Genomic DNA, 57671 nt, shown 5'->3' with positions numbered 1-57671 from the left:
CGGCCGATGTGGTGGTCGAAAATTTCCGCCCCGGGGTGATGGATCGGCTGGAACTTGGTTATGACGTTTTGTCAAAGGTCAATCCGGCGCTGATCTATTGCGCGATTTCAGGTTTTGGGCAAACCGGCCCGATGAAAAAGCTCCCGGCCTATGATCAGATTGTCCAGGGGCTTTCGGGCATTATGACGATCACCGGCGAAGAAGGTCAGGATACCTATCGCGTTGGATATCCGGTTGCCGACACCATCGGTGGATTAACGGCGGCTTATGCGATTACGGCGGCACTTGCCGGTCGTGCGATGGGGGCCAATGACGGCAAGGGCAGTTTTATCGATATTTCGATGCTGGAATCGGTGGTTGCCACCATGGGCTGGGTAGTATCGAATTTCCTGATTGCGGGAAAACAGCCGACGGCAAATGGCAATGACAATTTCACATCCTCGCCATCCGGGACCTTTCGCACCCAGGATGGCAAGATTAATATTGCTGCCAATAAACAGGAACAATTCGAAGCCGTCTGTGATGTGCTGGATTTGCAGGACCTTAAAACCGATCCGCGGTTTGTCACCCGAACGGACCGGCTTGCCCATCGGCGTGAACTGAGTGACCTGCTTGAAGGTGCGCTTGTCACGCAATCAACCGATCATTGGGTTTTGAAATTCAATGCCACCGGGGTACCAGCCGGGGCGGTTTTGACCGTGCCACAGGTGCTTTCGCTGCCGCAGATTGCCGATCGTGGCATGTTGGCTGATTTTGCCGATGTACCGGGGGCCGATCGCGATATTCGTATTTTGCGAACCGGGATCAAGATGGACGGGGATGCGCCGTCTGTTGATGCGCCGCCGCCGGTTCTTGGACAAGATAACGAAACCATTTTGGCTGAACTCGGCATCAGTGCCGACGAAGTCGCCACCCTGAAAGCCGAGGGCGTGTTATGAGCGACAAGACCGCAAAAGACATTGAAAACGAAGTCAGCGACTGGTGGAAAACATCCATCATCGATATGGAGCCGGGCAAAATCCATTATAGCGGCTATGCCATTCAGGACCTGATCGGCAATATCAGTTTTGCCGGGATGATCTGGTTGATGACACGCGGTGATTTGCCGTCCAAAGGGCAGGCGGCATTACTTGAAGCCGCGCTTGTTGCGGCGGTGGATCACGGACCGCAGGCGCCCAGCATCGCCATTGCCCGTATGGCAGCAACCTGTGGTGTTGGTCTTAACAATGCGATGGCAAGTGCGGTCAATGTGCTGGGCGATGTTCATGGCGGCGCAGGTGAACAGGCTGTTGCGCTGTATCACGATATCGCAACCCGGATGGATGCGGGCGAAAGCCTTGTCGATGCGACGGCGGCGGGGTTGGATCATCAGATTGCCGAGCATGGCAAACATATTCCCGGTTTTGGTCATCGGTTCCATCCGCTTGATCCGCGCGCACCAAGATTGCTGTCGCTGGTTGAACAGGCGGCAAGCGATGGCATCGTATCGGGCCGGTTGGGCAAGATTGCCAGCCAGATCGAAGAGACCCTTTTTGAGCGCAAGGGCAAACGCATTCCGATGAATATCGACGGGGCAACGGCGGTGATTTATGCCGAGCTTGGCTTTGCCGCACCTTTGGCGCGGGGCCTGTTTTGTTTGTCCCGCTCGGTCGGGATTCTGGCCCATGCATGGGAACAAACCAATCAGGGTGGGCGCAACAAGGGGCCAATCCCGCGCCGTTTGATTTGGAGCTACGACGGGCCGGAACGACGCCCGTTTCCAACCGATCAATCAGGCGACCTTACCGGCGATTAAGTAATGCATCCTGCCAGCGGCTTAAAAACCGTTGGCGTTTTGCCTGATCCAGATAAACCAAAAGCCCCGGGCCAACCGGAAAAGACCGCACTCGTTCGCCGTAACGATCAAAGATCAGCGATGAAAACGGGCTTGGCGGGACATCGGGACGGACCGGGTTAAAGTTGCCTTCATCTTGCAGGATGCTTTGGCCTTCGATCGACAGCATGTAATCAAGGAACCGTCCGCCAAGATCGGGACGGCGGGCACCGCGCGGTATGATGGCTATTCGGGAATACACCACAATGAAGTCATCAGGCAGGATCACGCCAAGATTGGGGTTTCGGTGGCTGAATGTCTCGGCATAGGATCCCAATAGGTTATAGCCCAGCACCACTTGCCCATCGGCAATCTTTTCAAGCATCGGGGATGTGTTTGAATATAGCTTTACCCGCGCCTGACCCAGGGTGCGGACAAAATCCCAGATGCCGGGGAAAAAGCGTTCATCACGGGCAAGGAATAAAAAACCGACCCCGCTTCGTTCAATGTCATAGGTCGTGACTTTTTCACTTAGCAGGTCGTCATGGTCGTTTAACAATCGGATGAAAGCGTTGCGGGTTCGCGGTGGTTCCAGATTGTTTTCGCGGAAAAATTGCCGGTTATAGGCAATGACAGCCGGTTCCTGTGTGACGGCAAATGCCTCGTTGCGCCAGCTTGCCCAATTGGGCAGGGCGCGTGTTTCATCGCTTTGATGGGAAACGGCATAGCCATCATTGGCAAGCTTCATCTGCAAGTCCATCGACGAACTGATGACGATATCGGCGTTGGGCTCGCCCGCGTCGCGTTCGGCCAATGTCCGGTCATACATGTCCAGTGTCTGAAGCTGATGATAATCAATACGGACATTGGGATTACTTTGTTGAAAGCCTTCGATGGTGGGACGAAATGCTTCGATATCGGCCGAACCATATATGATAGCGGTCTGGTTTTCTGACAGCAGGGTTTGTTCCGGATCGCCTGGCGTGATGGTGCGGAGCGCCGGAAAGACAAACAATTCGGCCGACGCCGGAAGGACCCGGAAAATTGCTGCGAAGAAAACAGCAATAATGATAATACTGCGCAAGGTCATCGCTTACAGGCCCTCATCAACCGATGGTGTGCCATTTTATTGTCGGTCGCTTGCCACAAGGGGCTTTCACGATCCGGCAAAATCTGGAAAATTCATGTGCTTGGGTCAATATGCACCAGACCATACTGGTTTAACAGGGGGCCGAACCTGACACAATGAGAGTCCTTGTCGTTGAAGATCACGCAGCACTTGCCGATGGTATCGCCCGCTCTTTGCAGCAGGCGGGCTATGCGGTTGATGTGATTTCCGACGGGGAAGAAGCCGATGAAATCCTGCGGACACAGGAATACGGCCTTGTAGTTCTGGATCTTAATCTTCCCCGGATGGATGGTATTGAAATCCTGCGTCGTTTGCGCCACCGGGGATCGGAAAGTGCGGTTTTGATCCTGACCGCACGCAATGATATCGAAGATCGGGTGCGTGGACTTGACCTTGGTGCGGATGATTATCTGGCGAAACCGTTTGAACTGGTTGAACTTGAAGCCCGCGTTCGCGCCTTGATGCGCCGTCATGCCGGAACCCATAATACCCGGATTACATGTGGGCGGCTGACATATGACACGGTTGCACGGCGTGCCACGATTGATGGCGACGATATTGAAATTCCCCGACGCGAACTGAATATTCTTGAAATCCTGTTGTTGCGGCTTGGGCATGTTCTGTCCAAGGAACAGATTACCGATCAACTTGCCGGGTTCGAAGATGATATTAGTGCTAATGCGGTTGAACTTTATATCAGCCGTCTGCGCAAACGGGTTGAAACGGCGGATGTTAAAATTCAGACGGTGCGCGGCCTTGGCTATTTGTTGAAAAAGACATGAAGTGGCGTAACGCATCCCTTCGTCGGCGCTTGCTGATCTGGCTTTTGATTCCGATGCTTTTGGTCAGTTCGCTGATGCTGTTTGAAGTTCGCAGCAACGCGGTGCATTCCGCCAATCAGGCCTTTGATCGCGCGCTGTTAAGTTCGGCATTGGCGATTGCCGACCGGGTGGTTTTGATCGGCGGGCAGATTGAAGTCGATGTGCCCTATGTCGCGCTTGAAATGTTGACAAGCTCGGCACAGGACCGGGTTTTTTATCAGGTCAGCACAGCCCAGGGCGAGTTCATAACCGGGTATGAAAAACTGCCGCCAGTGCCCGAAAAATCGATGCCATTGTTGGAAGAACCGGTGTTCTATGACGCAGAATATAACGGTGAACGGGTTCGGATCGGGGCTTTGTCGCGTTATGTTGCCAGTGCGCGCATGGCGACCCGGTTTCATGTTTTGGTTGCTGAAACCACGGGCACCCGCGAAAGTCTAAGCGAGGATATTCTGGCGCGTGCCGCAGTTCGGCAATTTGGTCTGATTCTGATTGCGGCCCTGATTGTCTGGTTTGGCATTGGGCAGGGGCTTAAACCACTGGTCCGGTTTGAAGAGGCCCTGAATCGGCGTTCGCCGTCGGATTTGCGACCGATCCAGCATGACGTCCCAAGCGAGGTACGTCATCTTGTCGGGTCGATTAACCATCTGCTGAAACGGCTTGAAAACACGTTGTCGACGATGCAGCGTTTTACCGCCGATGCCGCCCATCAATTGCGGACTCCCCTTGCGGCATTGCGCACGCAAGCCGAACTGGGTCTGCGTGAAGAAAACCCCGATAAACTGCATGATGTGATGGAAAAGCTGGCGGCATCGACGCGTCAGACATCGCATCTGGCCAATCAATTGCTGGCATCAGCCCGTGCCGCACCCGAAGGATTGGCCGGGCGGCCGTTTACACGGATCGACCTGGGTGAAATTACCCGTTCTGTGACCGGAGCCAAAGTGCCGGTAGCGATCGAGCGCGGAATTGATCTTGGTTACGAGGGACTTAATGGTGCCGTGCCCATCATGGGCGATGCGACATTGATCGAGGAATTGCTGAAAAACCTGATCACCAACGCGCTGACTTATTGCCCTGAAGGCAGTTCAGTTACGGTGCGTCTTGTCCCCGAGGCCGATGACGCGCCGTTTGTTAAGTTGGTGGTCGAAGATGACGGGCCGGGTATCGATCTTGAACATCGCAAACACGTTTTCGAGCGTTTTTATCGCGTATCTGAAAGCGGCGAGGACGGATGTGGGCTTGGGTTATCAATCGTGCGTGAAATTGCATTGCGCCACGATACGCGCATCCGCCTGAACGAGCCGGAAGACCACAGTGGCGCGATTTTTTCCGTGCGGTTTCGGCTTGCACCGGATGAAAATGCCAATTGATCCTGTGTCTAGCGCCGCAGGGACGGGATTGTCGATAAAACGGTTTTCATCAATTGCGGTTGCCGGTTGACCCCGGTTTTTGAAAACACGGTTTTCAAATATGTGCGTGCTGAACTTAGTGAAATGCCAATCCGTTCTGCCGCCTGATCAAGCGACATCCCCTCGGCCAGTTTTTGTGTCAATTTGGCCTCGGACCGGGTCAGGCCAAAGACATCAATCAGGTCATCAATTGTCGGCGGGCCCAGCCGTTCGGGTTCGACCAGAATAAAGACAAAGCTGTCCGCGATGTTGGAACCATTATGAACGCGGCGCAAAAAGACCGACAGATTTCCCTGTTCGTGATGCAGTGAAAACCCGCGCTGCATTTGCGGAACCCGCCCGGCAGGCGGATGAAGGAATGTATCAATTTTGCCCGGGTCACTGTCGATCAGCAATGTGTTCTCGGGGCTGATTTGCAGGCTGGGGCACCGGCGCAGGATTTCAGCCGCCTGTGCGTTCATATGCGAAATGACAAGTCGGTTATCGGTTGCAATCAGACCAAGATGGAACAGATCAAGAAAGGCCGCCGGAATGGTATCGCGGGCCTCGCCACGTTTGCGCGCGATTTCGGCTTCGATGCCGTCCAGCATTGTCTTAAGGGCGGTTGGTTTGGGATAAAACCGAAACACTCCGAATTCATTGACCGCCGTCAGGGCTGATTGCAGATCGGCATAGCCCGTTAACATGACAATGATCAGGTCTTTCCGCTGATGACGTAACTTTGCCGCCAGTTCCAGTCCGGTCATGACCGGCATGTGAATATCAAGAACGCAGGCAACGACGCCCGGATCATTGCCGATTTCGGTCAAGGCGGTTTGCGGGTCGTTGAAATACAGTCCTTCCCATTGCGGGACAAGGCGATTGAAATTGCGCCTGTGGGATGACAACAGATTTTCATCGTCATCTACAAAAGCAATCCGGACAGGAAGATCCGATGCCATTGTCATTTATACTCCGCATATGGGGATATTGGTTTATCCATCCTGACATTATTCTTCGGTATATCAAGACCTGTCTGAACCGCTGATATTTATCGCGCCGGTGGATCGTGCAGGTTTCGTTTTAGCCGGAGTACCCCCCCGATGAGTGATGCAAAGATCGACCTGCCCACTATTCTGATGGTTGATGATGATGAAAAGCTTTTGGCGTCGGTCTGTCGGGCCTTGGCGGGCAGCTTTAATTTGGTCACATATGTTAATGGCGAAGCCGCCCTTGAATGGTTGTCGGAAAATCACACGGGCGTGCAAGTCATTGTTGCCGATCTGGTAATGCCGATCATTGACGGGATTAATTTCCTGAAACGTGCCGGTCGTTGCGCCCCGGATGTGCCGCGGATTTTGCTGACGGGAAATGTCTCGGCTGTCCCCCTGCGTGAAGCCGCCGATCAGGCAAAAGTTAGCCAGATTTTGACCAAGCCGATTTCGATCACAACCCTTAAAGATGTCCTGAGCCGGGCGATTAAGGATCGGCAAAACGAAGACGACAGTGAAAAGGTCACGCCGCTTATTGTGGACGGGGCGATTGATCAGTCCGATTTTTGCACCATGATCCAACCCCGTGTCCGTGCCGGGGATTTTGCCCGAACCGGGGGTGAAATCCTGTGCCGGATGCCGGAGCTGCAAAAACGTTTCGGAATCGAACAGATAATCGAAGGCTGCCGGAACCAGCCGGTCATGAACCGCCTGACGACGCAGTTAATGGGGATCATGATCGATTTGGCACCGGTTTATCGCAAAACACTGGGATCGGGTACCAGGGTATCGATGAACCTTGCCCCCTGTTCGATCAACAATACTGAATTTGTCCGGTCTTTGGCACAGTTTGCCGATGAAATGCGCGAATTTGGGGTTGAGATCGAATTTGAAATCCCGGAAAGACAGCTCAACATGGCTGATGAAAACTTTGTGAAAAACGCAAAGTTTCTGGCGGCGCGTGGCACGCGGTTGTTCGTCGACGGGTTTGGTGCAAACAAGGGATCGTTCGAACTGTTGCGCCATGAATTTTTTGCCGGTGTCAAACTTGATCGCGGGCTGGTCGGGCGGATGATGGACGATCAACTTGATGCTTCGTTTGTTTCCTGGGTCGTCCAGATATGTCGCAAAATTGATTATTCGATCATTGCCGTCGGTGTCGAAAACGAGGCCACAGCATTGCGCCTTCGTGAATACGGCGTGGATGAATTGCAGGGTTATTTATTTGGCATGCCCCAACCCATTGATGAATTGGTACCTAGCAATTTTGCGTCGGATGTTTTTTTACCACAAGTCATTGTCCCGGATGCGGGTCATGACCATTGTTTAAACTAGGTGCGGAGTAAAGCTACGATGATGAAAACGATCACAAAATTTGCCATGCTGCTATGCGCAATTGTCGTGTTTAAATCCGTATCGGGAAATGCCTATGCTGCCAGTATGCTGACGCTGGCAGATACGGGGGGGAAACCTGTAACGGTCTCGTTTGATGATTTGGCAAATTTGCCCGCCACAGAATTCTATACTTCGACCCCGTGGACGGATGGTGTGCATAAATTCCTCGGTGTCGATTTCAATGTCCTTTTTGACACCTATGGCATCACGGCGGATACGGTTCGGATTTTGGCGCTAAATGATTATAGTGTGATGGTTCCGGCCAATGTATTGCGTGAAGACAGGGCCATTTTGGTTTATCAGCAAAATGATGCTGAAATGTCCGTCCGTGAAAAGGGACCCTTCTGGGTTGTTTTTCCCTATGACAGTGATGTTCGTTTTCAAACCGACATGTATTGGTCCTATTCCGTTTGGCAGGTAAAGTCGATTGATGGACAAAACTAGACTTTTTCTGTCGAAAATCTCGAACTGGGCCATGTTTTCGATGCTGGCCCTGTTCGTTGTTCTTTATGGCGTGTTTTCGACATCAATTGTGCGCCATCTCGAAGACGATAAATTCGCTTATCGCGAAAACCTTGTCTGGGCTGTGTTTCAGATTCAGCGTCAGTTTCTTGAGATTGAACGCTATATTGAATATGCGCGAACCAGTGATAACCCGACCAAAGAAGAAGTCGACCGGGTGCTTTTGGAATATGAAATCCTTGTCAGCCGGACCGTGTTGGTCAAAGACGGGGAGGGGTTTAAATTTCTTGTCCAGATACCCGAGGTTTCCGATCTTCTTGTCCTTTTGGATGAAAAGATTGCCCGGATCGATGTTCAGATAGATGCCTATAGCGAAAGCACATCGAACGCGGCCGAATTGCTTTATTTCATTCATGAAGAACTTGAACCGATTGATGACCCGCTGCAACATGCGGTGGTGCGGGCGACAAACTTTGTCTCGGTCTATAACGCGGGCAATATTGCAAGTGTGAAGACAGACATTCAAATCCTGTCCTATCTGTTCTTTTCCGGCGTGCTTGTGATGATCGGGCTTGCGATTTTCGTCATTCGCAATCGTCAGCGCGCCTTTGCTGCGGATATCGATGCCAAACGCGCCCGTCAGGAACAGGAAGTGATCGAAGAAGCCGCCGATTATGCCAAAATGCACGCCTTGGGCACATTGGCAGGCGGTGTTGCACATGAAATCAACACGCCCGCACAATATATCCAGAACAATCTGGAATTCCTGTCGGACAGTTTCGATGGTCTGGTAAAGGCAATTCGACCGGATGATGCCAACAGTAAAGCTGACAATAACAGTAAAGTTGTTCTTGATCTGGATCGTGCCCGGATTGATTTTATGACCCGGGAAATCCCGCTTGCGATCCGTGAAAGCATTCAGGGGCTTGATCGCATTGCCGAAATCGTGCGCGGCATTCGCAAATTTGCCCATCCAACAACGGATTCAGTCGAAAGAATTTCAATTGCCGAGGAAATCGAAACCGCGATCACCTTGACCCGTAATCAGGTCAAGCATGTCGCCGAATTTGAACAAAGATATGATACCGACGTTACCGAGGTCGAAGGCCATCGCAATCATCTGTCACAAGCTTTGATCAATCTGATCGTCAATGCGTCACAGGCCATTTCAGGGTCGGGTCAGCGGTTTGGCAAGATCTTGCTTGATGTCACGTCAGATGACAAAAATGTCTATATCCGGCTGCGTGATAATGGTGGGGGGGTTCCCGATCATGTTCGGGATCGGATATTTGATTACTTCTTTACCACCAAGGAAGCCGGCGTCGGCACGGGGCAGGGATTGCCGATTTGCCGAAAACTGATTCAGGATGATTTTAATGGCGACCTGACCTTGTCAGAACCATCTGGTGACGGGGCGGAATTCGTTATACGCATTCCCATTGGTGTATCCGGAGCAGGTGTAAATGCCTTTGCGCCTTTCGGGCCAAAGGATGATGACGGTTGAAATACGATTAAAACCGGTTTGATTAACCGTGCTCGCATGTTCGCATGGTTCAGATGCAGACCCATACGGGCCGCCCTGGATGGCAGCCCGTATGTCGCAGGGACAGGGTAATTAAGGTTCGGGATTGAAGGCGATCAGAATTCAATGCCGATCTTGCGATCAACCGAGAATTTCCCGCCGCCACGGATCAGAACCGAAAGCGCCATAAGCCCCCAGAAGACCGGCATTTCAAACCCGGCATTGTTCCACGCATACCCATTTGGCAGGTGGATGGTGACGGCAACCGCCATAAAGGCAATCACAGCCGCGGCAACCGGGCGGGTCAAAAGACCAATAGTCAGCATCAAGCCACCGACAAATTCCAGAAGACCGATCAAAAGGGCAAACAGGAAGCCCGGCGCAAAGCCAATGCTTTCAAACCAGCCCGCTGTTCCTTCGAGGCCGTAACCACCAAAGGCGCCAAACAATTTCCCGGCACCATGCGGCACCAGCAGAAGGCCGGTTGTAACCCGGACAATAACCGGTGAAAGCGGTTCAAGGGCGGCCCAGATATTGCCAAGGCCGGGGATAATCGAACGTGGTTTATCATTTGCAAGCGTGGTCATGATTATTCTCCATCAACGGGCCGGACCATCAAAATGGTTCAGGCGACCATATCAAAAACAAGGGCTTCGGCTTCGGCGGCGTCGCTGAAAATCAGGTTGTCTTCGTCACGTATAGCCGCACCGTCGCCAGCTTTAAGGGTTTCGCCATTGACGCTCAGCATGCCGCGCGCCATCTGAATCCAGGCAATCCGGCCCGGTTTGATTTTATGGGTTGCGGTTTCACCTTCGCCCAGATGGGCGACGTAAAGATCAATATCCTGATGAATGGTGATTGATCCGTCCCGGCCTGATTGACTGCCGATCAGGGATAATCCCGAACCGGTGTCAGAACGGGCGATTTCCTTTTCTTCGTAACCCGGTTCCAGATTGGCGGCTTCGGGCATGACCCAGATTTGCAGGAAGTGGACTGGATCGGCTTTGGAATGATTGTATTCCGAGTGACGAATGCCGGTGCCGGCTGTCATGCGTTGCAAGCGACCTGGGCGGATCACAGACCCGGTGCCAAGGCTGTCTTTATGTTCAAGCGCACCGTCCAGCACATAGGAAATGATTTCCATATCCTTGTGGCCATGGGTGTCAAAACCGGCACCGGGGATCACGCGGTCTTCGTTGATGACTCGCAGCGGGCCCCAGCCCATGCGTTTTGGATCGTAGTAATGACCGAATGAAAACGTATGACGGGAATCAAGCCAGCCAAACTGGGCGCGGCCACGGTCTTCGGAACTGATCTTGGTAATCATGGTAGGCTCCATCTGTTGGTTGCCGTTTTGTTGAAGCCAGAATACGCTTTTCGTAAAAAGTGACAATTGTCGTAATTCGATGCATAATGTCGCGTTATTTGCGACAATAAAGTGCCGCTTTATGGAACGGATTATTGCGATGGATAAGCTGGGCAGTCTGCAAACCTTTGTGAAAGTCGTCGACGAAGGAAGTTTTGCCGCGGCGGCGCGTGCCATCGGTCAGTCCCGATCACAGGTCAACCGGGCGGTCATCGCCCTTGAAGAAAATCTGGGGGTGCAACTTTTGAATCGCACCACCCGTCAGGTCGCGGTGACGCCCAGTGGTCGGGCTTTTTATGATCGGGCCAAAGCCGTTCTGGCCGATCTGCATGAGGCCGAGGAAGCCATTCGCGAAAACCGCGAAACCCCGTCAGGTGATATCCGTATCAATGCGCCGATGTCATTTGGAACACTTCATCTTGGCCCGGCTTTGGTTGATTTTGCCCGGGAATATCCCGATATTCGGGTTGAATTAGCACTTTCGGACCGGTTTATTGATCCGGTGGCGGATGGCTATGACATGACCGTGCGCATCAGCCAGCCCAGCGAAACATTGGCCCTGATTGATCACGAAATCATTCCGATGAACCGGGTTCTATGTGCGTCGCCAGAATTTATTCGCAAACATGGCGAACCGAAAACACCGCGCGATCTGGCGACTTTGCCCTGTTTGCATTATGGCAATTTGCCTGCGGGGTCGAATTGGAAAATGAACGGGCCAGATGGGCCGGTTTCGGTACAGGTCAATGGCGTGTTTTGTTGTAACAATGCCGAAGTTCTACGTGATGCGGCGATAGCCGACCTTGGCTTGGCATTATTGCCAACCTTTATTGCCGGGCCAGAGTTGCAAAATGGCCGCCTGATCAGTGTGCTGTGCGATTACCAGCCACCCGAGCTTTTTTTGTATCTGCTTTATCCGCCAAGCCGACAGCTTTCAGCCCGTATTCGGCTTTTGGTTGATTTCATTTATGACCGTTTTGGCGGGCAGGCGTATTGGGATCTTGTACAATAAGTGGCTTTGTGAGGGGCGCGCATCTTGAAGACCGCGTCTCAGGTATTAGATTTTAACCAAATGCTGGCTCCAACCTTGGCCGTATCCCAACCTAAATACGGACCGCTTCACCGATAATGGTGCGTTTCGATATGCCGACTTTGATGATGGTGTCACATGGCAATAGTGGTAATGGCGGCGACCCTGCGGGGGCGCTGGCCGATGTCGTGCGTGATCAATGGGATGGGCCGGTACGCCATGGCTATATGCGAAGCCAGCCATCGCTGCCAGATCAGCTTGATCGTTTAAAACAGGACCACGAAGCCGACAGATTGATCGTCTTTCCACTGTTTTTTAGCGAAGGTTATCTGGTGGGTGACGAATTGCCGTGCAATTTGCGTGATGCCGGGTTGGGCGAAGCGATCATTTTACCACCGGCAATCAATCTGCCGGGTTTTTTGGAAATGGTCGGGCGTCAGATTAACACATCACTGGCGCGTCGTGGCTGGTGCGAAACGCAAAGTTCGGTCTTTTTGGTGCCACATGGCTTAAAAACTCTGACGGCGGCCTTGCCCGAAACCATACGTTTTGCCAAGGACCTTGGTCGTCTTTGTACCGGGGTGGAAATCTGTATCGGTAATATTGAAGGCAACCCGTCACTTGCGGACTGGCGTACAATCGGGTCGCGTAAAAACGTCCTTATTGTCCCGATGCTGGCCGGGGGTGGGACACATGCCGATGATGATTTGCCGGAAATGATCGGGGCCAAACCGGGTGACGCGATTGAAATTCTTGATCCGGTTGGGGAATGGCCACAGTTGCCGGATCTTATCCTGGCCGAGGCGGCAAAGCATGGGGTGTCACGATCACGCCCGTCTGGTGACTATCGTCCTTGTCACGACAAGTCCGGTCACAATACATCCCGTGAGGAAACAGGTGCGACGAGGCTTTGATGTCGTGTCGTCAATAGGCTCAAATTCCGGCTGAGGCCCTAGCCAAGGCACGGTTTGACCTTGGTCTCGGATGCTTTTTTCAAAAGATAATCCCGAAATATTTTGGCTGAACTTGTCAGGGTGTCTTCGCCTTCGTGCACGATTAAAAGCTGGCGTTTGGCCCAGTTATCGGCAATTGGTGCCCCGGAAATATTCATATAATCGACATAGGCCGCGACCGAACTTTGCCGTAGGAAACCGATGCCAAGGCCCGCCGCGATCATTTGTCGCAGCGACCCGAAACGCATCACTTTGATATGTGGGTGCATGTCATGATGCAGCTTGCCTGCCGCCTCGCTGATCAGATCATCAATCACCCCGCCTTCATGCAGGGAAATGATGTCGTATTTGGCGGCTTCGGCGAATGTGACAGGGGCGGGGTTGGCGGGGTCAGGGATTAGGGGGTGCCCCTTGGGGGTGACAACCCAGATCGGATCATCACAAAACACGTGGTTTGATAAACCCTTGCAGGGGCCGTTATCGGCCATAATCGCCAGATCAGCCCGGCCTTCGCGCACGGCATCGGCGGATTCACGCGATGTCAATTCGCGCAGATCAACGGTTACATCGGGAAAATCACGTTGGAAATCGGCAAGGAATGTGGGCAATCCGGTTAGGATCGCCGAGGTCACAGCAGCAAGATAAATCTTGCCCTTTTCGCCAGTATTGAAATCGCGAAGCTCGTTCGACAGGTGATTAAGGTCACCCAAAAGCTTTTCACCGTAACGGGCGAAAATCGCGCCTTCTTCGGTTGGTTCGACCCCGCGGGGCAAACGGCGCAATAATTTGACGCCGAGCATGGCTTCAAGTTCGCCAATGCGGCGGCTTACGGCCGATGTCGCGATATGTTCGCGCCGTGCGGCTTCATTGATGCTTCCGGCGCGGACAATTGCGACAAACAACCGGATCGTGACGATATCAAACTTCTGCATCCAACCGTTTTCGGTTGTTCGGTCGAAACCGTCAAGGGCTTTGACTTTTCAGCATCCAATGGATGCGAAACCGCCGGGGTAAAGTCAGGTCAGAGAGGGCGAATTAGCCCTCGACCTGATGCCATGCTTTGTTCCAGTCGGTCATCAATTCATCATGGCTGCGGGCTTTTGACGCTTTCATGATGACAGAAACCTGAAGGGCATGAACAAGATTGGTAAACCAACCGATGCGGACGTCGCGTTCGATGGTCGTGGTGTCTTTAAGTGCAAGCGTTGCCATGGGAAGGTTCCTTTGCGTCTGGGGTGATTTCAGATGTACCAGACGCCCCCATGGCCTACTATTCTCGTTTCACCTGCACCCCGTTCTTGTTTGGAGAACGATAAGGTTAGTGCATTGATATTTATGAATTATTTAATATTGCGGCGCACAATAAATTACCAATTCTGGCTGTTTCGGCTCTGTTGACCGGGTCTGTGGTCTGGGTTTCCGGGGACGCAAAAGGCGCGTGATTGCGATGTCACGGATCGCACCGCTCCCGATTAGATTACCGTGTTCAGCCTATCCATCCAGCCGCTGCGTTGGGCGGTCTTACGCGACGCGGTAATTGTCTGTTATAGCTTGGCAAAGAGGATTTAGGTAAAGGTCGGTGAGATGGATGATGTGAGCGACAATCTTGCTTGGGAACAGGCACATGGCAGTGGTCTTCAGGCCTATCTTGGTTATCGGATTACCGAATGGTCTGAAAACCATGCCGTGGTTGAACTGGAAATCAAGGACCATCATCGCAACCGTGCGGGCATCCTGCATGGTGGGGTGATTGCGACCTTGATGGATACCGCATCGGGTTGTGCGGTGTGTTACTGCGCGGTGCCGGGTAATATGCGCAAATCATTGACCCTGTCCCTGACAACCAATTTCCTTGGCATGGCCAAGGGCGGGGTGGTTCGTGTGGTCGGTAAAAAGCAGGGCGGCGGGCGCAAAATCGTCTTTACCGAGGCCACCGCCTTTAACGATGCGGGCGATGTGATCGCAACCGCCACCGGCACGTTCAAATATCATCGCGGCAGTGATGACCCCAACGGTGTTCCGCGCGAAGCATAGATTTGCCGGGCGAAAATCATTTTCAAATCAAAAGGGCGCGCCAAACTGACGCGCCCTTGTCGTATAGGATCCTACGGCTTTGTTTCGCCGATTAACGACGTTCAGCCTGGCCGACTTATTTTGCCATCTGCCATTTGCCGTTTACCAGACGCGGAATATTTAACGGGTTCGCGTCTTTAAGTGCCGGTGGCAAAAGCGCATCGGGGAAGGCCTGATAGGAAACCGGGCGGATGAACCGCTTGATCGCCAGTGACCCGACCGAGGTCGCGCGTGAATCCGTGCTTGAGGGATATGGACCGCCATGAACCATGGAATGGCAAACCTCGACCCCGGTCGGCCATCCGTTGATCAGGATGCGACCTGCACATTTTTCAAGTGCCGGGCGCAGTTTGTTGACCAGATCGGCATCCGCATCATCCATCTGAATGGTTGCGGTTAACTGACCCACCAGCGTTTGCGACAGGGCCAGCATTTCTTCGGTCGTATCGCATTCAACAATAATACCCGCCGGACCAAACATTTCTTCGGCCAGTTCCGGATTGGCTTTCCATTGTGCTGCCGTGGTGCGGAAAATTGCCGGGCTGCCTTCGAACGGGCCATCGGTATCGCGGCGTTTTAAGGCACAGGTGACCAAGGCGTGTTTTGCCATGGCATCGGTCACATCGTGATAGGCACTTGAGACACGATCCGTCAGCATTGCGGCACCGTCAACTTCGCCCAATGCGCTTGCCGCAGTGTCAACAAAGGTATCCAGATCAGCACCTTTAAGCGCAATCAGAAGACCCGGATTGGTGCAGAACTGGCCAACCCCCATGGTCAGCGATCCGACCCAGCCCTTGGCAAGATCGGCAGCCTTGGCACCCATGGTGTTTGGCATCAGGAAGACCGGGTTGTTGCTGCCAAGTTCGCCGTAAAACGGGATCGGTTCCGGGCGGGAAACGGCAATATCAAACAGTGCGCGTCCGCCGCCGGTTGATCCGGTAAAGCCGACCGCCTTGATCAACGGATGGGCGACCAATGCCTGACCGACCTTGCGTGTGCCACCATGGATCAGGCTGAAGACGCCGTTGGGCATGCCGGTTTTTTTCACGGCGGCTTCAATTGCACGTGCCACGATTTCCGATGTGCCCGGATGGGCGGCATGGCCTTTGAACACAACCGGGCAACCGGCGGCAAGTGCGGATGCGGTATCGCCGCCTGCGGTGGAAAATGCCAGCGGGAAGTTTGATGCGCCAAACACACCAACCGGGCCAAGCGCCTTGTGCATCATGCGGATGTCTGGCTTTGGAAGCGGCAGGCGATCCGGCTGTGCGGTTTCAATGCGGGCTTCGAACCATGATCCTTCTTCGATCCAGTCGGCAAAAAAGCGCAACTGGCCAACGGTGCGGCCGCGCTCACCGGTTAGGCGTGCGGCGGGAAGGGCGGTTTCAAGGGTGCCGATTTCGGTAATCTCATCACCGCGTGCATCGATTTCATCGGCGATGGCGCGCAGGAAAGCCGCGCGTTTGGCCGGTAACATGGCGGCAAATTCTTCGGCACAGGCATTGGCGGCCTGAATCGCTTGGTCAACCAGTTCTTCGGTGCCGTGCTGGAACTTGGTTGGCAATTTGGTGCCGGTTGCCGGGTTGTCGGCCTGAAACACATCCGGCCCGCTTAGCCATTCGCCTGCAATATAGTGCTTTCCACTCAGCATCGGGGAAGTCTCCTGTGGGTTGGAAGTATTCGTATGAGGATACCGTGCAAGCGTGATCGGGTGCGGATCACAGCGATCCTGAAATACCCGTTTTGCCCGGTTCTGTTTGGCGGCAGCTTAGAAAATCAAAGGTGGGATGTAAACATCATATTATATCACAAATATGCCACTTGAGGGCGATTGTGGGCACTGTAGCATTCATGGTTGTGCTGTTCGAATATTTTATACAATCGTAATTGAGCCGGATGACGGGCGTTGATCGCATGATAAAATCGCGTAGCGGGCCGGGTATGGTGAGCTGTTTGCGCCACCGCGAAGGGCAGAGCCGGAGGGTTGCAAAGTACCCGTGTTGTGCAGGGGGGGCGTGATATTGGGCATGTTGTCAAGCTTGCGAGGTGAACGAAAAAAGGCGGGAAAATTCCCCCGCCTTTAGTCTGTTAAGCTTGTACTGAAAGGTTGTTTAGAATTTCCCGGTTAAATTCAGGAAAAAGCTCCGCGATGGCCCATAAAAGTTAAAGGTCCGGAATGTCGCAACGCGGGAATAGTATTTTTCATCAAGGATGTTGTTGGCATTAAGCGCAAGGGCAAGGTTGTCGTTAATCTCATACCCGATACGACCATCAACAACGGTGTAGCTGCTGGCTTTAACCCCGTTATTATAGCTGAAATGGTCAGACCATGTGACGCCGCCACCGATGCTCAGTCCGTCCAGATTGCCTTGGTCAAAGCTGTAATCAGCCCATGACGTAACATAGTGTTTTGGTGCATAGGAAGAATAGCTGTCGCTATCTGATTGATCGATATCCTTGCTGTCGAGATAGGTGTAGCTCAGGAAACCTTGGAGGTTTTCAAATATTTCACCGCTGATTTCAGCTTCGACGCCTCGCGTGCGAATTTCGCCGCTTGCGATTGAAAATGATGTGTTGCTGGGGTCTTGCGCTGCCCGGTTTTGATCTTCGATCTGGAACAGCGAAAGATGGGTGTTCATAAGGCCGCCGAAATGCTCGCCTTTTAAGCCAACTTCATATTGTTTGCCGGTACGGGGTTCGATTTGTTCGCCGTTGACGGTGGTGGTTGTATTTTGCGGCTCGAAAATCGAGGTGTAGCTGAAATAGGTCGAAAAATCGTCAGTAACATCATAGACGACACCGGCAAAAGGAACGAATACCGCGTCTTCGGTGACGTTGCTGGTATCGGCACCAGTCAGGTTGTTGGTGACAATGCTGTTATACCAGCTTGAACGACCGCCGAACGAGAATGTCACATCATCAAATGTCTGTAATTTGATTTTGCCATAGGTGCCAAACTGTGACGATTCGGTGGTTTGCGAATTGGTGATCGCATTATTGGGTTCCGGCAGATCATTGTTAAAGATGCTGTAGCTGCCAAGCAATTGGTTTGAATAGGCAAGGTCTTGATTGGAATACCGAAAATCCGACCCAACCGTTACGGTTTGGGTATAGCCCAGCATATCAAAATCATGATTGAGATAGGCATCGGTTGAAAAGGCATCTTCATCAACGTGGCGATCCAGCGCATAGAATTGTGCGGTGTAATCAGCCGCCGCTGCGCTGCGCGTATAGGCGTATTTCATATTGACGTTGCGCACCGAATAACGCGCGGAAATCTTGCCTTCGGTATCGGAACTGAATTGATGTTTCAGATCGAGGTAAACATCATCCGATGTGTTGTCGAAGGTGTTCCATTTTGCACCGACGAATGTCGATGTGGAAACATCAAGCAGGGTATTGTCGTTAAAGGTTGGCAAGGCATTTGATGGCACCATGTCCTTGTGCTCATGCGATAGCCCGACCGAGAGAAAGGTATCGTCATTTACATCGATATCCAGCGTGCCATAGCCAAGCTCATTGTTGTTTTCAACAACATCGACAAAGCTTTCACGGTAGTCGGCGGATAGAACGGCGCGTGCGCGGACGCTGCCATCCTCGGTCAGGGGGACGGAAACATCGCCCTGACCACTGTAATGGTTCCAAGAACCATATCCGACCGATGCAGAACCCGAAAGTTCATCGCGTGCCTGTTTGCGAACAAGATTGATGGTTGCCGATGGTTCGCCCGACCCGCCATACAAGCCAGCTGGTCCGCGCAAGACTTCAATACGGTCATACATCGCCAGATTAGGCGATGTGCCATCAAGACTGGAATAAGGGGCTGGCACCCCGTTGGTCTGTACATTGTCAATCTCGTAACCGCGTGAATAGATTGACGAACGGCCATTATTGTTTGTCAGAACCTGGACACCGGTTGTGTAGCGCATGGCATCATCAAGGTACTGGAAATTCTGGTCTTCGATCCGTTTGGCGGTTACGACACTTACCGATTGTGGCAATTCGCGAATGGTTTCGTTGCCCTTGGAGCCGACACTGGCAACCGTGGTCGTCAGGCTGTTTGTGCCCTCGGTCGCGGCCGGATCGCCGGGATTGTTTGCCTGTGCCTCGACCAGGACCGGATCGACCAAGGTATCATCGGCGGCATTGATGATCGCCAGCGTAACGGAGTTTTCGTTGCTGAAACGATAGGTGACGTTGCTGCCATCGAGTAATTGTTCAAGCGCGGTGGCGGCCTGCATGCGGCCGGTAACCGCCGTGCTGGTCAGGTTTTCGATCTGTGCGGTGTCGTAGAATACCTGAATGCCGGTTTGCTGGGCAAAGTCCAAAAGCGCATTGTTCAGGCTTTGCACGCCGATGTTGAAATCAAATACCGCACTTGCCTGTGCGATTTCCGAATGAGTGGTTAATTCGGTGGCAAATGCATTGGTCGGTGCGGCAATCATCAGCGCAGCAAACGATATGGCCGTTCCGGCCAAAAGTTGTTTTGCGAAACGGTGTTTTCCCACAAAATCACCGATCATACCGGCGTGTTGCGCAACCGGTTTTCCCCACGTCGAGGCCATTTTATGCCTTCTCCTTAAAATCACATTTTATGATAATGCGAGTAGGTCGCATTATCTGTCTGTCCTGCAGGAGAAGACGTAGCTGTTTTCCGATCCGGTAATTTTTTCTGAAAATAATTTCAGATGGTTGCAAAACACCGAGCATCGGAATGCGCTGTCGAGAGGTCAGGGGATCAGAACCGTTGCGATGCCGGGGATGTTTAGGGTGCGGGCATTGAGGCTTTCGCTCATGAAATCGACGACCTGATCAATCCGGTCAATTCGGAACACACCGCTGACTTCGCGATTGGCAAGATCGTTTCCGGCGACAAGAATGGTGCCATGCGCATATCGGTTTAATTCAGTCACAACATCGCCCAGTGTCCGGTGATCAAAAACCAAAAGCCCGCGCTGCCAGCTGGTGCTTTGGCCCAGATCAACAATCACAGGTGCCTTGGCCGGGGTTTCATCGCCATAGGCAATTTGTTGCCCGGGGGATAAAACATATCGGGTTGTCGGGACCGAAAGATTCGGCGTGACTTCGATCTGGTGTTCTATGGCGGTGACCGTTACCGGGCCCTCATCGGAAATCGAGACATCAAACCGTGTGCCAAGGGCACGAATGGTTCCGCCTGCGGCGCGCACGACAAAGGGCGGTGTGGTGTCATTTGCCGGGGCCACATCAAAACTTGCACGGCCGGAAATCAATTCGATTTCGCGCGTGGTGGCGTCAAAATGAATATTGAGGGCGGTTGCAGAATCAAGGGTCAGGCGGCTGCCATCGGCCAGAATGACATCGCGAATTTCACCGCGACCACTTTGATAATCGGCAAGATTGCGCGCCAGATAATCCGGCCCGACCCAGCCGCCGGTGATCAAAAAAAGGATTGCGGCGGCAATTGCAAGCCAGTGAAAAGTGCTAGTTCTAGTGTTGGTGTTCGCGCCTGATGTGACCGCACCGTTTGATTATGTCTGATCATTGGCTGCCGCCGGGCTACCCGGATTGCCCAAAGATGCGATGTCAATTTTTGCCAGATCATCCCAAACGTCGGATGCAAGGTCATAGGCGGCTTGGTGGGTTTGGTCTGCTGCAAGCCATGCATCACGTTCCGTGCCATCGGTGTCAGATGTGTCAGGCAGATTATGTGATTCTGGCGCATCGTTGGCCCCGTTACCGGCATGGCTACGGATAACCCAGCCGGCGGCGGCCCGGTCGGTTTCGCTGATGCTATGTTTGGTGCGATGCGCCACTGATCTGCTTCCTGATTCTCGATCCATTATTTATGACGTTTGGCGCGTGAAATACCGTAACAAATCATTCCCCGTCGCTGTGTTTTTTCAATCGGGCGACCGCATGGGCAAGGGCCTGTGCCAGATGTTTTTGAACTGTGCTTTCAGAAACCGAAAGAATCTGAGCGATGTTGCCATAACTGTGGCCCTCGATCCGGGCAAGAACAAAGATCTGCCGCGTTCGGGGCGGAAGCTCGGCAATGGCCTGCTGCAAAATCTCAAGCCTTCGTTTATCGGAAAGCCGGGTTTCAGCATCGGGTGTCTGATCGGCGATCATGGCCATGGTGTGATGATCGGTCGTATCTGTCCGTTGGCGCCGTTGGGCCCGAATGTGATCAATCGCCAGATTGTTTGCCGTCTTATAGATAAACGCCCGGCCATCTTCGATGACAGCATCGGCATCAATACGCAGCAATCGGGCAAAGGTTTCCTGCGTCAGGTCTTCGGCTGTGGCCGCACATGACAATTTACGGGTCAGGAAGCGTCGGATTTCCTCCCCATAGCGATGGAACAATAATCTGGTATCGGCCTTGGTTGCCATGGCGCCGCAATTTGTTTTGAACGGACGCATGATATTCATTGTGATAATCAATCGCAATGAATATTGAGATATTGTCAAAATGGACCGTTTTTTGGGCACGCAAAGGCAGCGCATATTACGGGGATTGCCCATCAGCCATTATGGCTAAATGGGGCTGGTTTAATTTATAGCCTGCACCAAGTTGGCAAAATCGATTGCGATGTTATTTCGGAAGAGCGCGGGTCCTGACCCTAGCTTGCAGCCGATTTTGGTGTGCGGCCAAAGATGCTGGCGAAATCAGTTTTGGCCGGTTTTGGGTGGTGTAATTGCAGGCGGTTGCGGATGGCATCAAGGTGCTTGGCCATTTCGGCTGCGGCAACATCGGGATCGCCGCCCAGCAGGGCATTCAACAGCGTTTCATGTTCCGAATGTGAACAATCGACCGGCTGCGGGCTTTCATACATTGCGATGATCAGCGAACTGCGCAGGATCAGCCGTTCAAGAAATTCCTCGATCACCAGATTACCGGCAAGCCGGGCCAGCAATAGGTGAAATTCCCCCGACAAGATGATTGCGGCGCGATGATCGCCATCGTGGTGGGCCTGATGTTCGCGTTCCAGATGGTCGCGGATCTGGCTTGCCCGGTCCGGCGTCATATGGGTGGCAATCTTGCGGACAACCCCATCTTCGATCATGCGTCGTGCGGAAAAGACTTCAATGGCCTCATTGATGGTGGGTTCGGCGATAAAGGCACCGCGATTGGGCACCAGATTGATCAGCTTGTCATGGGCAAGTTGTAAAAAGGTCGCGCGGATACGGGCGCGGCTGACAGAAAAGGTTTTTGCCAGATCTTCCTCGATCAGTTTCATGCCGGGTTCCAGTCTGCGATCGAGAATCGCACCCAGCATTTCCCGATAGATCAATTCTTCCGGGCGAAGCTTACCGCTGCCTTGATAGGTCGTCGGCGGTGCGGGGTTGGCCATTGCGGCGCATCTTTCCGGTTGTTGATCTGGGTGCGATATCTTTTTCTACAAAATTGTTGACGATCTGCACAATAAAAAAACGGTTGAAAATGTTTTCGCTGGTTCTAAATGGGCCGCCTTGGATTTAGGCAAAAAATGGGAATGTACAAAAATTGCGCATAAGTTGCGCATGAATCAGGCATTGGCCGGTTTGATATCCTTGTGGTTTTGTTCTTTGGTGCGGGAAAACCGGCATTCCCCAAAGTGGCACGCAATTTGCCTACAATTGAAAACAATGATTGTTAACAATTTTGCATGCAGTAATGGGTGGGCGTATGAAGGGCAACGGGGCCATTGAGTTGATCGCTGTCAGTAAGCATTACGGCAGTACCATCGCAGTCAAATCGATCAACCTCAAAATACCGGCAGGGGCTTATTGTTGTCTGATTGGTCCATCGGGCTGTGGCAAGACAACGACGTTGCGGATGATTGCCGGGCACGAGGTGATCAGCGAGGGCGATCTTTTGATCGGGAATCGCAATGTAACGGAACTGCCACCGGTTAAGCGCGGCACGGCCATGATGTTCCAGAATTACGCGCTGTTTCCGCATATGACATGTATGGAAAACGTCGCCTTTGGTCTGCGGATGCAGGGTGTTGCAGCGCCAGAACGCACCGAACGTGCCAAGGAAATGCTGGCGCGTGTGCATATGGAAAAATTTGCAGATCGCAAGCCAGATCAGCTTTCAGGCGGGCAGCAACAACGTATCGCACTGGCGCGTGCCTTGATTACACAGCCATCGGTACTGCTTTTGGATGAGCCGCTTTCGGCCCTTGATCCGTTCTTGCGGGCCCGGATGCGCGATGAATTGCGTCGACTTCAACAGGAACTTGGCATCACATTCGTCCATGTCACCCACGCCCAGGACGAGGCATTGGCGCTTTCAGATATCGTTGTCGTGATGGAAGACGGTGTCATCCGCCAGCAAGGCACGCCAGAGGAAATCTTTAACAAACCCCGGTCGCGCTTCATCGCCAATTTCATGGGCGGTCAGAATATTTTCAAAGGAACCGTGTCGGAAAGCAGCCCGGCCGGAACCCTTTTGGGCCGTGGTCCTGACAGTTTCCTTTTACCCGGTTATGGCAATGCCACGACGGGTGAGGATCTTGAATTCACCATCCGTACCGACCTGATTTCTTTGGGGGAACAGGCACCCGGCGATGCAAAAAACGGTCAGATTCCGGTTGAAATCACCACGGTCGAATATCTTGGCCTGTGGGTACGGATTGTGGCGACCACCGATGACGGCAAGGAAATTACTTTGATGAAGACCGAAAGCGAATTTCGGCAGGCGCCTGTGCGCCGGAAGGAAAAGTTCATCGCCTACTGGAAACCTGAACACGCTCATGTTCTGGCCTAAAAAAACATCATTTATCAGGAGCTTCACATGACGACCGACACTTCGAAATCGACAGCCAAATCGACGAAAAACCTGCTTTCGGCCAAGGAAGTCACCCGCCGTGGCTTTGTCAAAGGTGCCGCTGTGACCGCAGGTGTTGCCATCGGATCAGGTGCGATTACCGGTTTTCCGACCATTTGGGCGCAGAACATCAAAAATGTGACCCTGCGCCAGTTCGGCACGGGCGTTTCAAACATCAATGCGGTTGCTGATAAGGTCAAAGAAGACCTTGGTTTTACCTTGCAGATGACCGCCCTTGATTCCGATGCGGTTGCCCAGCGTGCGGTGACCCAGCCGAAATCATTTGATATTGCCGATATCGAATACTGGATTTGTAAAAAGGTCTTCCCGGCTGGCACCATGCAGCCGATGGATACCACCAAGCTTAAAAACTATGACGCGATTTCCAAACTGTTCATCACCGGCAAATTGACCCCGGATTCGGAAATTGCCCAGGGTACGGCCCCGCATACGGTTGGCTTTGTTGAAAGTGCGGACAGCGTTGATTTCGCATCTGCCCCGACCCAGTGGATGACCCTGATCCCGACCATTTACAATGCCGATACCCTTGGTATCCGTCCTGACCTGATCAATCGTCCGATTGATAGCTGGTCGGAACTTTTGAACCCGGAATTCAAAGGCAAGGCATCGATCCTGAACATTCCGTCGATTGGGATTATGGATGCGGCCATGGTTTGCGAAGCCAGCGGTCTTGTGACCTATGGTGACAAAGGCAACATGACCAAGGACGAAATCGACAAAACGATTGCGGTCATGATCGAGGCCAAAAATGCCGGTCAGTTCCGTGCGTTCTGGAAAAGCTTTGATGAGTCGGTCAACCTGATGGCATCGGGCGAAGTTGTGATCCAGTCGATGTGGTCACCGGCGGTGGCCGCTGTTCGTTCCAAAGGCATCGCATGCAAATACCAGCCACTTAAGGAAGGGTATCGTGCATGGGGTGGCGGTATTGGTCTGGCCAAGCATCTTTCCGGCCTCGAACTGGAAGCAGCCTACGAATATATCGATTGGTATTTGTCGGGTTGGGTCGGCGCTTATCTTAACCGTCAGGGTTATTACAGTGCGGCACCGGCAACGGCACAAAAGTTCATGTCCGAAGACGAATGGGGCTTCTGGATGGAAGGCAAAGCCGCAGCGGGTGATATCCTTAGCCCGGATGGCAAGGTTATGGAAAAGGCCGGTGCGGTTCGCGATGGCGGTTCCTATGAGGAACGCATGGGCTCGGTCGCATGTTGGAACTCCGTCATGGACGAGAACAAGCACATGATCCGCAAATGGAACGAATTCATCGCGGCCTAAGGCGCTTTTAATTGTTTCGGGCGCAGCTTTGGTTGCGCCCGAAATCCCGATTTTTTTGATGATTTTTCCGGTTCAAAGGGCAGGCAATGGCATTTGATATGTCCAAACGGTCGTCGTATTTCCTGATCTCGCCGATGGCGTTGATCTTTGCGATCTTTCTGGTCGTGCCGTTGCTGACGATTGTGATCGTCAGTTTCTGGGACTATGACGAATACCGCATCCTGCCTGATTTCATTTTTGAAAATTACAGCTATTTGCTGGGGTCATCCGTGACCTGGAAAATTTACCTTAATACATTCAAATATGCCGCCTTGACGTGGGGCTTTACCCTTTTGATCGGGTTTACGGTTGCCTATTTCCTGGCGTTTCATGTGCGCAGTCTGACATGGCAAATCGTGCTGTTTATGGTCTGCACCATTCCATTTTGGACCTCGAACATCATTCGTATGATTTCGTGGATTCCGTTTTTGGGGCGCAACGGGCTTTTAAACTCGGCCCTGATGGGGCTTGGGATTGTCGATCAACCGCTGGAATTCCTGCTGTTTTCTGATTTTGCCGTCGTTCTTGCCGATGTGCATCTTTATACCCTGTTTATGGTGGTGCCGATTTTCAATTCGATGATGCGGATTGACCGATCCCTGATCGAGGCGGCCCGTGATGCCGGGGCATCCGGGTTTGAAACGCTGCGGCAGGTGATTGTGCCACTGTCAAAGCCCGGTATTGCCATTGGCTCGATCTTTGTCATTACGGTTGTGATGGGTGATTTCATTACGGTCCGTTTGATGAGCGGCGGGCAAAGTGCATCGGTCGGCTTACAGATTTCCAACGAAATCGGGGTGTTGCAATATCCGGCCGCTGCCGCCAGTGCGGTGGTCCTTTTAATTACCGTGCTTTTGATCGTGACGGCGTTGTTGCGCATGGTCGATATCCGAAAGGAGCTTTAAGATGGCGACAACCCGCGAAAAACGCCCGACAAGCTTTTACTTTCTGGCCACCTTCTTTGCGCTGTTTGTCCTGTTTTTATATGGGCCGATGCTAACGATCTTTATCCTGTCTTTTCAGGGTGAAAGCGGCGGTTTGACCTTTCCGATGAACGGGTTTTCGTTTTATTGGTTTGGCAATCTGTTTGAACAGCAGGCGGTGGGTGATTTTGGCGGGTCGTTCGCCCGGTCGCTTAAGCTTGGCCTGATTGTTATGGCGGTGACGGTTCTGGTGTCCTTTATGGCCGGTCTTGCCTTTCGCAAACGGTTCAAAGGCGACAGCGTGATTTTCTATCTGGCGATTGCCAGTCTGATCGTGCCCTCTATCCTGATTTCGCTAGGCATTGGGTTGTTGTTCAATATCGTCAGCTGGCAACCGCAATGGTTTACATCGGCCCTTGGGGCGCATCTGACATGGACCTTCCCGTTTGGGTTGCTGATCATGTTTGCGGTGTTTAACCGGTTTGATCCATCCTACGAGGAAGCGGCCCGTGATTTGGGTGCCAGCAGCTGGCAAACCATTTGGCATATTGTGTTGCCGATGGTCGCCCCCAGCCTGATCGGGGTGGCGATGTTTTCATTTACCCTGTCCTATGACGAGTTCGCCCGGACATTGATGACGGCGGGGGCGCTAAATACTCTGCCGCTTGAAATCTATGGCATGACGACGAATGTGACGACGCCAGTGCTTTATGCGCTGGGCACGGTGACAACCGGGTTTTCCTTTGTTGTGATTGCCATTGCCTTGGGTTCGGTTTTGATCCTGCGTTATCGCAAAGGGCAAAAATCATGACCCGGATCGCGGTTATTAATCCCAATATGTCGACCGGCTTTACCGATAAGGTCGGCGCGCAGGCGCGCCGTATTGTTGCATCGGGTACTGATGTCATTGCCCTTAATCCGCAATTTGGCCCGGCCAGCATTGAAGGCTATTACGACGAGGCATTCGCCAGTGTCGGGTTGCTTGCGACCATGCGCGGGTTGGAAAACCCGACGGATAAGGCATTAGATCCCAAACCGGTTGATGGTTATGTTGTTGCCTGTTTTGATGATACCGGGGTTGATGCCGCGCGGTGCCTGACCAAGGCGCCAGTGGTGGGCCTGTGCGAGGCGGCCCTTCGTTTTGCCGCCATCGTCGCGTCGCGGTTTGCCATTGTTACCCCGATGGCGGTCTCGGTTCGGCCGTTGGAACATTTGGTGGCGAAATACGGGGCGTCATCACAATGTGTGGTGCGGGCCGCCGGGGTCAGGACGCTCGATTTCGAGGGCGAAAATGCCGATATGGCCTATTTGGCGCTAAAAACGGCGGCAGAAAATTGTTTGGCCAAAGATGGGGCCGAGGCCATTGTGCTTGGTTGTGCCGGGATGACGGATATCGCAGACCGACTGCATGCGGAATTGGGTGTGCCGGTGATTGATGGGGTCAGTGCGGCAGTAAAAATGATCGAAGCCATGGGGATGCTTGGCCTTGCCACCAGCAAGGCAGGTGCCTACGCCAGCCCGCCGGTTAAATCCTATGACGGGATTTTTGCCGAGTTCGCACCGGTCGCTTAGCCGGGGCTAAGGATGGCTGTCGCCAGTCAAGAGTCCGTCAACATCACGTCAAAGCCCATATCAATACCGGTCAGATTTGTTTTAAGGCCTGTTCGACCTGCACCAGATGGCGGTGCATGGCATCTTCGGCGCGTTTTGGGTCACGTTGTTCGATGGCATCGACGATTTCGCGGTGTTGCGCGCTTAGATCATTGATCAGCCGGTCGGAATGGCTGCTTTCACGCAGGCGTGCCCAGGCTGCTTCGCGGCGGACGGCATTGACGGCCTCGAATACGGCCAGAAACAGGGTGTTACGGACACTTTCGGCAAGTTTCTGATGGAAGGCCGCATCCCATTTCTCATATTCGCCCTGGGTTGTCGCGCTGGCGGCATGTTCGACCATGCTGCGCATGGCGTCAATATCGCCCTGTGATGCGCGAAGGGCGGCAAAGCGGGCCATGGATGGTTCGATTTCCTGACGGACTTCCATGATTTCAAATGGGCTGGTTTTGGTTGCCAGGCCTTCAAGCTTGCGCAGGCGCGGGGTTGGCGGTGTGCCAACAAATGTCCCCTGACCCTGGCGGCGCCAGATCATGCCTTCGGCTTCTAGTTGATCAAGTGCCTTGCGAAGGGCGCGGCGTCCGACGTCAAGCTGTTCGGCCAACATGCGTTCAGCAATGACACGACCGTCCTTGACGAATTTCCCGGCCTCGAAACTTGTTCTGAGTTTGTCGGCCAGCCCCTGAGTGGCGATGTCATTCATGGTGTTTTTATCATTGTTGTCGTGTTGCTTGGGCGTTTCATCAACCCCGAACCAATACCGCTTGTTTGCATCCTGCGGTTTTAATGGTTCGGTGCTGTTTCGATCCTAATCAGATATCAGGAAATCAGATCATAGAACATGCGCAATGATGTTATGGCCAAAAACAGGCCAAAACAAAAGCGTAGCGCGCGTCTGGGGATGGTGTGGGCAATGCGCGCACCAATTGGTGCGCACAGCACGGTCATCGGAATTAAAAGAGCCGCGGCGAGCACATTGACATAGCCGACGGAGAAGGGCGGGCGCCCGTCCACCCCGATCCCCGACACGGCATAGCCAATGGTGCCGGGTAGCGCGATGATCAGGCCAATGGCTGCGGCCGTTCCGACCGCGCGACGAATGTCATATCCCAGAAAGCTTAGGATCGGCACACAGATTGTACCGCCGCCAATTCCCATCATGGCGGACAGGCCACCGGCAAGAACACCAAGTGCCGCCCAAACCGATTTCGGCGGGTTTTTCTGGGTATCGGTCTCGCGGTCGCGAGCCAAAATCATATTTGTGGCCACCAAAAGGGCGACGACGGCAAACACGATGGTTAAAACACGGCCATCGGCAAAACCGCCAATCGTGGTCCCTATGATCACACCCACCACAATTGCCGGCCCCCAGTGTTTCAAAAGGGCGATATCGACCGATCCCTTTTTATAATGGCTGCGTGTCGATGAAATCGCGGTGGCAATGATTGTGGTTAGTGACGTTGCGACGGCGACCTGCATGCGCAGGCTTTCATCAACACCCATGGTGGTAAGAAAATGATATAGAACCGGCACAATAACAATACCGCCGCCGACTCCCAAAAGCCCGGCCATGATGCCGCCAACGACACCGGCAAACAGCATCGCAGCGCCCCACAAAAGATACAGGCTCATGGTGCCTTCTAATTCAATCATCTTGAACCAATCCAAACCAATAATGTGATAAACTCATGATTGGTACTAACGCTGATTCATGGATCTTGGCAATCATTTTGCACAAAAAGTCCGCTTAAATTGTGGTTAATGCGTATATTTACGTTTTTAGGGTTGCGAACCAAAACCAAGAATGTCAACAATATGGCGACAAAAAGCGTGAACCAAAAATATAATGGTTTGCTATTGGATCAGGAATGCATCAGGAGGCAGAACATATGTTCCGCAAGATTGCCGTAGCCGCAGGCTTGATGGCCGCATCAATGGTCGCGCCCGCACAGGCTCAGAACTATCCCGAAAAACCAATTGAATTTATCGTGCCTTGGGGCCCGGGTGGCGGCAGTGACACGCTGATGCGCATCGTTGCCCAAGGTCTTGCCGATGAAACCGGTCAGGCCGTTCCCGTGATCAATATGCCCGGTGTTGGTGGTAATGTCGGTCTTGCCGAATTCGCCAAACGCCCGGCAGATGGTTATACCATTTCGCAGATTCACGAAGGTCTTCTGATCTCGAATGCGACCGGTATCACGGATCTGAACTGGAACAGCTTCATGCCGATCGGTTTGCTGGCGTCTTCGCCGCAATATCTGACGCTGTCAAAAAACGACAATTTCTCGAACTTTGAAGAAATGGTCGCTTATGCCAAGGAACACCCGGGCGCGATCCGTGCCGGTGTAACACTTGCCGGTGTCCCGCATCTGCATATGGCGATGATCGAAGATGCGCTTGGCATCCAGTTCAGCTATGTCGGTTATGAAGGTACCGGTCAGCGTATCCGTGCGTTGGTTGGCGGCAATATTGATGTTGCCATTGGTGATGTATCCTCGGCCGGTCAGTTTGTTGAAAATGGCGATCTGATCTTTGCTGCTGTTGGTACGCCGGAACGCACCGATGACGAACCGACTGTCCCGACCCTGAAAGAACTCGGTGTTGATGCCGATCTGACCGTGACGCGCGGTGTAGTTCTGCCTAAAGGCACCCCGCAGGAAGTTGCTGATCAGCTTGAAGCCATTCTTGCCAAGGTCATGAAACGTCCCGACGTGATTGAAAAGATCAAGAATGTTGGTTCTGAGGCTGTGTTCCTGGGTCAGGAAGAATACAAAACCTATCTTGGGAAACTCGACGCGACGGTTGGCCGTCTTGTCGGCAAGCTTCAGGGATGACGAGCCGTCCCGAAGAGACAGCAACACCGGGTGCATTTGCATCCGGTGTTTCTCGTGCACGCAATGAATTTGCACGGCTGATCTCGTATCTCGTTTTTGGTTTGGGCTCTGTTTATTTGTCCTGGCGAGCCGGACAATTGCCAAGTTCACGCTGGGAGCCCTTGGGTGCTGGATCGTTTCCCAAACTGGTTTTTGCCGTTTTGGCGATTTTATGCCTGATGGCGGCCGTACGTGCGGTGATTGATATCCGCAAGATAGGCAAGCTTGACGGATTGGGATCGGCACTTTGCCGCTGGATTAAAATTCGGCGCATATCCTTTGCCATTTTCGGTTTGCTAGCGGTTTACCTTGGCGCTTTGCCATATGCCGGGTTCTCGCTTGCGACTTTTGTGTTCCTGCTGATCGCGCAATTGCTGATCGCGGACATTTCAAAAAAGACTGTCATTCAATCCGTGATCGCCGCCCTGATTTTCTCGGTCGGGCTGAACATGTTGTTTGCTGGTGTCTTTAACGTATTTCTGCCGCGCGGCGTCCTGTTTGCGGGCTAGTAAAAGTTTACGATGATGTTGGATGCATTTCTTGCCGGTGCCCATCAGGTTTTCGCGTTTGATACCCTGATATATATGCTGATTGGTTCAGTTGCCGGGATCGTGGCAGCTGCCATTCCGGGCTTTACCGTCACTATGGCCATTATTCTGACCTTGCCGCTGACCTTTGCCATGGACCCGTTACAGGGTGTGTCGGTGATGTTATCGGTTTATGTCGGCGGTTATACCGGTGGCCTGATCAGTGCCGCTCTTTTGGGAATCCCCGGAACGCCAAGTTCGGTTGCGACCACATTTGATGCCTTTCCGATGGCACGTGGTGGCGAACCGGGGCGTGCGCTTTCACTTGGTGTCTGGGCGTCGTTCTTTGGGACAGTGATTTCAACCGTCATCCTGATTGTTGCCGCACCACCGCTGGCCCTGATTGCGGTCAAGCTGGGCCCGTGGGAATATTTCTCGTTGATCGTGTTTGCGCTGACTGTTGTTGCAAGTCTTGTCGGCAATTCATTGATGCGCGGTTTGATTGCCGGTGTGATCGGTCTTGGGCTGGCAACGATTGGTCCCGATCCGATGATGGGGCGCCCGCGTTTGACGTTTGAGTCTGATATTCTAATGCCCGGCCTGCCGTTCCTGGTTGTTCTGATTGGCATTTTCGCGATCAGCCAGCTGATGAGTGAAGTCGAAGACCAGGGTGAAAAATCCGGTCAGGCATTGATCCCTGATAGTATTGATTTCAAAACCTGGGCGGTGATGCGCGAAGTTCTGATGCATCCGGTCAATCTGGTGCGGTCCTCGTTGATTGGTGTGGTAATCGGGGCTTTGCCCGGTGCCGGGGGATCGATTGCCAATCTTTTGGCTTATGATCAGGCCAAACGGTCATCGAAAACGCCAGAAAAATTTGGCAAGGGTATTGCCGATGGGGTTGTTGCCTCCGAGGCCGGTAATTCAGCCACGGCTGGTGGCGGTTTGATCCCGATGATTGCACTGGGTATTCCGGGGTCGGCTGTCGATGCGATCCTGATGGCGGCCCTGATGGTGCATGGCGTTTCGGTTGGGCCACGCCTGATCATGGATCATCCCGATCTGGCCTATGGCATGTTTGTTGCCATGGTTGTCTCATCGTTGATGATGCTGGTGGTCTGTGTGTTGTCGATGCGCCTGTTCTTGCGTGTGACTGACATTCCCAAGCAATTCATTGTACCGACTGTCATGATTTGTTGTGTCATCGGCGCCTTTGCGCTCAATAACCGTGTCAGTGATCTTTACTTGCTTGGTGCGATTGGTCTGATTGGTTATGGCCTGAAATCGCTGGATTATCCGTTGGCACCACTGGTGCTGGGGGTAATTTTGGGGCCGATTGCCGAAACCAATCTGCGTCGCGCTTTGATGAGTGATGGTGATTGGACGGTGTTCTTTACCCGCCCGATTTCCGCTGTTCTGCTGGTTGCCGCCTTGTTGTCTGTTATCTTCAGTGTGCGGTCGATCCTGAAAATGCGCCAAAAGAACCGTCCCGCCACTGATGAACAGGACGGCGACTAAGCCCTGCTAGGAGACTCCAATGAAACTTCGTCATGACGCGCTTTATGCCTCACGCCGGTCACCGGTTCTGGCGCGCAATATTGTTTCGACATCGCAACCATTGGCCGCACAGGCCGGATTACGCATGTTGCTTGCTGGCGGCAATGCCGCCGATGCGGCCCTTGCATCGGCTATTGCCTTGACCGTGGTTGAACCGACCGGCAATGGTCTGGGTTCGGATGCCTATGCGATTATTTGGGACGGCAAGGAATTGCACGGCCTGAATGCATCGGGCCGGGCACCAGCGGCATGGTCGCCCGAACGGTTTGCCGGGATGGATGCTATGCCCCAGCGTGGCTGGGATTCGGTGACGGTCCCCGGTGCGGTTTCCGCCTGGCGCGAGATTTCTGAAAAGTTCGGCAAACTGCCATTTGAAAAGCTGTTTGAGCCGGCGATTGATTATGCCACCCGTGGTTTTGCGGTCTCGCCGATCATTGCCACCCTGTGGCAAAAAGGCGGGGATGTTTTGGGCAAGCAGCCAGGCTTTGCCGAGGCATTTCTGCCCGGTGGTAAAGCCCCCAAAGCGGGCGAATTGTTTGTCAATCGCGCCATCGCGGATAGCTTGATCGACATCGCACAGACCAAAGGCGAAAGTTTCTATCGTGGGGCACTGGCGAGAAAAATCGCCGCCCATGCCAAGGAAAATGGCGCGGTCCTTACCGAAGATGACCTTGGCAATCACAAGGCCGATTGGGTGGGCACGATTTCGCAAAGCTTTGGCAAGGTCAAGCTGCATGAAATTCCGCCAAACGGGCAGGGGATTTCCGCCCTGATCGCACTTGGCATTTTGCGCCATACCAATATCACCGATTATACCCCGGACTCGGTCGAGGCCCTGCATCTTGAGATGGAGGCAATGAAACTTGCCTTTGCCGATATGGCTGAATATGTCGCCGACCTTGATCACATGTGTGATGTTACGGTCGAGCATCTGCTGTCAGATGATTATCTGAAATCACGGGCAGCCTTGATTGATGCCAACAAAGCCCAGGATTTCAAGGCCGGTGCGCCCAAGCATGGCGGCACGGTTTATGTTACTGCGGCTGATGAAAACGGCATGATGGTGTCGTTTATCCAGTCGAACTATATGGGATTTGGTTCCGGTGCTGTGGTGCCAGGTACCTCGATCAGTTTGCAAAACCGTGGTTTTGGTTTCAGTCTGAAAGACGGTCATCCCAATCAGGTTGCTGGTGGCAAACGCCCATTCCAGACAATCATCCCGGCCTTCCTGATGGGCGATGATGGCAATCCAGTCATGAGCTTTGGCGTCATGGGCGGGCCGATGCAGGCGCAGGGTCATTTGCAAATGACCCTGCGCACCCAGCTTTGGGGGCAGGACCCGCAAACTGCAGCCGATGCACCGCGCTGGCAGGCGCTTTCGGGGCTTGAAGTCGCGGTTGAGGCCTCCATTGGTGTCGATGTGATCGAAGCATTGAAAGCCAAGGGCCACGCGATTGCGGTTGAAACACCCGACAGCACCAATTTTGGTTTCGGCGGCGCACAGCTGATTGCCAAAACCGAGAATGGCTATGTTGCCGGATCCGATTCGCGCAAGGATGGCTGTGCCGTCGGCTATTAACGCCGAGGATATGCCCTTTTACAATTTTATCAGAACTCAGATGGTCTCCCCTTAAATCATCTGACGACGAGAAGACCGGTCGCCAACCCGACCGGTCTTCTTCATTTCTGCCATGAACATGGCAACAGCTAGGGCTTTGCGGTTTTAGGGCTGGGCGGGTTGTTGCGTGCCAATCGCGGAATTTAAGATTGGCATATATTCTGATTACCCTGCACGCGGCATTCGACCGAATCTGGAATATCGAACACCCGGCTGGAGTTTGAAAACGGTTGTCTGTGATGTCGGGTATCGTTGACCACGGCATTGGTGCGTGCGTTTCAGTGCCATTTCCGGTCTTCGCCCGGCAAAATTTAAGGTCCGTCACCCAACGCAGACCCCCCGATATTTTCGGATGGGTTATAGCGCGTCTGACCAAGTCGGAATTTTCTTTCCGTCAAGATAAAAATCCCTGCATTTCAGGGGGATACCCCATGCAAAAATGCTGCTTTGTGATTGGTCGGGACAGGCGTAAAGACGCAGGATGCGGAACTTGGGGACACCGTGGAATAGCGTCGTGACCGGATTCTTATCAATATCCTGTCACATTGCTGCCCCGTTCTTTAAGCAAAACATTTCTGGTGATCAATTCGCCGATCGGTTGGGAAACTAAGACGGGAAATATGTACAGATTTCAAAAGCGTGTTGCCAAGGTCTCGGTTCATGCTCTGCTTGCGGTTGTGCTTGCAGGGTTTTTGTCGTTTGGCGCGGAGGGTCTCGCACGCGCACAAGATAGTGCGCCGGACAGTGTATCGGCCAAGGTTCCGTCAAATGGTCAGCCTGATGCCAATGCGTTGCAACCCGCTCCGTCTTCGGCATCTGCCACGTCTTTGGAACCGGCCATGCCGATCACACCGGCTGAGCAACCGACTGTAAATACGCAATCCCCCCCTGATGGTTCAGCAGCCGATGGCGCAACCCCGGTTCCGCATATGCCAGAAAAACCCGGTATTGCGGTGCCGGTTGCCTTTGATCCTGCACAGGTGATTGACCGGGCGCGTAATCTTGCCGGGCAACCATTTGAAAGCCCGCACCGTGATCTGCCCGAAGCATTGGCTAATCTGAGTGCCGAAGATTACGCAAAAATCCGTTTCAAATCGCAAAAGGCATTCTTTAGTCAGGCAAAGTCGGGTTTTGCGCTGGATCTTTATCATCCGGGCAATATGTATGATGTGCCGATTGCCATCAACTTGGTCCGTGATGGGCAGGTACAGGCTGTTCCTTATTCCGCCGGTCTGTTTGATTTTGGTGAAACCGGTCTTTCGGCGAATGATTTTTCGACCCAAGGCTATGCCGGGTTCCGCCTGCGGTATCCGCTGGGCAGTGTGAAGGGCAGTGATGAACTGGCCACATTCCTTGGCGCGTCGTATTTTCGCATTCAGGGACGTGATCAGGTTGTCGGTCAGATGGCGCGTGGCCTGACGGTTGATCTTGGTGGCCCATCGGGCGAGGAAATCCCGGCATTTCGTGAATTCTGGATCATCGCCCCCAAAGACGGCGAAACCAAAATCACGGTATTTGCCTTGCTTGACAGCGCGCGTGTGACGGGTGCGTATCGGTTCGACATTCGTCCGGGTGCCAACAGCAAGGTCGATGTCAGCGGCACATTGTTTTTCCGTGATCGGGTTGAAAAAATCGGTCTGGCACCGCTTAACAGCATGTTCTTGTTTGGTGAACAGAAACGCCGTCAGTTTGATGATTATCGCGGCGAAGTACATTCCAGCGATGGGTTGTTGATCAATAATGGTCGTGGTGAATGGCTGTGGCGTCCGCTTGATAATCCGGCAAATTTGCAAATCAGTTCGTTTTTGGACGAAAACCCGCGCGGTTTTGGGCTTTTGCAGCGTGACCGCAATTTCGACCATTATCAGGATCTTGAAACTCGTTTCGAAGATCAGCCGGGTTATTGGGTAAAGCCCAAGGGCGATTGGGGAAAAGGCCATGTTGAATTGGTTGAAATCCCCAGCCCAAGCGAGGGTAATGACAATATCGTCGCGTTTTGGGTGCCGCAAAACAAGCCCGCAGCCGGAACGGAGCTGACCTTTGAGTATCAGATTGCGGCAACACAGGATGGCCGTGAACTGCACGAACTGTCACAGGTGACGGATACCCGCATCATGGCGGTTCCAGCACTTGGCGATGATGAACCTGCGGCCACGCGGTTTATGTTGAATTTCGCCGGTGAAGAACTTGATTATTACCTTGCCGATCTTGATCACCTGTCAGCAGATATCAGCGCGTCAAATGCCGTTGTCCGAAATGTCCGGATTGTGAAGGATACCGAAAATGGCGGTGTGCGCGTGATTTTCGATCTAATCGGAACCGGCGAAGCGGCGAGTTCGAATTTGCGTGCCTTTCTGCAATATGACGGCCGGGTCCTTAGCGAAACCTGGACCATGCCGTGGGTCTTCTAGGCCCAGGGATTTTCGGCAAACGCATGAATGGCGGGCACATTTCCCCGCTTGCTGCGTTTCGTTGTGCAACAGTCGCGAATTGAATTCAGGTAAAACTATATGAACCGGATGTCTGATCCTGTGTCCAAAGCCGTCAACGGCAATGCCCTCAACGAAGATCACCTTGATCCGACGGTCAAGCTGCGCGGGCCCGGTGTTGGATGGCGGCGGTTCTTCCTGTTTGGGGCGTCTGTTTTGGCCACGGCCTATGCCGCAGGGATGATGACCGATGTTTTGGGTTCGGATCAGCTGACCATTATGGAAATGGTGGTGATCGCCTTCTTTACGATCAATTTTGCCTGGATTTCAGTATCCTTCTTTACCGGGGTCGTCGGACTTGTCCTGCGCGGGCTTAAAATCGATGCGATTACTCTTAAACGTTTGAAACCGATTTCGCGCAAAGGATCGTTGCGATCCAAAAACGTTGTTGTGATCCCGGTCTATAACGAAGACCCCAACCGGGTTTTTGCCGGTCTTCGGGCAAGTTATGAAAGTCTTGCCGCGACGGGCGAAATTGCTGCGTTTGATTTCTTTGTTCTGTCTGATACCCGCGATCCCGATATCTGGATCGCCGAGGAAATGGCATGGGCCAAAGCATGTTCGGACTTGAAGGCACGCGGCAGGATTTTCTTTCGCAGGCGGGCGGAAAATACCGAACGCAAATCCGGAAATCTTAAGGAATTCTGCGAAACCTATGCGGCAAATTATGATCATATGATCGTCTTTGATGCCGATAGTGTCATGTCGGGCGAGGCCATGGTGAATATGGCCTATCTGATGGAAAACAATCCTGATGCCGGGATCATTCAAAGCCCGCCGCAACCCACCGGCCGTCAGACACTTTTTGCTCGTATCTTGCAGTTCATTTCGCGCGTGCATGGCCCGACCATGTCGGCGGGTTTGTCATTTTGGTGCATGGGCAGTTCGAATTATTGGGGGCATAACGCGATCATTCGCGTACAGGCCTTTATCGACTGTTGCGGCCTGCCGGTTCTGTCAGGAAAACCGCCGATGGGCGGACATATCCTAAGCCATGATTTTGTCGAGGCCGCCTTTATGCGCAAGGCTGGCTGGCGGTGTTGGCTGATCCCGCAATTAGAAGGCAGTTGGGAAGAATTGCCGCCGAATCTGATTGATTATGCCATCCGGGATCGTCGCTGGTGTCAGGGCAATATGCAACACGCGCGTCTTTTGTTTGCGCCGGGTTTCAGACCGCTTAGCCGGTTGCATTTCTTTATGGGGGTGATGAGCTTTGGCTCGTCGCCGTTATGGTTGTTGTTGTTGTTGAGTTCGACGATTGCAACGCTGCAAAACACACAACTGACCTATAGCTTTTTCCCCAGCCAGTTCACCATGTTCCCGCAATGGCCGGTTGACCGGTCATTTGAAATGCTTGTGTTACTGGTCTTTACCATTGGCATGTTGGTGGTGCCCAAGATTATTTCGATCCTGATGGTCTGCCTTGGCCGGGATCGCAAAAAATATGGCGGGGTCATGGTTTTGGCCAGTGGTGTGCTTGAAACGCTGTATTCGGCGCTTCAGGCGCCGATCATGATGATGCTGCATGCGCAATTTGTGTTTTCGGTTCTAACCGGTAATCAGGTTGGCTGGGACGCGCAGGAACGTGACGATACCGGTGTCCCATTGGCTGCGGCCTTTAAAACCCATCGCACGATTATCGTGATTGGCTTGATCTGGGGGGCGGTGGCGCTGTTTGTTGATGCGGCGTTTTTCTGGTGGTTGTCACCCATTCTGGCCGGTTTGGTGCTGGCCCCATGGTTAACCCATTGGTCCAGCAGTCTTGCAATCGGGCGGGCAGCGCGCCGGATGAACCTGTTTGTGACGCCCGAAGAAACTGAAAAACCCGAAGAATTGCAGACGCTTGCACGGTTAAGTGCCGAGGCACCGGATGCAAACGTCAAGGATGGCTTGTTGCGCCTGATCGAAGACCCGTTTGCCAATGCGCTGCATTCGGCCCTGTTGCCTGTGCGCAAGCCGGATCGTCGTACTCAGATCGAGATCGGCATTATCTATGAAAAGCTGGCCCGTCTTGGTGTTGAAAGCCTGACGCGTGATGAAAAACTTAAAATCCTGTCATGGCCGGTCAAACCCTTGGACCAGATCATGGCAGGGAAAAAGGATGATGATGCCAAATTATCCGACAATTTGGCATAGAGCATTGATTTTATTGCATGGATCGCGCCACAAAAACGCCCTGATTTGATCAAAATATGTCGCGGTTTTTCGGTGATTATAATCCTTACCAAAGAGTTAATCGCAGATTGTCGCCATTTAGCCCGAAGGGCCATAAACATGACCGACCTGACCATTGCATCACAGGGATTTTCCTATGCCGCTTTTGAATCCGCGGCAGTGACACGCCTGATCGACGAAACGGCGCACGCATGGCTGCGTTCGTTCAAGGTCGATAATCCGCAGGCCCATCAGCGTCTGGTAAATGAATTGCGCACCGCCCTTGCGCAGGACGCTGTTCCTGCGACAGAAAAGGAAAGCATGCAGGATATCCTTGATCAGGCTGCCCATGATGCGATTGCAAGCTGGCTTGCCAATCTAAGCGGTCAGGACGATTGCTTTGGGGCGACTGGTTTTGCCATGATGCGGTGTGCGTTTCTGTCGGCCAATTGTGATCATATCTGGTCAGAACGGTTTTTGGATCGTGACCACGCCAATGGCGATTTGGCTGCGGCCTTGTCGATACAGATGATGTGCCCGACGCCGGTGCTTAAAAGCTGTGTGATGCCGCGCCAGTCGCTGGATCGCCGCGCCGTTTCCTAATATTTTCAAAGATTTGCGCTGACTTGTCTTACCCTCAACGTCATTTGCGCATTCCCAACAAAGCACTGCCAATCGGGCGGTGCTTTGTTGTTTCCGGGATCTGATTTTATCAGCCCAAAAAGAACCCGCCCAAAGGGGCGGGTCGAGTTCAGCGGGCGAGTGGGACCCAATTTCACAATGTGAATTCAGGTCCCGGTGACGTCAGGGCACACACTCCCCAACGTTGACGAAAAAATAGTTCAGGCGGCTTTGTGGGCAGCGGCCAGTTTTTCAAGCAATCTGACGACCTGCGGGTCGTTTTTGCCGTTCCGGTCTGGTTCAAGGAAGAAGTCCGGATAGGGCGATTTGCCCGGTGTCAGATTGTATTGTTCAAAATCAGTGATCCCGATGGCCTCAAGCACACTTTCATCGGTAAAGAAACCACCGGTGACCGCACGCGCGGGCGATGTCAGAATGGCATGTGCGGCATCGGAAATGATGTCTGGCCTGCGCGCCCGGCCCTGTTCAAGGCCCGGGATCATGTTAAGAGCGGCGGTTTCAATTACTGTGACCGGCCACAGGGAATTGACGGCAACACCTTCATCGGCAAATTCGGCTGCAAGGCCAAGGGTGACAAGGCTCATACCGTATTTTGAAATCGTATAGGCCGTGTGATTGGCAAACCATTGCGCCGACAGGTTCGGTGGTGGTGACATGGTCAGGATATGCGGGTTATCCGATTTCATCAGATGCGGCAGGCAGGCCTGCGCACAGGCAAAGCTTGCCCGGGTATTGACCTGATGCATCAAATCAAACCGCTTCATCGGGGTTTGCAGTGTTGACGTCAGATTGATCGCGCTGGCATTGTTGATCAGGATATCGATCCTGCCAAAGGCCTCGATTGTTTTGGCAACGGCCTCGGCGATTTGGTCTTCCTCGCGGATATCGGTCTTAAGGGCCAATGCGCGGCCCCCGGCTGCTTCGATTTCGGCCGCCGCACTATGGATGGTGCCGGGCAGTTTTGGATGTGGCTCGTCGGTTTTGGCGATCACCGCAATATTGGCGCCATCACGTGCGGCACGCAGGGCAATCGCCTTGCCAATGCCGCGCGATGCACCGGTGATGAATACTGTTTTTCCTGCAAGACTTGCCATGGTCGTTTTCCCTGAAAGATCTTTTTATGATTTGCCAAATTGCGGACGGCGTTTTTCAACAAAGGCGGTAACGCCTTCACGGAAATCGTCACTGACCGCGCAATCGGCAAAGGCTTTGGCCTCGGATGCCAATTGTGTCGCCAGACGGTTTTCCGGTGCGGCATTTAGTAATGCCTTGGTGCGTGCAATCGCATCCCGTGGTCCATGTGACAGCCGAAGGGCCAGTTCCGATACCGCCTGATCAAGCTGGGCCGCGGGGACTACCTTGTTGATCAGGCCGCAATCCTGGGCCTCATCCGCGCCAAACCGGTCGCCAAGAAAGGCGATTTCCTTGGCCTTTTTCATGCCGACAAGGCGCACCAGCGAATGGGTCGATCCGCCATCGGGGGATGTGCCGATATGGCAATAGGCCAGGGTGAAAACGGTTTCCTCGGCGGCGATGGCCAAATCGCAGGCATTCATCAGGCTGATGCCAAAGCCGGCAACCGCCCCATCAAGGCGCGCGATCACCGGGCGTGGCAAGGCCGTAAGCCGTTCGATGATGTGATGGACCTTGCCGATCATTTTTTCGATCTCGGGGCGGGCCTGTTCGGCGGGGCTTTGCGACATTTGGTAAAAGAATTTCACATCGCCTCCGGCCATAAATGTGCCGCCGGAACCTTGAACAATCACGGCACCGATCTGATCGATATCGGCCTCTATCCGGTCAAGGGCGGTCAGCATGCCCGCGACCATTGCCTGATCCAGCGCATTCATGCGATCCGGGCGATTAAGCGTGACCGTCGCAATCGCGTTTTCGATATTTAGCAATACCGCGTCTTCTGACGACATTTGAAATCCTCCCGCAGGCTATTGATGCCCGATTATTATTTGGCTAGACCGCAAGTCGTGCTTCGATGGCGTTTTCCATATCGGGCCAACCCGAAAGCCAATCGGGCATACTTGGCGATGTTTCATCGGTCCCGACCAGACGGCAAATTTCATCGGGCGAAACAATGCCGTTTGGTCCGACAAACACCGCCTTTACGACACCAAGTGCCAATGTTTTGCCTTTGGCGGTAAAACGTTGTTCCAGATAAAAGCCTTTTTCATCCCAATACAGCGCCTGTGTTTTCAGGGTGAAACGTTGAAACGGCTTGATTGCGCGTTTAAACCGCATGGTTGATCCGGATATGACGGGTTGCCATTTGCGTTTGAACATCTGTTTGGCAATCCCATTGCGCAGGATCAGTTCGGTTCGCCCCAGATCCATCAATGCAAAGTACCGCGAATTGGTCATATGGATGTTGATATCCAAATCCAGCGGCCAGGCGCGGAACTCCAAGACAGACGGGTCACGCGGGGAAAGGCCGGGCCGCCACCAGGACAGGATCAGTACACGGATCAGCCGGAAAATAAGGTTCACAGCGCGCTCCTTGTCGTGATGTTTACTGCCAAAGGGATGCGGCCCGGTTGCATGATCAGAAAAGATCCTCGTCAAGTTCCATTATGGTTTTCGATCCGGCCATTATCGCGCTGAACAACGCGCCTGATTGCGGCAAAACACGTTCCATATAGAACTTTGCCGTGATCAGTTTTGTCTTATAGAACCCGTCCGGATCATCATCCTTTTTCGCAAGCGCGATCTCGGCCATGCGCGCCCACATGAAACCAACCGCGACCAGACCAAACAAACGCAGGAATTCGGTTGCGGCGGCCCCGGCTTCGTCCGGGTTTTTCATCCCGCGCTGGGCCAGTTCACCTGTTGCCTGCTGCAACCGCATAAAGGCCTTTGCCAGTGGCTGGACAAATTCGCCCAACCCGTCTTTTGATACATTGGCTTCAATATATGCCTGCACCGGATGGAAGAACCGACGCAGGTTGCGCCCGGCCTTGGCCGGCATTTTGCGCCCGACAAGGTCAAGTGCCTGAATGCCGTTTGTGCCTTCGTAAATCTGGGCAATACGGGCATCACGAACATATTGTTCCATGCCCCATTCACGGATGTAGCCGTGCCCGCCAAAGACCTGGACGCCAAGATTGGTGTTATCAAAACCCCAATCAGTGAACAGTGCTTTGACGATTGGTGTCATCAGTTGAACGAATTCTTCGGCTTCTTCGCGTTTGACAGGATCGGTATGATGTTTGGCGGTATCAAGGGCGCGGGCTACCCACATGCCCATTGCACGGCAACCTTCGTTGGTGGCGCGCGCGGTTAGCAGCATGCGCCGGATATCGGGATGCACCAAAAGCGAATCTGCCGGTTTTTCCGGGCTTTTTGCCCCGGTCAGGGCGCGACCCTGTAAACGGTCACGGGCATAGGCCGCGGCCCCCTGATAGGCGGCTTCGCCAAGGCCAAGTCCCTGAATGCCAACCGAAAGGCGTTCCTGGTTCATCATGGTGAACATTGCGGGCATGCCTTGATGGGGTTCGCCAACCAAATAGCCGATGGCACCATCAAAATTCATCACACAAGTCGAGGATGCCTTGATCCCCATCTTGTGTTCGATGGACCCGCATTTGACCGCGTTACGTTTGCCCATTGATCCATCGTCACCGACCATGAATTTCGGCACCAAAAACAGGGAAATACCCTTGGTGCCTTTGGGGGCATCGGGCAATTTTGCCAACACCAGATGGATGATATTTTCCGTCAGGTCATGTTCCCCGGCCGAGATAAATATTTTCGTTCCGGTAATGGAATAAGATCCGTCAGCCAAGGGATCAGCCTTGGTTTTAATGATGCCAAGATCCGTGCCGCAATGCGGTTCGGTCAGGCACATGGTGCCCGCCCATGTACCTTCAACCATTTTCGGCAGGAACTTGTCTTTCAATGCGTCCGAAGCATGGCTGTGCAGGGCCGCATAGGCGCCAAATGACAGGCCGGGATACATCCCAAACGACAGGTTGGTCGAACAGATCATTTCCTCGACCAGGGCATTGATCGATTTTGGCGCGCCCTGACCGCCATAGACCGGGTCACAGGCGATGCCGGTCCAGCCACCTTGGGCAAAGGCATCATAGGCTTCCTTGAAACCTTTCGGTGTCGTAACGACACCGTCATCCCAATGACAGCCTTCTTCGTCACCGGATCGGTTGATGGGATAAAGGATTTCTTCGCAAACTTTGGCGGCTTCTTCCAGAACGGCATCGACGACGTCGGGGGTGAAATCCTCGCAGCCGGGCATCTGATTGATATCGCTATAGTCAAACAATTCGCCAAGGACGAAGCGCATGTCGCGTAGGGGTGCTTTGTATTGTGCCATTTTCTGTCCTCCTCGTCCTAATTTCGCAACGGCTTGCCGGTCAGCAACATATGCTCGACCCGGGCCATGGTGCCTTCGTTACGAACCAGACGCATGAAACCTTCGCGTTCCATTTCCAGCATGTCGTCTTCGGAAAGTTCTTCGGTGATGTCGGTATCGCCGCCCGCCAGAACCCGGGCCAGTTCCCCGGCAACCACACGGTCATAATCGGTGGCCTTGCCCTGACGGTGGAAACTATCGACAGCCATTTCAAATGCCACCCGCGCACTTTCGCCCGGCAGGCGATAGCTAAATTCTTCGGGGGCTTCGTATCCATCGACCATCAAAAGCGCGCGTGCCTTGGCATCGGCGAGCAAACGATTGCGGTTCATGGTGATGCCGTCACCGGCACGGAAAAACAGGTTTTCCTTGGCTTCCATTGCCGATTTGGCGACGGTGGCGACAGAAATGATTTCAAATGCCTTGGCACTGGCTGCCATCGGACCCTTGACGAATTTTGGATTTTCCGCCCAACGACGGATCATTTCCTTGCATCCGCCCCAGGCCGGGATCAGGCCAACACCGGGTTCGACCAACCCGATATAGGTCTCGCCATGGGCCTGCACCGCATCACAATGCAGTAAAACTTCACAGCCCCCGCCCAAGGCAAGGCCACTGGGGGCACCAACCACCGGGAACGGCGAATATTTCAGCGCCTTGTAAGTTTCCTGACCGGTTTCAACCAGATTTTCGATTTCCGGCCATGCGGCGATATTGGCGGCAAACAGCGCCAGACCAAGGTTTGCCCCGGCCGAGAAATTGCTGCCCTCGTTATAGATCACCATCGCCTTGAACTGCTTTTTCACCGTTCGGATCGATGTTTTGACCATGCCCAAAAGTTCGGCATCAATGGCGTTCATTTTGGTATGGAATTCAAGACAGGCAACACCGTCGCCAATATCCCAAAGCGATGCAGCACGGTTGCCGACCACCGGTTTGGATTTGCGTTTGATGTCTTCTAACAGCAAAACCCCATCCGGGCGGGTGACTTTGGTGTATTTACCGTCAAAGCCAAGGAAAAACAGGCTACCGTCCTCGACCTTGTAGAACGATTTGCCGGCCGCCTTTTTCAACAAAGCCGGAACTTCGATCCCATCGGCCTCCAGCATCGAAATCAGGACATCAACACCGATGGTGTCGATTAATTCGAACGGCCCGGTTTTCCAGGCATAGCCAAGCTTCATCGCATCATCGACATCGACGATTGAATGGGCGGCTTCCTCGGCGATGAAGGCGGCATAGGCAAGGGTTTTGGCCATGACGGCACGGCCATAAAGGCCGCCCTTGTCATCGGCTTCCATCAGTTTGCGCGGGTCTTTACCCGCAAAGCGCACGCTTTCAACGCGGGCTTTTTCCGATTTGGCAAATTCGCCAGTCTGAAGGTTGACCGATTCTTTAACCTTCTGGCCGCCGTCGCGGTTCAGGCGGTAAAACCCACCCTTGCCCTTGCGCCCGGTATAGCCATCCGCGATCAGTTTACTGACCAGCGGGCTTTCGCGGTAAATTGCATGGAATGGATCGGATTTATCAAGGGCACCGGCCATGCTGCCCTGAACATGGGGCATCAGGTCAAGCCCGACCAAATCCATCAGGCCAAAGACGCCGGTTTTGGGAATACCAAACGGACGTCCGATAACGCTGTCGGCTTCTTCGACGGTCAGACCGCGATCCATGGCCTCGACCATGGCGGCTTGAACCCAGTACACGCCAAGGCGGTTGGCAATAAAGCCCGGTTTGTCGTGGCAGGTGACACAGGTTTTGCCAAGTTTGCGATCCGCAAAATCGGCGACCATGTCAATCACGCCCTTACGGGTCGATCCCGATGCCACCAATTCCAGCAACCGCATATAGCGCGGCGGATTGAAAAAGTGGGTGATGATAAAATCTTGGGCAAAGCCCGCATCCATACCACCGATCAGGGTTGCGTGCGGAATGGTCGAGGTGTTTGACGACACCACCGATCCCTTGGCGCGAACCTCATCGATCTTGCGATACAAATCCTGTTTGATATCAAGGCGTTCAATGACGGCTTCGATGATCCAGTCGCACGTGGCCAGTTGATCAAGGTTGTCCTCGATATTGCCGCATGTGATCAGCTTGGCAACCCGTTTGGACATAAAGGGTGCCGGATCGGTTTTTAGCATTTTGGCAACCGCACCCTCGGCAACCGCATTACGGTTTTTGGCACCTTCGGGAACGATATCAAGCAACAAAACGGGTGTGCCGGAATTGGCGATATGCGCCGCGATCCCGGCCCCCATAACACCGGCGCCGATAACGGCGACCTGTTTGATGTCTTTTGTCATATCGGCCATCACATCGCCTCCAGAATGGTCGCGATCCCCTGACCCCCGCCAATGCATTGTGATGCAAGGGCGTATTTGCCGCCTTCACGTTTCAGAAGGGCTGCGGCCTTGCCAACAATACGCGCACCTGTCGCCCCCAGCGGATGACCGAGTGCCAATGCACCACCATCGATATTGACGGTTTTGATATCAAGACCAAGATCGGAAATGCTGGCCATTGCCTGTGACGAGAAAGCCTCGTTCAGTTCAACAATGCTCAGATCGGATGCGGTGATACCGGCACGTGCCAATGCCTTTTTCGATGATCCGACGGGGCCAATGCCCATGATTTCCGGCAGGCAACCATCAACCGCGACCGATTTGATGCGAGCAAGCGGCGTCAGACCATGCTTTTTGGCATATTCTTCCGAGCAAACCAGAACCGCAGACGCCCCATCGGTTAGCGGCGAAGACGTTCCGGCGGTGACAACACCATCGACTTTAAAGGCTGGTTTCAGATCGGCAAGTCCTTCGACCGTGGTCTCGCCACGGATACAGCCATCCTCGCTAATTGGGCCATCTGGACCCTCGATCGTGATGATTTCATCGACAAATTTACCTGCGGTTTGGGCGCTCGCCGCTTTCTTGTGGCTTTCAACCGCGAATGCTTCTTGATCGGCGCGTGACAGACTGTATTTTGCCGCAACATTTTCAGCCGTGTCACCCATGCCCATATAGGCCTCGGGCATTTCTTTATACAGGGCCGGATTTGGCATCGGGTTAAAGCCCATCATCGGCACACGCGACATGCTTTCGACACCGGCACAGATAAAGGCATCCCCTGCACCAATGGCAATGGCACCGGCGGCCTGATGGATTGACTGCATGGATGACCCGCAGAAACGATTGACCGTAACACCGGCAACCGACCGTGGCAGACCAGCCAGGAACGTCACCAGACGGGCGACGTTTAATCCCTGTTCGCCTTCGGGAAAGGCACAGCCCAGAATAAGATCCTCGATCGTGTTGGGATCAATCCCGGTTTTCTCTACCAAACCTTTGACGACCTGTGCGGCAAGGTCGTCGGGGCGAACCTTGGCAAGGGCCCCTTTGCGTGCAGGGGTAAAAGGCGACCGGACATATCCGGCAATTACGGCATTGGTCATGGCGAGTATTCCTTCCTGAGCTGTCAGCGATCCAGGCGCAAATTATTACGGTACCGAATCGAGTTCTTTTTCTTTAAGCGCATCAATCGATTGCTGTTCGATTTCACGCAATTCATCCAAAGTGACGTCCAGTGCCTGGCGTTGGTCTTCCAAGGCGTCTATCCGGTCCCGGACCCGGGTCAGCAGCATCTTGATTTGCTCTGCCTGGGTTGGGTCCGCGCCATAAAGATCCAGATAATCTGCAATCTCACGCAACGTGAACCCCAATCGCTTGCCCCGCAGAATGATCAGCATCCTTGCGCGGTCCTGCCGGGTGTAAACCCGGGTGGTGCCAGCACGTTGCGGTTCTACGAGACCCTTTTGTTCGTAAAACCGGATGGTGCGCGGTGTGACCCCCAGATTTTCAGCCAGTTCGGGAACGGTATAAAACCGGTCGTCAAGTTTCGTCATTTGATCGCCCTTATCGTATCAATTTTTCTCTTTACGTCAATTAGTTTACGTTAACGTCACATGGATTTTTTCCATTATGTGTGAGGTGACGTTAACGTATTGATTTTATGCTATTTTTTCTCTCGTTTCAGACGTTCTTCCTCGACTAATTCTTTCTTCGACAGCTTGCCAACCATGGTTTTGGGAAGTTCTTCACGAATTTCGATTTCGCGCGGCATCTCGATTCTTGAAATCTTGTCATCCAGAAATGCGCGAAGGTCTTCGCTGGTAACACCGGTAACACCATCCTTTAACCGGACAAATGCCTTGGGTGCCTGCCCGCGATAGGGGTCGGGAAGGCCGATGACGGTGACCTCTGCGATTTGGTCATGCAGATAAAACGCTTCTTCGATGGCGCGTGGGTAAACATTATAACCGCTACACAGGATTATGTCCTTTAGACGATCAACCAAAAAGGTATATCCGTCCTCATCGGCATATCCGACATCGCCGGTTTTAAGCCAGCCATCAATAAAGGTCGCATCTGTCGCGTCTTTGTTTTGCCAATAACCCGGCATGACTTGCGGGCCTTTGACACAGACTTCGCCTTTTTCACCCACCGGCATGATCTGGTCGGGCCGATCCAGCGATCTGATCTGAATATCGGAACCTGGCATCGGAATGCCAATCGATCCTTCCTTGTTCAGGCCCTTGACCGGATTACAGGTGCAAACCGGGCTGGCTTCGGTCAGGCCATATCCTTCAACGACCTTGGCGCCGGTAATTTCCTCGAATCGGTGTTTGACCTCAACTGGCAAAGGCGCACCGCCTGAAATGCAGCACCGCACGGATGAAAGGTCGTGCTTTAGTGTTTCGGGTGAATTGTTGATGGCGGTATAAATCGTTGGAACACCGGGAAAGATGGTGACATTTTTTCGATCCAGCGTTTTTAACAACGCATCAAGTTCAAAGCGCGGATGCAGCACCAGCTCCGCCCCAAGGTTGATCGAGGTATTGAGCGCTACCGTCATGGCAAAGACATGGAAAAACGGCAAAACGCAAAGTGTTACTTCATGCCCCGGATTGGCATCTGGCATCCAGCGGGTCAACTGGTCGACATTGGCGCTGAGGTTGCCATGCGTCAGCATCGCGCCTTTTGGGCGACCTGTGGTGCCGCCGGTATATTGCAGGACGGCCAGATCATCGACTTTAACATCGGTGACAAAACTGATTGGCTTGCAATTGGTCAGCCGCGAAAACGCGATATGGCGTAAATCCTTGGGGACTTCGGCCAGTTCGCTGCGTTTGAACAGGTTGAAAAGAACGCTCTTGACGGGTGACAGAATGTCGCTCATTTCACAAACGACAATCCGCTTCAGACAGGTTTCATCCAGGCAAGCGGCAACCTTGGGATAAATCTGTTTCAGGTTCAGGGTGACCATAATGCGGCACCCGGAATCCTCGATCTGATAGGCGATCTCGCGCTTGGCGTAAAGCGGATTGAAATTGACAACAACCCCGCCGCATTTCAACACGGCGTAATAGCAAATCACATAATAGGGCGTATTGGGCAGGCACAGCCCGACCTTGTCACCCTTGCGCACACCAAGCTGGTGGAAGCCTTCGGCGACGCGATCAATTTGTTCGGCAATGTCTTGGTATTCGTAAATGCGACCCAGAAAGTCGAGACACGGACGCTTGGCAAAGCGTTCCGCCGCGGCATCGAATATTTCGTGCACCGGGCGCATCCGCACTGGCGAGCTAATATCAACACCGTTTTGCAAAACAGGGCCGTCTTGGACGTTTATTTGGTTCATCTGCGTTAACTCCATTACGTTAACGTCACCTTGCGGGCAAAAAAAACCGCCCGGCGCGAAGGGGGATCACCCCTGTCGCACCGAACAGTATAACCGATCAGAACTTCAATTTCGCTTGTATGGCAATAATGTCGACGTGTGCTTCATACGAAGCTTTAAAGGTGCCGAGCTGGGTGTCGCTGAGGTTGACATCGGCGTCTTGGGCGAAGATGTGTGAATACCCCAACGAAATATCTGCCCAATCAGCTGCTTTATAGGTTGTGCCAAGGGATACCCAGTACCGGTCGGAATCAGGCAGGCGAACATTCCGATATTTGTCTTTTATCGGGGTTTCGTCATAGGCAATGCCGCCGGTAAAGGCCCAGTTTTCGTCATACTGATAACGTGCACCAAGGGCGCCGAACCAGGCACTGCCCCATTTGTATTCGTCAGAGGTGGACGTCGAAGTGGCAACAGCTGCATTGGTTCGGCCATCGAATTTGAATGTCAGTGTGTCGATGGTGTTCCAATTCGTCCACTGGGCATCCGCCATAACTGTCCATTGATCGTTAAGTTTTTGTGCGATGCCGAAAGTAACGGATTCCGGGGTCGCCACCGTGGCTGAAACATTACGATCTGTATATGGTAACGCAAAACCTTTGGCCGCACTGTCAAATTTAATCTTGCCTTCAAGATCGTGTTCGACCTTGGATATATAAGAAAGACCAATTGTCGTCGCCGGGGTGATTTCCCAGTTCAGGCCAGCGGTCCAACCATAGTCAACAGAATCCCCGCTGACTTTACTGCTGCCTTCACCTGCACCAGCAAGGTTATCGACAGTTTTGGAAAATTCTGCATCCAAGTACTGGATTTGTGGACCTGCACCAATGGAAAGGCCGTTACCAAAACGATAGGCCAGCACGGGTTTGATATTAATGGTTTTGATCGATGATGTGGTGCCATAGTAACGACCGGCAAAATCACCTTCGTAGTCCGTTACCAAGCCCCATGGGGATGCGATGGAAATACCAAGATTGAGTTGCTCGTTCAATTTCCAGACGGCATAGGCATTTGGAACGAATGCATCGTTTGCCATGTCTTCGCCGCTTGAGCTGCTGAAGCTCTGTGTGTTGTTGAGTGTGCCACCCGAAGCGGAGACATTTTTTGCCTTTGCAACCGGGATGATGATCGTACCGCCTGTGCTATAACTGGTTTCGTCGTATTGTCCTACGGTGCCGGGGTTATAGAACATGGTCGACGCATCGGATGACAATGTCGACATACCCGCAAAGCTTGACCCCTGAAGGGTGCCACTGGTTTCGCGGACCTGAAAGCCCGAGGCATGGGCGTTGCCCGATGCGGCAAGTGCGCAAATAAGTGCGGTTCCCGAAGCTGCCCCCCACAGGCAGCCTTTCTTGAATTTGGACGTCATGGGTATCTCCCTGGATCTAAACGGTTTTGGAATTTGCGCTTTTTGCGCCCGCTTTTATTTTTGAAGGTTTTTTGCATCGACCCGTACAAAGTCGATGTCGTAACCCTTTCTTTTAAAACTTGTTTTTAGAAGCTTGCCATCGATGCCATACCAAAGGTCGCGGTCAACATCCCCTGACATGACATAGTGTGTGGCCGGTGTTTCCCGGTTTTCAATCGCAAGCGTCTCTGTCCCGGTTTTCCGGGTTGTCACAGCGTAAGGTTCTGCATTGATTACGCTGTAAAGGCTTGTTTTGGCGGTGATATCTTCGCGCCAAAGTGTAAGAGGCCAGGCACCATCACAGGCATCACGCTTTGCAACGCGTTTCCCGGCGACTTCATAGCAATCGCCGTCATATTCAGCCTTGTAAAGATATGGGGAGCCATCATCATTTGTATCGGTATCAACCGATACAAGCTGATTGTCCCGCCATATTTCCGTGCGTTCATGGCCATACTGGAATTGAAGGAAAAGGACCTTAACATCCGTACGGGTTTTTATCTTGGCAGTGTAACCATCGGGCGTATCGGTGATTTCCACCGTTTCGAACCCGATGGGTTCGCCTTCTTTCAAAACCTGATAACTCAATGTTTCATCTGCATAAGCAGATGTCATTGCACCAAGGCTTCCGATAAATCCGGCGGCCAAAGTGCAAAGAACGGTGCCTTGTATAAAGCTGTGCCGCATCTTTGTTCCCCTGACGGTATAAATCAGTCCAGCATGGATGAAAGTTTTGCCGCGACTCCCATGGAGCCCTTGATCTTGAGCTTGCCCATTGTAAAGGCGAGCATCGGATCGAGTTTTCCGGCAATTAACTTTTCCAGATTGGCTTTTTTGATTTTCAGGATGCAGTCCGCGTCATTAATATCATCGTCGCTGATTTCCGGTTCTGGCCCGGTGGCATCGATGACAATCTGTCCGTCCTCACCGCAATCAAATGCAACCACAGCATTAAGTCCGCGCAGTTGCGGTAGTTTCTGTCTTACGGATTCGAGGATAGTTTCCACGAACGCCTCCCTCTGAAGCTAGTGTTGTTTTTCTGATTATGTCATTACTGTAGCGCAAAGTGACGTTAACGTAAAACAAATAACGGTTGGGGTAGTTGATCGGCGATTAAGTCACTGATATGGAAATATAATCGGCCTGAAAACAGTCCCGAAATGTCATAAAAAATGCCCGGATTAACCGGGCATTTCAAAGAGTTTCCAAAATTTAATGCGCGCATAGGTCGCAATTGTGAATCTGGAGATTACGATACGATCTGCCAGCTTCCATCGGGTTGCATGCAGGCTGTACCAAAGGTTTTCTGCTGTTTTCCATCAATTACAGCGCTTGCAGTATATTCCCGGCAATACCGGCCATCGGTGTTTTCCCAGCTACGGGTTGGTGTGATGTCGAATTGGCGCTGCGACTCCGGGTTGATCCAGTGTGCGGTTTGGCCATCGGGAATTTGTTGAAGGGCATAACCGGTGCAGGTGATATCGCCATGGTCCGGATTGTGCCCGGCGCCATACCCGCCAAGCAGACCCAGGATCGCCCCGCCGATCATTTCCGCATGGGGATCTGTGCCTGTGCCCCTTGCTAAACCGGCGGGGGATTTTGCATCACGGCCGGGGATGACATCTATCGCGCCTCGGTTGCATCGAAAGGCGTTACCATCAGAAATGAACATGTCGGGTCGGGGGTGTTGATGGGGGATTTTAGCTGGGCCAAAGTTCTGTTGTGGTCGGGAATGCGGCGCATTTTGCATTTCGCGGTTGCCATGTGCCGCGGCCCCGGGCCGCTGATCGGCAAGGGCATGTGTTGGAAATGCAATTGGTATTGCAATACCGATCAAAGCAACAACGATCAGATTTCGCCATACTCTTTTAAGCGGGCGTGCAAGGCGTAATTGGGGGTGGTTCATTTCCGTCGCTCGTCATTTTCGTGAAGAATATAACCGGCACCGGTGCCGACAAGCCCGCCAATGACTGCACCACAGGAAATGCAGCCGCCCGTAACCGCCGTGCCGACGACACCGACGCCGGCACCAATCGCCGCACCGCTTAACATTTTCTGATCTCTGTCGCCCAGCCCGCTACAGGCCGACAATCCTAAACTGCCCGCAAGGGCCAGCGCAATGGCTGCATGTCGCATTTTCTGGTGTCCTTCCCGTTTGTTTTCGATGGCGAAGATCGGGGAATTGGATACGTCGCCTAAAACATCAGTCTGCCGGATCATTGCGGAAGAGGTTAGGCCGTTTTATGGGAAGATTAGGGCATATCAGTGTCTACAAGCATAAAGGTTTGCGAAATTTCGGGCCGAAATTGATCAAATGGATGCCCGTCATTTGCGTTGAAAGGGGGCTGTCATCCCGTTAGCTTGGTGAAATTAAAACAACCGAAACAAGAACACGACCAGACAGGGTTAAGGGGAACGTCATGACATTTGCTGCGTGGTTGTCCGTTGCGACAATCTGCATTCTTGGCGCAATGACGCCCGGGCCCAGTCTGGCCGTTGTTTTGCGATATTCGGTCGGGCAGTCGCGTCAGGCAGGGTTTGCCTGTGCGTTGGCGCATGGTCTGGGCATTGGCTTTTATGCCGTCATCACCATGACCGGTCTGGGGCTTCTGTTTCAGACGGTTCCCGCATTCCGCAATATTGTCAGTGTGCTGGGCGCTTTGTATCTGATCTTTCTTGCGATAAAGGCCTGGCGGGCGGCCGGGGCGACCGATGCTGGGTCGCGGTTTCATGCCGATCCGGGGCAACGGGCTGCCAATACTATGGCACATGCGGCCCGCGACGGTTTTATGATCGCCTTCCTAAACCCCAAGATCGCGCTGTTCTTTCTGGCATTATTCAGTCAATTCGTGTCCCCTGAATTCGAATGGGGCGGCAAGTTCGTCCTGGCGTTTACGGCGGCGGGCATTGATGCCGCGTGGTATTGCCTTGTTGCCATTGGGTTGTCCCATGGCGCGGTTTTGCCATGGTTGCGCGATCATTCGATGTGGATTGAGCGGATCATTGCGGTTCTGTTTGTTGTAATTGCGATGCGTGTGCTGTTTGGTATTTTACCGATATAGCTGTCCATTTCGTGATCTTTTGGTCATAAGGCCCAAGATACTCAGGCTTTCCCCGCCACTCTATTCGCCGGAGCATTCCGATGACCAGACATCAGGATGGTGAAAAACCGTCTGTTGCCGCACAAACGGTAACCCCTGTTCAGAAAAATCAAAATGCGATCTCGGCGGACGGGGCATCGCGGGCGTTTCGCCGCCTTGGGCCGCATATTGGCTTTTTGCTGGCCCTTTTGCTGCTGGCGGCAAATATGCGCGGCAGTATCGTTGCCATGGGGCCGCTTGCCGAGATTATCGGTCATGATCTGGTTCTTTCGGGAACCCAGCTTGGCTTGCTGACGACGATCCCGGTGCTAAGCTTTGGCGTGCTGTCGGTCTTTGCGCCTCGTCTGGGGCAGCGGTTCGGTCTGGAAGCAACACTTCTGACCATGTTGCTTTTCATCGCGATAGGGCAAGGGCTTCGCGCCACCGGAAGCTATGGCATCATGATTGTCGGGACGATCATTCTTGGATCGGCGATTGCGGTTTTAAACGTGCTGACACCGTCACTGGTGCGGCGCAGTTTTCCAACCCATGTTGCCCTGATTACCGCCCTTTACACCTTTACCATGTCGACCGGGGCCACGGTTGCGGCATTCGTTGCAATTCCGATACGAAATGCGGCGGATGGTGATTGGCGTTATTCGCTGGGCATTTGGGCGGTGTTTGCCGCGATTGCCTTTGTCTTTTGGCTGCCGATGTTGCGGTATCGCCACAAGGGCCCCGTGCCTGTGGCAGTTACACCGGTTTCGTTGTGGAAAAATGCCGAAGCTTGGTGGCTGGCACTATTTTTCGGTTGCCAATCGTTAATGTTTTATACTGGTACGGCCTGGGTCGCGAAGGTCTTCATTGATCGTGGTATTGCCGAAGCCGAAGCTGCAACTCTTTTAACGATTTTCAATGTATTTGGCATTCCGGCGGCCTTTGCCGCACCACTGATTTATTCAAAAATCGCGAATAAGAAACTCGCCATGATCATTTTGCATATTCCGCTGATGGTCGGCATTCCGGGCTTTGTCTTTGCAACTACGGAACTTCCGTATCTTTGGGTGTTTTGCATGGGGCTTGGTCAGGGCGCGATGATCAGTATTGCCCTGACGCTTGTCGGTATTCGCGGGGCTGATCCGCAAACATCCGCCCGGCTTTCAGGAATGTGTCAATCGGTTGGGTATTTGTTGGCCGCCCTTGGTCCGGTGACGTTTGGTGCGCTTCACGATGTGCTGGGTAATTGGCAGGTCGCCTTGACCTTGTTGTTTGTCATTGTTTGTATTCAGTTGATCGCCGCGCTGCGCGCCGGATCGGCTGAGAAAATTGGCGCGTCATAACTCCCACCCAGACCATGACCCGGTCGATTCCAGGGAAATAGCGTAAAGGCGGCATTCGGTTGGATGCCGCTTTTTCTTTGGGGCGGGATATAAAAACATGATGATAATAATTATTATTAACATTAATATCAGATATTCGATTGGTTCGCTCGTTTAAGCAATGGGGGCGTGTCTTGTGCGGACAAGACACCAAATCCTGTGAGGCGAATAGGGATATATCAGTGATTTCAGAAAAAGTTAAAGATGCTTGGGTGGCGTTCTCTGCCGGAACGGCCAAGGGATATGCCGTTGATATTGCCGCCGAACTTGGCGTGACCGAGGGTGAATTGGTTGCAAGTGGCTGTGGGCGCAACGTTGTTCGGCTTGATACGGACTGGGGTGATTTGATCGCGCGTCTGGAAGACCTCGGCGAGGTCATGATCCTGACGCGCAATAAAAATGTCGTGCATGAAAAAACCGGGACCTTTGGCAACGCCAGCATCGGTGGCGAGATGGGGCTGGTGCTGAACGGTGATGTTGATCTGCGTTTGTTTTTGGGGCGCTGGGGCCACGGGTTTGCGGTTGAAACCCAAAACGCAAAGTCAGGTCGCCGCCGGAGTATCCAGTTTTACGATCATGATGGAACGGCAATCCACAAGGTGTTTCTGACCGCAAATTCGAACGCGGATGCCTATGACGCATTGGTTGCGGATTATCGTTTGGAAAATCAGGCGCCGGGTATTGATGTTTTGCCGTCGTTGCCCAAACCGGTAACCCGGTCAGATGACGATGTTGATGTTGAAAATCTGCGTGCCCATTGGCAGCGCATGACCGATGTCCATCAATTCCACAGCCTGCTGAAGGATTTCAATGTCAGCCGCCATCAGGGTCTTCGCCTTGTGGGCAGGGATCTAGCCGAAAGGCTGGAACCCGGATCGCTCAGGATTGTTTTGGAATCTGCGGCCCAAAGCGGTCTTTCGATCATGGTGTTTGTCGGCAATGGCGGGGCGATCCAGATTCATACCGGCCCGGTGGAAAATATCCGCGAAATGGGCGATTGGATCAATGTGATGGATCCGCGGTTTACGTTGCATCTTCGTAATGATCTGATAGCCGAGGCTTGGTTGGTGCGCAAACCGATCCGCGAGGGTGTTGTTACAACGGTTGAACTTTATGACGCCGAGTTTAGCAATTTCGCCATTCTGTGTGGCGAACGCGCACCAAAAAGCCCGGAAAACCCGGAATGGCAGAAACTGGCCGAAGGCCTGCCGCGATTTGACGGCACACAGGCAGCGGTGGCGGAGTAAGAATATGCGAATGTATTTTACCCTGATAATGGCAATAATCGGATTTATCGGTTTGTGTCTTCCGGCACTTGCTGCCAACCAACCCGCCCGTGTTGTAACTGTTGGCGCACCGGCGACTGAAATCGTCTTTGCATTGGGTGCCGGGGCCACTGTCGTTGCCACTGACACGACAAGTACATGGCCCGACGCGGTCGGCAACCTGCCCAAGGTTGGTTATATGCGGACCTTGGCATCCGAAGGCATCATTAGCCTAAAACCCGATCTGATTGTTGCTGTGGAAAATGCCGGTCCGGTGGCGGTGCTTGACGGTTTGCGCGCGCTTGGCATTTCGGTCATGGTTTTGCCGTCGCTGGATCAGCTTGAAAATCTGCCGGACGCGATATCAAGGACCGCGACGGCATTGGGTCGCATCGACGAAGGTGCTGAACTGATTGCCAAGGTAATGGCCGATATCGCATCGATCCAGCATCTGGCCGGGGCAAATCATGCCAAAATCGCATTTCTGATGGCGGTTGGGCATGGGCAACCGCTTTCGGCCGGTCGCAATACCACGGCTGATGAAATTATCGGTCTTGTTGGCGGGGAAAATGCGATGGCGGGCTATGACGGCTTTAAACCGGTTTCACCCGAAATTATCGCCGCTGATACATCCGACTATGTTCTGGTGCCACAATCGACACTCGACCAGTTCGGGGGGATTGACGGCATTATGCACCACCCGTCACTGGGATTGCACAAAGCGGTGCAGGCTGGTCATGTGGTGACGGTATCGGCGTCAACTATTCTGGGTTTCGGGCCGCGTTCTGCGACGGAAATCCGTGAATTGGCGGCAAAGCTGCAAACTGTTGCCGCCTCTAACCCCAATCCCAATCTCAATCTCAATCCCTCCACTAGCTCCGTCTCCAACCCGTGAAACTGCTACGTCAATTTCCAACACTGTTTCGGCCTGGATGGGGCGCGTATG

At 53.1% G+C, this 57671-nt stretch carries 53 protein-coding genes (1 of these 53 only partly in view); 26 read left to right on the top strand and 27 right to left on the bottom strand.

What is annotated here, in order from left to right:
* Both TALK_RS00755 and TALK_RS00750 read left to right on the top strand, forming a co-directional pair.
* Positions 1-938 carry the 3' portion of a CaiB/BaiF CoA transferase family protein gene (locus tag TALK_RS00755; protein ID WP_085614875.1) on the top strand. The gene continues 280 nt to the left of window position 1, outside the view, so 938 of the gene's 1218 nt are visible here — the last part of the coding sequence; the start codon falls outside the window, past its left edge; its stop codon occupies positions 936-938.
* Positions 935-1795, top strand: coding sequence for a citryl-CoA lyase (locus TALK_RS00750; RefSeq protein WP_085614873.1), 861 nt, complete (start codon positions 935-937; stop codon positions 1793-1795). Before TALK_RS00755 ends, TALK_RS00750 begins: the two co-directional genes overlap by 4 nt.
* On the opposite strand, the gene TALK_RS00745 is transcribed toward TALK_RS00750, so the two are convergent.
* Positions 1782-2903: an ABC transporter substrate-binding protein gene (locus tag TALK_RS00745; protein ID WP_085614871.1), complete on the bottom strand. Its 1122-nt coding sequence runs from the start codon at positions 2901-2903 to the stop codon at positions 1782-1784. The genes TALK_RS00750 and TALK_RS00745 overlap by 14 nt on opposite strands.
* 155 nt (positions 2904-3058) lie before the next feature.
* Between TALK_RS00745 and TALK_RS00740 the strand changes: the two genes are divergently transcribed.
* Together TALK_RS00740 and TALK_RS00735 are read left to right on the top strand one after the other, a co-directional pair.
* A complete protein-coding gene (locus TALK_RS00740) occupies positions 3059-3724 on the top strand; it encodes a response regulator transcription factor (protein ID WP_085614869.1) in 666 nt (221 codons plus the stop codon).
* Positions 3721-5136, top strand: coding sequence for a sensor histidine kinase (locus tag TALK_RS00735; RefSeq protein WP_085614867.1), 1416 nt, complete (start codon positions 3721-3723; stop codon positions 5134-5136). Before TALK_RS00740 ends, TALK_RS00735 begins: the two co-directional genes overlap by 4 nt.
* Positions 5137-5144: 8 nt before the next feature.
* On the opposite strand, the gene TALK_RS00730 is transcribed toward TALK_RS00735, so the two are convergent.
* Positions 5145-6122, bottom strand: a complete 978-nt coding sequence (locus TALK_RS00730) for a DNA-binding response regulator (protein ID WP_245829616.1) — start codon at positions 6120-6122, stop codon at positions 5145-5147.
* A gap of 135 nt (positions 6123-6257) precedes the next feature.
* On the opposite strand from TALK_RS00730, the gene TALK_RS00725 reads away from it, so the two are divergent.
* From TALK_RS00725 to TALK_RS00715, 3 genes are read left to right on the top strand one after another with little or no spacing between them, the layout of a single operon-like run.
* Entirely contained in the window at positions 6258-7481 is a 1224-nt protein-coding gene (locus tag TALK_RS00725; protein ID WP_085614865.1) for an EAL domain-containing response regulator, read from the top strand.
* A gap of 18 nt (positions 7482-7499) precedes the next feature.
* On the top strand, positions 7500-7985 hold the full coding sequence (locus TALK_RS00720; protein ID WP_085614863.1) for a putative pterin-binding protein: 486 nt from the start codon (positions 7500-7502) through the stop codon (positions 7983-7985).
* A complete protein-coding gene (locus TALK_RS00715) occupies positions 7972-9507 on the top strand; it encodes a sensor histidine kinase (RefSeq protein WP_085614861.1) in 1536 nt (511 codons plus the stop codon). Before TALK_RS00720 ends, TALK_RS00715 begins: the two co-directional genes overlap by 14 nt.
* 134 nt (positions 9508-9641) lie before the next feature.
* On the opposite strand, the gene TALK_RS00710 is transcribed toward TALK_RS00715, so the two are convergent.
* A complete protein-coding gene (locus TALK_RS00710) occupies positions 9642-10112 on the bottom strand; it encodes a DoxX family protein (protein ID WP_085614860.1) in 471 nt (156 codons plus the stop codon).
* Positions 10113-10150: 38 nt separating this feature from the next.
* Entirely contained in the window at positions 10151-10852 is a 702-nt protein-coding gene (locus TALK_RS00705) for a pirin family protein (protein ID WP_085614859.1), read from the bottom strand.
* A 121-nt stretch (positions 10853-10973) separates the two neighbouring features.
* Here TALK_RS00705 and TALK_RS00700 point away from each other — a divergent pair, with 121 nt between their 5' ends.
* Together TALK_RS00700 and TALK_RS00695 are read left to right on the top strand one after the other, a co-directional pair.
* Complete coding sequence (locus tag TALK_RS00700) at positions 10974-11903, top strand: LysR family transcriptional regulator (RefSeq protein WP_245829615.1); 930 nt, start codon at positions 10974-10976, stop codon at positions 11901-11903.
* A gap of 116 nt (positions 11904-12019) precedes the next feature.
* Positions 12020-12835, top strand: a complete 816-nt coding sequence (locus TALK_RS00695) for a sirohydrochlorin chelatase (protein ID WP_085614857.1) — start codon at positions 12020-12022, stop codon at positions 12833-12835.
* A 38-nt stretch (positions 12836-12873) separates the two neighbouring features.
* Here the strand turns inward: TALK_RS00695 and TALK_RS00690 are convergent, their stop codons facing one another.
* Both TALK_RS00690 and TALK_RS22055 read right to left on the bottom strand, forming a co-directional pair.
* Entirely contained in the window at positions 12874-13806 is a 933-nt protein-coding gene (locus tag TALK_RS00690) for a LysR family transcriptional regulator (protein WP_085614856.1), read from the bottom strand.
* A gap of 103 nt (positions 13807-13909) precedes the next feature.
* On the bottom strand, positions 13910-14086 hold the full coding sequence (locus tag TALK_RS22055) for a hypothetical protein (protein ID WP_169714908.1): 177 nt from the start codon (positions 14084-14086) through the stop codon (positions 13910-13912).
* Positions 14087-14458: 372 nt separating this feature from the next.
* On the opposite strand from TALK_RS22055, the gene TALK_RS00685 reads away from it, so the two are divergent.
* Positions 14459-14908 (top strand): PaaI family thioesterase, encoded by a 450-nt coding sequence (locus tag TALK_RS00685; protein ID WP_085614855.1) that lies wholly within the window; start codon positions 14459-14461, stop codon positions 14906-14908.
* A 115-nt stretch (positions 14909-15023) separates the two neighbouring features.
* Here TALK_RS00685 and TALK_RS00680 read toward each other — a convergent pair whose 3' ends face one another.
* From TALK_RS00680 to TALK_RS00655, 6 genes are all read right to left on the bottom strand, one after another.
* Entirely contained in the window at positions 15024-16601 is a 1578-nt protein-coding gene (locus TALK_RS00680) for an aldehyde dehydrogenase (NADP(+)) (RefSeq protein WP_085614854.1), read from the bottom strand.
* A gap of 460 nt (positions 16602-17061) precedes the next feature.
* The gene (locus TALK_RS00675) at positions 17062-19515 is read right to left on the bottom strand and encodes a TonB-dependent siderophore receptor (RefSeq protein ID WP_085614853.1); all 2454 of its coding nucleotides are present in this window, start codon (positions 19513-19515) and stop codon (positions 17062-17064) included.
* 165 nt (positions 19516-19680) lie between these two features.
* Entirely contained in the window at positions 19681-20373 is a 693-nt protein-coding gene (locus TALK_RS00670; RefSeq protein ID WP_085614852.1) for a FecR family protein, read from the bottom strand.
* An 87-nt stretch (positions 20374-20460) separates the two neighbouring features.
* On the bottom strand, positions 20461-20745 hold the full coding sequence (locus TALK_RS00665; RefSeq protein ID WP_085614850.1) for a hypothetical protein: 285 nt from the start codon (positions 20743-20745) through the stop codon (positions 20461-20463).
* Positions 20746-20809: 64 nt separating this feature from the next.
* Entirely contained in the window at positions 20810-21364 is a 555-nt protein-coding gene (locus TALK_RS00660) for an RNA polymerase sigma factor (protein ID WP_169714907.1), read from the bottom strand.
* Positions 21365-21555: 191 nt separating this feature from the next.
* Positions 21556-22287 carry a GntR family transcriptional regulator gene (locus TALK_RS00655; protein WP_085614846.1) on the bottom strand — a complete coding sequence of 244 codons (732 nt, stop codon included), beginning with the start codon at positions 22285-22287 and terminating at the stop codon, positions 21556-21558.
* 314 nt (positions 22288-22601) lie between these two features.
* Here TALK_RS00655 and TALK_RS00650 point away from each other — a divergent pair, with 314 nt between their 5' ends.
* The 5 genes from TALK_RS00650 to TALK_RS00630 all read left to right on the top strand — a co-directional run bounded on the left by TALK_RS00650 (position 22602) and on the right by TALK_RS00630 (position 27577).
* Positions 22602-23687, top strand: a complete 1086-nt coding sequence (locus tag TALK_RS00650) for an ABC transporter ATP-binding protein (protein ID WP_085614844.1) — start codon at positions 22602-22604, stop codon at positions 23685-23687.
* Between the two features lie 27 nt (positions 23688-23714).
* Positions 23715-25043, top strand: coding sequence for an ABC transporter substrate-binding protein (locus tag TALK_RS00645; RefSeq protein ID WP_085614842.1), 1329 nt, complete (start codon positions 23715-23717; stop codon positions 25041-25043).
* Positions 25044-25129: 86 nt separating this feature from the next.
* Positions 25130-25987, top strand: coding sequence for an ABC transporter permease (locus TALK_RS00640; protein WP_085614840.1), 858 nt, complete (start codon positions 25130-25132; stop codon positions 25985-25987).
* Position 25988: 1 nt separating this feature from the next.
* Positions 25989-26816: an ABC transporter permease gene (locus TALK_RS00635; RefSeq protein WP_085614838.1), complete on the top strand. Its 828-nt coding sequence runs from the start codon at positions 25989-25991 to the stop codon at positions 26814-26816.
* Positions 26813-27577 (top strand): aspartate/glutamate racemase family protein, encoded by a 765-nt coding sequence (locus TALK_RS00630; protein ID WP_085614836.1) that lies wholly within the window; start codon positions 26813-26815, stop codon positions 27575-27577. The genes TALK_RS00635 and TALK_RS00630 overlap by 4 nt, the downstream gene beginning before the upstream one ends.
* Before the next feature lie 70 nt (positions 27578-27647).
* Here TALK_RS00630 and TALK_RS00625 read toward each other — a convergent pair whose 3' ends face one another.
* Together TALK_RS00625 and TALK_RS00620 are read right to left on the bottom strand one after the other, a co-directional pair.
* Entirely contained in the window at positions 27648-28319 is a 672-nt protein-coding gene (locus tag TALK_RS00625; protein WP_085614834.1) for a FadR/GntR family transcriptional regulator, read from the bottom strand.
* 116 nt (positions 28320-28435) lie between these two features.
* Positions 28436-29269 carry a sulfite exporter TauE/SafE family protein gene (locus TALK_RS00620; RefSeq protein ID WP_085614832.1) on the bottom strand — a complete coding sequence of 278 codons (834 nt, stop codon included), beginning with the start codon at positions 29267-29269 and terminating at the stop codon, positions 28436-28438.
* Positions 29270-29505: 236 nt separating this feature from the next.
* Here TALK_RS00620 and TALK_RS00615 point away from each other — a divergent pair, with 236 nt between their 5' ends.
* The 7 genes from TALK_RS00615 to TALK_RS00585 all read left to right on the top strand — a co-directional run bounded on the left by TALK_RS00615 (position 29506) and on the right by TALK_RS00585 (position 39437).
* Positions 29506-30450 (top strand): Bug family tripartite tricarboxylate transporter substrate binding protein, encoded by a 945-nt coding sequence (locus tag TALK_RS00615; RefSeq protein ID WP_085614831.1) that lies wholly within the window; start codon positions 29506-29508, stop codon positions 30448-30450.
* The gene (locus tag TALK_RS00610; protein WP_085614830.1) at positions 30447-30998 is read left to right on the top strand and encodes a tripartite tricarboxylate transporter TctB family protein; all 552 of its coding nucleotides are present in this window, start codon (positions 30447-30449) and stop codon (positions 30996-30998) included. Before TALK_RS00615 ends, TALK_RS00610 begins: the two co-directional genes overlap by 4 nt.
* 12 nt (positions 30999-31010) lie before the next feature.
* On the top strand, positions 31011-32534 hold the full coding sequence (locus TALK_RS00605; protein WP_139833680.1) for a tripartite tricarboxylate transporter permease: 1524 nt from the start codon (positions 31011-31013) through the stop codon (positions 32532-32534).
* Between the two features lie 19 nt (positions 32535-32553).
* A complete protein-coding gene (locus TALK_RS00600; protein WP_085614826.1) occupies positions 32554-34152 on the top strand; it encodes a gamma-glutamyltransferase family protein in 1599 nt (532 codons plus the stop codon).
* Between the two features lie 659 nt (positions 34153-34811).
* Positions 34812-36602: an OpgD/OpgG family glucan biosynthesis protein gene (locus TALK_RS00595; protein WP_245829614.1), complete on the top strand. Its 1791-nt coding sequence runs from the start codon at positions 34812-34814 to the stop codon at positions 36600-36602.
* Positions 36603-36701: 99 nt separating this feature from the next.
* Positions 36702-38816 (top strand): glucans biosynthesis glucosyltransferase MdoH, encoded by a 2115-nt coding sequence (gene mdoH / locus TALK_RS00590; RefSeq protein ID WP_085614824.1) that lies wholly within the window; start codon positions 36702-36704, stop codon positions 38814-38816.
* A 138-nt stretch (positions 38817-38954) separates the two neighbouring features.
* Complete coding sequence (locus TALK_RS00585) at positions 38955-39437, top strand: hypothetical protein (protein WP_085614822.1); 483 nt, start codon at positions 38955-38957, stop codon at positions 39435-39437.
* Positions 39438-39676: 239 nt separating this feature from the next.
* On the opposite strand, the gene TALK_RS00580 is transcribed toward TALK_RS00585, so the two are convergent.
* The 13 genes from TALK_RS00580 to TALK_RS00520 form a co-directional block, all read right to left on the bottom strand.
* Positions 39677-40570 (bottom strand): SDR family oxidoreductase, encoded by an 894-nt coding sequence (locus TALK_RS00580; protein ID WP_085614820.1) that lies wholly within the window; start codon positions 40568-40570, stop codon positions 39677-39679.
* A 24-nt stretch (positions 40571-40594) separates the two neighbouring features.
* A complete protein-coding gene (locus TALK_RS00575) occupies positions 40595-41401 on the bottom strand; it encodes an enoyl-CoA hydratase/isomerase family protein (protein WP_085614818.1) in 807 nt (268 codons plus the stop codon).
* 43 nt (positions 41402-41444) lie between these two features.
* The gene (locus tag TALK_RS00570; RefSeq protein ID WP_085614816.1) at positions 41445-41975 is read right to left on the bottom strand and encodes an acyl-CoA thioesterase; all 531 of its coding nucleotides are present in this window, start codon (positions 41973-41975) and stop codon (positions 41445-41447) included.
* 55 nt (positions 41976-42030) lie between these two features.
* Positions 42031-43815: an acyl-CoA dehydrogenase C-terminal domain-containing protein gene (locus TALK_RS00565; protein ID WP_085614814.1), complete on the bottom strand. Its 1785-nt coding sequence runs from the start codon at positions 43813-43815 to the stop codon at positions 42031-42033.
* A gap of 17 nt (positions 43816-43832) precedes the next feature.
* Positions 43833-46160 (bottom strand): 3-hydroxyacyl-CoA dehydrogenase/enoyl-CoA hydratase family protein, encoded by a 2328-nt coding sequence (locus TALK_RS00560; RefSeq protein WP_085615674.1) that lies wholly within the window; start codon positions 46158-46160, stop codon positions 43833-43835.
* Positions 46161-46168: 8 nt separating this feature from the next.
* The gene (locus TALK_RS00555) at positions 46169-47305 is read right to left on the bottom strand and encodes a thiolase family protein (protein WP_085614812.1); all 1137 of its coding nucleotides are present in this window, start codon (positions 47303-47305) and stop codon (positions 46169-46171) included.
* Positions 47306-47350: 45 nt separating this feature from the next.
* On the bottom strand, positions 47351-47755 hold the full coding sequence (locus TALK_RS00550; protein ID WP_085614810.1) for a MerR family transcriptional regulator: 405 nt from the start codon (positions 47753-47755) through the stop codon (positions 47351-47353).
* A 110-nt stretch (positions 47756-47865) separates the two neighbouring features.
* Positions 47866-49551 carry a long-chain-fatty-acid--CoA ligase gene (locus tag TALK_RS00545; protein WP_085614809.1) on the bottom strand — a complete coding sequence of 562 codons (1686 nt, stop codon included), beginning with the start codon at positions 49549-49551 and terminating at the stop codon, positions 47866-47868.
* A gap of 97 nt (positions 49552-49648) precedes the next feature.
* Complete coding sequence (locus TALK_RS00540) at positions 49649-50962, bottom strand: OmpP1/FadL family transporter (protein ID WP_085614807.1); 1314 nt, start codon at positions 50960-50962, stop codon at positions 49649-49651.
* 54 nt (positions 50963-51016) lie between these two features.
* Complete coding sequence (locus TALK_RS00535; RefSeq protein ID WP_085614805.1) at positions 51017-51688, bottom strand: DUF6134 family protein; 672 nt, start codon at positions 51686-51688, stop codon at positions 51017-51019.
* Between the two features lie 23 nt (positions 51689-51711).
* The gene (locus TALK_RS00530) at positions 51712-52008 is read right to left on the bottom strand and encodes an SCP2 sterol-binding domain-containing protein (RefSeq protein WP_085614803.1); all 297 of its coding nucleotides are present in this window, start codon (positions 52006-52008) and stop codon (positions 51712-51714) included.
* 242 nt (positions 52009-52250) lie between these two features.
* Positions 52251-52907 (bottom strand): RT0821/Lpp0805 family surface protein, encoded by a 657-nt coding sequence (locus TALK_RS00525; protein ID WP_139833679.1) that lies wholly within the window; start codon positions 52905-52907, stop codon positions 52251-52253.
* Positions 52904-53137, bottom strand: a complete 234-nt coding sequence (locus tag TALK_RS00520; protein WP_085615670.1) for a hypothetical protein — start codon at positions 53135-53137, stop codon at positions 52904-52906. Before TALK_RS00520 ends, TALK_RS00525 begins: the two co-directional genes overlap by 4 nt.
* A 284-nt stretch (positions 53138-53421) precedes the next feature.
* Here TALK_RS00520 and TALK_RS00515 point away from each other — a divergent pair, with 284 nt between their 5' ends.
* The 4 genes from TALK_RS00515 to TALK_RS00500 all read left to right on the top strand — a co-directional run bounded on the left by TALK_RS00515 (position 53422) and on the right by TALK_RS00500 (position 57620).
* Positions 53422-54063, top strand: coding sequence for a LysE family translocator (locus TALK_RS00515; protein WP_085614801.1), 642 nt, complete (start codon positions 53422-53424; stop codon positions 54061-54063).
* Between the two features lie 80 nt (positions 54064-54143).
* Positions 54144-55421, top strand: a complete 1278-nt coding sequence (locus TALK_RS00510) for a CynX/NimT family MFS transporter (RefSeq protein WP_085614799.1) — start codon at positions 54144-54146, stop codon at positions 55419-55421.
* 221 nt (positions 55422-55642) lie between these two features.
* The gene (locus tag TALK_RS00505) at positions 55643-56707 is read left to right on the top strand and encodes a hemin-degrading factor (RefSeq protein WP_245829613.1); all 1065 of its coding nucleotides are present in this window, start codon (positions 55643-55645) and stop codon (positions 56705-56707) included.
* Between the two features lie 4 nt (positions 56708-56711).
* Positions 56712-57620, top strand: a complete 909-nt coding sequence (locus TALK_RS00500; protein ID WP_085614797.1) for a heme/hemin ABC transporter substrate-binding protein — start codon at positions 56712-56714, stop codon at positions 57618-57620.
* The last annotated feature ends 51 nt before the right edge of the window (positions 57621-57671 follow it).

It is taken from the genome of Thalassospira alkalitolerans, assembly GCF_002115745.1.
Classification (GTDB): Bacteria; Pseudomonadota; Alphaproteobacteria; order Rhodospirillales; family Thalassospiraceae; genus Thalassospira; species Thalassospira alkalitolerans.
The sequence above is the reverse complement of the archived record's forward strand: the minus strand, read 5'-3'. Positions and strand labels throughout refer to the sequence as shown.

What these genes read in the sequence shown, in the direction of transcription:
- TALK_RS00750 (WP_085614873.1), top strand. Translation starts at nt 935, where the DNA reads ATGAGCGACAAGACCGCAAAAGACATTGAAAACGAAGTCAGCGACTGG.
- TALK_RS00745 (WP_085614871.1), bottom strand. Translation starts at nt 2,903, where the DNA reads ATGACCTTGCGCAGTATTATCATTATTGCTGTTTTCTTCGCAGCAATT.
- TALK_RS00740 (WP_085614869.1), top strand. Translation starts at nt 3,059, where the DNA reads ATGAGAGTCCTTGTCGTTGAAGATCACGCAGCACTTGCCGATGGTATC.
- TALK_RS00735 (WP_085614867.1), top strand. Translation starts at nt 3,721, where the DNA reads ATGAAGTGGCGTAACGCATCCCTTCGTCGGCGCTTGCTGATCTGGCTT.
- TALK_RS00730 (WP_245829616.1), bottom strand. Translation starts at nt 6,122, where the DNA reads ATGACAATGGCATCGGATCTTCCTGTCCGGATTGCTTTTGTAGATGAC.
- TALK_RS00725 (WP_085614865.1), top strand. Translation starts at nt 6,258, where the DNA reads ATGAGTGATGCAAAGATCGACCTGCCCACTATTCTGATGGTTGATGAT.
- TALK_RS00720 (WP_085614863.1), top strand. Translation starts at nt 7,500, where the DNA reads ATGATGAAAACGATCACAAAATTTGCCATGCTGCTATGCGCAATTGTC.
- TALK_RS00715 (WP_085614861.1), top strand. Translation starts at nt 7,972, where the DNA reads ATGGACAAAACTAGACTTTTTCTGTCGAAAATCTCGAACTGGGCCATG.
- TALK_RS00710 (WP_085614860.1), bottom strand. Translation starts at nt 10,112, where the DNA reads ATGACCACGCTTGCAAATGATAAACCACGTTCGATTATCCCCGGCCTT.
- TALK_RS00705 (WP_085614859.1), bottom strand. Translation starts at nt 10,852, where the DNA reads ATGATTACCAAGATCAGTTCCGAAGACCGTGGCCGCGCCCAGTTTGGC.
- TALK_RS00700 (WP_245829615.1), top strand. Translation starts at nt 10,974, where the DNA reads ATGGAACGGATTATTGCGATGGATAAGCTGGGCAGTCTGCAAACCTTT.
- TALK_RS00695 (WP_085614857.1), top strand. Translation starts at nt 12,020, where the DNA reads ATGGTGCGTTTCGATATGCCGACTTTGATGATGGTGTCACATGGCAAT.
- TALK_RS00690 (WP_085614856.1), bottom strand. Translation starts at nt 13,806, where the DNA reads ATGCAGAAGTTTGATATCGTCACGATCCGGTTGTTTGTCGCAATTGTC.
- TALK_RS22055 (WP_169714908.1), bottom strand. Translation starts at nt 14,086, where the DNA reads ATGGCAACGCTTGCACTTAAAGACACCACGACCATCGAACGCGACGTC.
- TALK_RS00685 (WP_085614855.1), top strand. Translation starts at nt 14,459, where the DNA reads ATGGATGATGTGAGCGACAATCTTGCTTGGGAACAGGCACATGGCAGT.
- TALK_RS00680 (WP_085614854.1), bottom strand. Translation starts at nt 16,601, where the DNA reads ATGCTGAGTGGAAAGCACTATATTGCAGGCGAATGGCTAAGCGGGCCG.
- TALK_RS00675 (WP_085614853.1), bottom strand. Translation starts at nt 19,515, where the DNA reads ATGGCCTCGACGTGGGGAAAACCGGTTGCGCAACACGCCGGTATGATC.
- TALK_RS00660 (WP_169714907.1), bottom strand. Translation starts at nt 21,364, where the DNA reads ATGAATATCATGCGTCCGTTCAAAACAAATTGCGGCGCCATGGCAACC.
- TALK_RS00655 (WP_085614846.1), bottom strand. Translation starts at nt 22,287, where the DNA reads ATGGCCAACCCCGCACCGCCGACGACCTATCAAGGCAGCGGTAAGCTT.
- TALK_RS00650 (WP_085614844.1), top strand. Translation starts at nt 22,602, where the DNA reads ATGAAGGGCAACGGGGCCATTGAGTTGATCGCTGTCAGTAAGCATTAC.
- TALK_RS00645 (WP_085614842.1), top strand. Translation starts at nt 23,715, where the DNA reads ATGACGACCGACACTTCGAAATCGACAGCCAAATCGACGAAAAACCTG.
- TALK_RS00640 (WP_085614840.1), top strand. Translation starts at nt 25,130, where the DNA reads ATGGCATTTGATATGTCCAAACGGTCGTCGTATTTCCTGATCTCGCCG.
- TALK_RS00635 (WP_085614838.1), top strand. Translation starts at nt 25,989, where the DNA reads ATGGCGACAACCCGCGAAAAACGCCCGACAAGCTTTTACTTTCTGGCC.
- TALK_RS00630 (WP_085614836.1), top strand. Translation starts at nt 26,813, where the DNA reads ATGACCCGGATCGCGGTTATTAATCCCAATATGTCGACCGGCTTTACC.
- TALK_RS00625 (WP_085614834.1), bottom strand. Translation starts at nt 28,319, where the DNA reads ATGAATGACATCGCCACTCAGGGGCTGGCCGACAAACTCAGAACAAGT.
- TALK_RS00620 (WP_085614832.1), bottom strand. Translation starts at nt 29,269, where the DNA reads ATGATTGAATTAGAAGGCACCATGAGCCTGTATCTTTTGTGGGGCGCT.
- TALK_RS00615 (WP_085614831.1), top strand. Translation starts at nt 29,506, where the DNA reads ATGTTCCGCAAGATTGCCGTAGCCGCAGGCTTGATGGCCGCATCAATG.
- TALK_RS00610 (WP_085614830.1), top strand. Translation starts at nt 30,447, where the DNA reads ATGACGAGCCGTCCCGAAGAGACAGCAACACCGGGTGCATTTGCATCC.
- TALK_RS00605 (WP_139833680.1), top strand. Translation starts at nt 31,011, where the DNA reads ATGATGTTGGATGCATTTCTTGCCGGTGCCCATCAGGTTTTCGCGTTT.
- TALK_RS00600 (WP_085614826.1), top strand. Translation starts at nt 32,554, where the DNA reads ATGAAACTTCGTCATGACGCGCTTTATGCCTCACGCCGGTCACCGGTT.
- TALK_RS00595 (WP_245829614.1), top strand. Translation starts at nt 34,812, where the DNA reads ATGTACAGATTTCAAAAGCGTGTTGCCAAGGTCTCGGTTCATGCTCTG.
- mdoH (WP_085614824.1), top strand. Translation starts at nt 36,702, where the DNA reads ATGAACCGGATGTCTGATCCTGTGTCCAAAGCCGTCAACGGCAATGCC.
- TALK_RS00585 (WP_085614822.1), top strand. Translation starts at nt 38,955, where the DNA reads ATGACCGACCTGACCATTGCATCACAGGGATTTTCCTATGCCGCTTTT.
- TALK_RS00580 (WP_085614820.1), bottom strand. Translation starts at nt 40,570, where the DNA reads ATGGCAAGTCTTGCAGGAAAAACAGTATTCATCACCGGTGCATCGCGC.
- TALK_RS00575 (WP_085614818.1), bottom strand. Translation starts at nt 41,401, where the DNA reads ATGTCGTCAGAAGACGCGGTATTGCTAAATATCGAAAACGCGATTGCG.
- TALK_RS00565 (WP_085614814.1), bottom strand. Translation starts at nt 43,815, where the DNA reads ATGGCACAATACAAAGCACCCCTACGCGACATGCGCTTCGTCCTTGGC.
- TALK_RS00560 (WP_085615674.1), bottom strand. Translation starts at nt 46,160, where the DNA reads ATGACAAAAGACATCAAACAGGTCGCCGTTATCGGCGCCGGTGTTATG.
- TALK_RS00555 (WP_085614812.1), bottom strand. Translation starts at nt 47,305, where the DNA reads ATGACCAATGCCGTAATTGCCGGATATGTCCGGTCGCCTTTTACCCCT.
- TALK_RS00550 (WP_085614810.1), bottom strand. Translation starts at nt 47,755, where the DNA reads ATGACGAAACTTGACGACCGGTTTTATACCGTTCCCGAACTGGCTGAA.
- TALK_RS00545 (WP_085614809.1), bottom strand. Translation starts at nt 49,551, where the DNA reads ATGAACCAAATAAACGTCCAAGACGGCCCTGTTTTGCAAAACGGTGTT.
- TALK_RS00540 (WP_085614807.1), bottom strand. Translation starts at nt 50,962, where the DNA reads ATGACGTCCAAATTCAAGAAAGGCTGCCTGTGGGGGGCAGCTTCGGGA.
- TALK_RS00535 (WP_085614805.1), bottom strand. Translation starts at nt 51,688, where the DNA reads ATGCGGCACAGCTTTATACAAGGCACCGTTCTTTGCACTTTGGCCGCC.
- TALK_RS00525 (WP_139833679.1), bottom strand. Translation starts at nt 52,907, where the DNA reads ATGAACCACCCCCAATTACGCCTTGCACGCCCGCTTAAAAGAGTATGG.
- TALK_RS00520 (WP_085615670.1), bottom strand. Translation starts at nt 53,137, where the DNA reads ATGCGACATGCAGCCATTGCGCTGGCCCTTGCGGGCAGTTTAGGATTG.
- TALK_RS00515 (WP_085614801.1), top strand. Translation starts at nt 53,422, where the DNA reads ATGACATTTGCTGCGTGGTTGTCCGTTGCGACAATCTGCATTCTTGGC.
- TALK_RS00510 (WP_085614799.1), top strand. Translation starts at nt 54,144, where the DNA reads ATGACCAGACATCAGGATGGTGAAAAACCGTCTGTTGCCGCACAAACG.
- TALK_RS00500 (WP_085614797.1), top strand. Translation starts at nt 56,712, where the DNA reads ATGCGAATGTATTTTACCCTGATAATGGCAATAATCGGATTTATCGGT.